The 57,671-nt window shown below is 40.6% G+C and carries 53 protein-coding genes (1 of these 53 running past the window's edge); 8 read left to right on the top strand and 45 right to left on the bottom strand.

Translation table 11 applies throughout. From position 1 onward, the window contains the following. Positions 1 to 134 precede the first annotated feature (134 nt). From FTU58_RS07565 to FTU58_RS07595, 7 genes are all read right to left on the bottom strand, one after another. Positions 135 to 854, bottom strand: a complete 720-nt coding sequence (locus FTU58_RS07565; protein WP_004973092.1) for a D-Ala-D-Ala carboxypeptidase family metallohydrolase — start codon at positions 852 to 854, stop codon at positions 135 to 137. A gap of 142 nt (positions 855 to 996) precedes the next feature. After that, positions 997 to 1,320 carry a ferredoxin FdxA gene (gene fdxA / locus FTU58_RS07570; RefSeq protein ID WP_004973093.1) on the bottom strand — a complete coding sequence of 108 codons (324 nt, stop codon included), beginning with the start codon at positions 1,318 to 1,320 and terminating at the stop codon, positions 997 to 999. Positions 1,321 to 1,533: 213 nt separating this feature from the next. Next, positions 1,534 to 4,173: a DNA mismatch repair protein MutS gene (mutS, locus tag FTU58_RS07575; RefSeq protein WP_096900922.1), complete on the bottom strand. Its 2,640-nt coding sequence runs from the start codon at positions 4,171 to 4,173 to the stop codon at positions 1,534 to 1,536. 549 nt (positions 4,174 to 4,722) lie between these two features. Next, positions 4,723 to 5,982, bottom strand: a complete 1,260-nt coding sequence (locus tag FTU58_RS07580; RefSeq protein ID WP_180062295.1) for an OmpP1/FadL family transporter — start codon at positions 5,980 to 5,982, stop codon at positions 4,723 to 4,725. 236 nt (positions 5,983 to 6,218) lie between these two features. Next, positions 6,219 to 6,476 (bottom strand): DNA-binding transcriptional regulator, encoded by a 258-nt coding sequence (locus FTU58_RS07585; protein WP_004973099.1) that lies wholly within the window; start codon positions 6,474 to 6,476, stop codon positions 6,219 to 6,221. A gap of 145 nt (positions 6,477 to 6,621) precedes the next feature. Next, the gene (locus FTU58_RS07590) at positions 6,622 to 7,056 is read right to left on the bottom strand and encodes a DUF2946 family protein (RefSeq protein WP_154321263.1); all 435 of its coding nucleotides are present in this window, start codon (positions 7,054 to 7,056) and stop codon (positions 6,622 to 6,624) included. 148 nt (positions 7,057 to 7,204) lie between these two features. Beyond that, positions 7,205 to 7,612 carry a rhodanese-like domain-containing protein gene (locus FTU58_RS07595; RefSeq protein WP_096900921.1) on the bottom strand — a complete coding sequence of 136 codons (408 nt, stop codon included), beginning with the start codon at positions 7,610 to 7,612 and terminating at the stop codon, positions 7,205 to 7,207. A gap of 242 nt (positions 7,613 to 7,854) precedes the next feature. On the opposite strand from FTU58_RS07595, the gene FTU58_RS07600 reads away from it, so the two are divergent. From FTU58_RS07600 to FTU58_RS07605, 3 genes are all read left to right on the top strand, one after another. Then, positions 7,855 to 8,034 (top strand): hypothetical protein, encoded by a 180-nt coding sequence (locus FTU58_RS07600; protein WP_004973110.1) that lies wholly within the window; start codon positions 7,855 to 7,857, stop codon positions 8,032 to 8,034. Between the two features lie 254 nt (positions 8,035 to 8,288). Next, positions 8,289 to 8,564 (top strand): iron-containing alcohol dehydrogenase, encoded by a 276-nt coding sequence (locus FTU58_RS14070; RefSeq protein ID WP_253103581.1) that lies wholly within the window; start codon positions 8,289 to 8,291, stop codon positions 8,562 to 8,564. Continuing rightward, positions 8,525 to 9,331 carry a maleylacetate reductase gene (locus FTU58_RS07605; RefSeq protein ID WP_257222348.1) on the top strand — a complete coding sequence of 269 codons (807 nt, stop codon included), beginning with the start codon at positions 8,525 to 8,527 and terminating at the stop codon, positions 9,329 to 9,331. The genes FTU58_RS14070 and FTU58_RS07605 overlap by 40 nt, the downstream gene beginning before the upstream one ends. Before the next feature lie 74 nt (positions 9,332 to 9,405). Here FTU58_RS07605 and FTU58_RS07610 read toward each other — a convergent pair whose 3' ends face one another. The 16 genes from FTU58_RS07610 to FTU58_RS07685 form a co-directional block, all read right to left on the bottom strand. Further along, positions 9,406 to 11,400 carry a triacylglycerol lipase gene (locus FTU58_RS07610; RefSeq protein ID WP_180062296.1) on the bottom strand — a complete coding sequence of 665 codons (1,995 nt, stop codon included), beginning with the start codon at positions 11,398 to 11,400 and terminating at the stop codon, positions 9,406 to 9,408. Between the two features lie 128 nt (positions 11,401 to 11,528). After that, on the bottom strand, positions 11,529 to 12,431 hold the full coding sequence (locus FTU58_RS07615; RefSeq protein ID WP_004973117.1) for an ABUW_2363 family tetratricopeptide repeat lipoprotein: 903 nt from the start codon (positions 12,429 to 12,431) through the stop codon (positions 11,529 to 11,531). Between the two features lie 174 nt (positions 12,432 to 12,605). Further along, complete coding sequence (cysE, locus tag FTU58_RS07620) at positions 12,606 to 13,403, bottom strand: serine O-acetyltransferase (protein ID WP_004973118.1); 798 nt, start codon at positions 13,401 to 13,403, stop codon at positions 12,606 to 12,608. Beyond that, the gene (locus FTU58_RS07625) at positions 13,396 to 14,244 is read right to left on the bottom strand and encodes an RNA methyltransferase (protein ID WP_004973119.1); all 849 of its coding nucleotides are present in this window, start codon (positions 14,242 to 14,244) and stop codon (positions 13,396 to 13,398) included. The genes cysE and FTU58_RS07625 overlap by 8 nt, the downstream gene beginning before the upstream one ends. A gap of 28 nt (positions 14,245 to 14,272) precedes the next feature. Next, positions 14,273 to 17,836, bottom strand: a complete 3,564-nt coding sequence (gene dnaE / locus FTU58_RS07630) for a DNA polymerase III subunit alpha (protein WP_004973121.1) — start codon at positions 17,834 to 17,836, stop codon at positions 14,273 to 14,275. A gap of 244 nt (positions 17,837 to 18,080) precedes the next feature. Beyond that, positions 18,081 to 18,776: a methionine ABC transporter permease gene (locus FTU58_RS07635; RefSeq protein WP_004973122.1), complete on the bottom strand. Its 696-nt coding sequence runs from the start codon at positions 18,774 to 18,776 to the stop codon at positions 18,081 to 18,083. Further along, complete coding sequence (locus FTU58_RS07640; protein ID WP_179988649.1) at positions 18,773 to 19,798, bottom strand: methionine ABC transporter ATP-binding protein; 1,026 nt, start codon at positions 19,796 to 19,798, stop codon at positions 18,773 to 18,775. The genes FTU58_RS07635 and FTU58_RS07640 overlap by 4 nt, the downstream gene beginning before the upstream one ends. Positions 19,799 to 19,872: 74 nt before the next feature. Further along, on the bottom strand, positions 19,873 to 20,745 hold the full coding sequence (locus FTU58_RS07645; RefSeq protein ID WP_180062297.1) for a MetQ/NlpA family ABC transporter substrate-binding protein: 873 nt from the start codon (positions 20,743 to 20,745) through the stop codon (positions 19,873 to 19,875). 784 nt (positions 20,746 to 21,529) lie between these two features. Beyond that, the gene (gene purD, locus FTU58_RS07650; protein WP_004973125.1) at positions 21,530 to 22,813 is read right to left on the bottom strand and encodes a phosphoribosylamine--glycine ligase; all 1,284 of its coding nucleotides are present in this window, start codon (positions 22,811 to 22,813) and stop codon (positions 21,530 to 21,532) included. Positions 22,814 to 22,984: 171 nt separating this feature from the next. Beyond that, positions 22,985 to 24,559 (bottom strand): bifunctional phosphoribosylaminoimidazolecarboxamide formyltransferase/IMP cyclohydrolase, encoded by a 1,575-nt coding sequence (gene purH, locus FTU58_RS07655; protein ID WP_004973127.1) that lies wholly within the window; start codon positions 24,557 to 24,559, stop codon positions 22,985 to 22,987. Between the two features lie 92 nt (positions 24,560 to 24,651). Next, on the bottom strand, positions 24,652 to 24,921 hold the full coding sequence (gene fis, locus FTU58_RS07660; RefSeq protein ID WP_001086304.1) for a DNA-binding transcriptional regulator Fis: 270 nt from the start codon (positions 24,919 to 24,921) through the stop codon (positions 24,652 to 24,654). Positions 24,922 to 25,310: 389 nt separating this feature from the next. Then, the gene (locus FTU58_RS07665; protein ID WP_004973129.1) at positions 25,311 to 26,165 is read right to left on the bottom strand and encodes a DUF3426 domain-containing protein; all 855 of its coding nucleotides are present in this window, start codon (positions 26,163 to 26,165) and stop codon (positions 25,311 to 25,313) included. Between the two features lie 16 nt (positions 26,166 to 26,181). Continuing rightward, positions 26,182 to 27,084, bottom strand: a complete 903-nt coding sequence (gene prmA / locus FTU58_RS07670; protein WP_004973131.1) for a 50S ribosomal protein L11 methyltransferase — start codon at positions 27,082 to 27,084, stop codon at positions 26,182 to 26,184. Between the two features lie 254 nt (positions 27,085 to 27,338). Continuing rightward, positions 27,339 to 28,220 (bottom strand): bile acid:sodium symporter family protein, encoded by an 882-nt coding sequence (locus FTU58_RS07675; protein WP_004973133.1) that lies wholly within the window; start codon positions 28,218 to 28,220, stop codon positions 27,339 to 27,341. An 88-nt stretch (positions 28,221 to 28,308) separates the two neighbouring features. After that, positions 28,309 to 29,220, bottom strand: a complete 912-nt coding sequence (locus FTU58_RS07680; RefSeq protein WP_178865778.1) for a bile acid:sodium symporter family protein — start codon at positions 29,218 to 29,220, stop codon at positions 28,309 to 28,311. Between the two features lie 187 nt (positions 29,221 to 29,407). Continuing rightward, positions 29,408 to 29,764: a hypothetical protein gene (locus tag FTU58_RS07685; RefSeq protein WP_004973135.1), complete on the bottom strand. Its 357-nt coding sequence runs from the start codon at positions 29,762 to 29,764 to the stop codon at positions 29,408 to 29,410. A 242-nt stretch (positions 29,765 to 30,006) separates the two neighbouring features. Between FTU58_RS07685 and mnmG the strand changes: the two genes are divergently transcribed. Further along, positions 30,007 to 31,887: a tRNA uridine-5-carboxymethylaminomethyl(34) synthesis enzyme MnmG gene (gene mnmG, locus FTU58_RS07690; protein WP_096900911.1), complete on the top strand. Its 1,881-nt coding sequence runs from the start codon at positions 30,007 to 30,009 to the stop codon at positions 31,885 to 31,887. A 347-nt stretch (positions 31,888 to 32,234) separates the two neighbouring features. Here mnmG and FTU58_RS14010 read toward each other — a convergent pair whose 3' ends face one another. Further along, positions 32,235 to 33,233, bottom strand: coding sequence for a YafY family protein (locus FTU58_RS14010; protein ID WP_004973137.1), 999 nt, complete (start codon positions 33,231 to 33,233; stop codon positions 32,235 to 32,237). Between the two features lie 398 nt (positions 33,234 to 33,631). Here FTU58_RS14010 and FTU58_RS07700 point away from each other — a divergent pair, with 398 nt between their 5' ends. Then, entirely contained in the window at positions 33,632 to 34,231 is a 600-nt protein-coding gene (locus FTU58_RS07700) for a hypothetical protein (RefSeq protein WP_004973138.1), read from the top strand. 167 nt (positions 34,232 to 34,398) lie between these two features. On the opposite strand, the gene FTU58_RS07705 is transcribed toward FTU58_RS07700, so the two are convergent. From FTU58_RS07705 to alr, 6 genes are all read right to left on the bottom strand, one after another. Beyond that, positions 34,399 to 35,577 carry an acetyl-CoA C-acetyltransferase gene (locus tag FTU58_RS07705; protein WP_180062298.1) on the bottom strand — a complete coding sequence of 393 codons (1,179 nt, stop codon included), beginning with the start codon at positions 35,575 to 35,577 and terminating at the stop codon, positions 34,399 to 34,401. 82 nt (positions 35,578 to 35,659) lie between these two features. Next, positions 35,660 to 36,544 carry an alpha/beta fold hydrolase gene (locus tag FTU58_RS14075; protein WP_257222349.1) on the bottom strand — a complete coding sequence of 295 codons (885 nt, stop codon included), beginning with the start codon at positions 36,542 to 36,544 and terminating at the stop codon, positions 35,660 to 35,662. A gap of 15 nt (positions 36,545 to 36,559) precedes the next feature. Beyond that, positions 36,560 to 37,432 (bottom strand): hypothetical protein, encoded by an 873-nt coding sequence (locus FTU58_RS14080; RefSeq protein WP_228291689.1) that lies wholly within the window; start codon positions 37,430 to 37,432, stop codon positions 36,560 to 36,562. A 125-nt stretch (positions 37,433 to 37,557) separates the two neighbouring features. Continuing rightward, entirely contained in the window at positions 37,558 to 37,902 is a 345-nt protein-coding gene (locus FTU58_RS07715; RefSeq protein WP_004973142.1) for a phasin family protein, read from the bottom strand. A 51-nt stretch (positions 37,903 to 37,953) separates the two neighbouring features. After that, the gene (locus FTU58_RS07720) at positions 37,954 to 38,700 is read right to left on the bottom strand and encodes a beta-ketoacyl-ACP reductase (RefSeq protein ID WP_180062299.1); all 747 of its coding nucleotides are present in this window, start codon (positions 38,698 to 38,700) and stop codon (positions 37,954 to 37,956) included. Between the two features lie 530 nt (positions 38,701 to 39,230). Then, entirely contained in the window at positions 39,231 to 40,307 is a 1,077-nt protein-coding gene (alr, locus tag FTU58_RS07725) for an alanine racemase (protein ID WP_180062300.1), read from the bottom strand. A 466-nt stretch (positions 40,308 to 40,773) separates the two neighbouring features. Here alr and FTU58_RS07730 point away from each other — a divergent pair, with 466 nt between their 5' ends. Continuing rightward, the gene (locus FTU58_RS07730) at positions 40,774 to 41,340 is read left to right on the top strand and encodes a hypothetical protein (protein ID WP_179996264.1); all 567 of its coding nucleotides are present in this window, start codon (positions 40,774 to 40,776) and stop codon (positions 41,338 to 41,340) included. A gap of 20 nt (positions 41,341 to 41,360) precedes the next feature. On the opposite strand, the gene dnaB is transcribed toward FTU58_RS07730, so the two are convergent. The 11 genes from dnaB to ppsA all read right to left on the bottom strand — a co-directional run bounded on the left by dnaB (position 41,361) and on the right by ppsA (position 52,932). Beyond that, entirely contained in the window at positions 41,361 to 42,806 is a 1,446-nt protein-coding gene (gene dnaB / locus FTU58_RS07735; protein ID WP_004973149.1) for a replicative DNA helicase, read from the bottom strand. Between the two features lie 232 nt (positions 42,807 to 43,038). Next, a complete protein-coding gene (gene rplI, locus FTU58_RS07740) occupies positions 43,039 to 43,485 on the bottom strand; it encodes a 50S ribosomal protein L9 (protein ID WP_004973150.1) in 447 nt (148 codons plus the stop codon). A 9-nt stretch (positions 43,486 to 43,494) separates the two neighbouring features. Beyond that, on the bottom strand, positions 43,495 to 43,722 hold the full coding sequence (gene rpsR / locus FTU58_RS07745; protein WP_004719336.1) for a 30S ribosomal protein S18: 228 nt from the start codon (positions 43,720 to 43,722) through the stop codon (positions 43,495 to 43,497). Between the two features lie 11 nt (positions 43,723 to 43,733). After that, entirely contained in the window at positions 43,734 to 44,123 is a 390-nt protein-coding gene (gene rpsF, locus FTU58_RS07750; protein WP_004973153.1) for a 30S ribosomal protein S6, read from the bottom strand. A gap of 354 nt (positions 44,124 to 44,477) precedes the next feature. Then, positions 44,478 to 45,356 (bottom strand): heme o synthase, encoded by an 879-nt coding sequence (gene cyoE, locus FTU58_RS07755; protein WP_004973155.1) that lies wholly within the window; start codon positions 45,354 to 45,356, stop codon positions 44,478 to 44,480. Positions 45,357 to 45,366: 10 nt separating this feature from the next. Continuing rightward, on the bottom strand, positions 45,367 to 45,693 hold the full coding sequence (locus FTU58_RS07760) for a cytochrome o ubiquinol oxidase subunit IV (protein ID WP_004973158.1): 327 nt from the start codon (positions 45,691 to 45,693) through the stop codon (positions 45,367 to 45,369). Next, positions 45,693 to 46,310, bottom strand: coding sequence for a cytochrome o ubiquinol oxidase subunit III (gene cyoC, locus FTU58_RS07765; RefSeq protein ID WP_154320688.1), 618 nt, complete (start codon positions 46,308 to 46,310; stop codon positions 45,693 to 45,695). The genes FTU58_RS07760 and cyoC overlap by 1 nt, the downstream gene beginning before the upstream one ends. 3 nt (positions 46,311 to 46,313) lie before the next feature. Further along, positions 46,314 to 48,302 (bottom strand): cytochrome o ubiquinol oxidase subunit I, encoded by a 1,989-nt coding sequence (gene cyoB, locus FTU58_RS07770; RefSeq protein ID WP_096900904.1) that lies wholly within the window; start codon positions 48,300 to 48,302, stop codon positions 46,314 to 46,316. A gap of 3 nt (positions 48,303 to 48,305) precedes the next feature. Continuing rightward, positions 48,306 to 49,379: a ubiquinol oxidase subunit II gene (gene cyoA / locus FTU58_RS07775; protein WP_004973169.1), complete on the bottom strand. Its 1,074-nt coding sequence runs from the start codon at positions 49,377 to 49,379 to the stop codon at positions 48,306 to 48,308. A 302-nt stretch (positions 49,380 to 49,681) separates the two neighbouring features. Continuing rightward, positions 49,682 to 50,479: an RDD family protein gene (locus tag FTU58_RS07780; RefSeq protein WP_180051852.1), complete on the bottom strand. Its 798-nt coding sequence runs from the start codon at positions 50,477 to 50,479 to the stop codon at positions 49,682 to 49,684. A 74-nt stretch (positions 50,480 to 50,553) separates the two neighbouring features. Further along, the gene (gene ppsA, locus FTU58_RS07785; protein WP_004973175.1) at positions 50,554 to 52,932 is read right to left on the bottom strand and encodes a phosphoenolpyruvate synthase; all 2,379 of its coding nucleotides are present in this window, start codon (positions 52,930 to 52,932) and stop codon (positions 50,554 to 50,556) included. Between the two features lie 155 nt (positions 52,933 to 53,087). On the opposite strand from ppsA, the gene FTU58_RS07790 reads away from it, so the two are divergent. Continuing rightward, positions 53,088 to 53,924, top strand: a complete 837-nt coding sequence (locus tag FTU58_RS07790; RefSeq protein WP_004973178.1) for a pyruvate, water dikinase regulatory protein — start codon at positions 53,088 to 53,090, stop codon at positions 53,922 to 53,924. A 114-nt stretch (positions 53,925 to 54,038) separates the two neighbouring features. On the opposite strand, the gene FTU58_RS07795 is transcribed toward FTU58_RS07790, so the two are convergent. The 4 genes from FTU58_RS07795 to FTU58_RS07810 all read right to left on the bottom strand — a co-directional run bounded on the left by FTU58_RS07795 (position 54,039) and on the right by FTU58_RS07810 (position 57,232). After that, a complete protein-coding gene (locus tag FTU58_RS07795; RefSeq protein ID WP_004973179.1) occupies positions 54,039 to 54,593 on the bottom strand; it encodes a hypothetical protein in 555 nt (184 codons plus the stop codon). A 244-nt stretch (positions 54,594 to 54,837) separates the two neighbouring features. Continuing rightward, complete coding sequence (locus tag FTU58_RS07800; RefSeq protein WP_179991102.1) at positions 54,838 to 55,842, bottom strand: LLM class flavin-dependent oxidoreductase; 1,005 nt, start codon at positions 55,840 to 55,842, stop codon at positions 54,838 to 54,840. Between the two features lie 221 nt (positions 55,843 to 56,063). Further along, complete coding sequence (locus tag FTU58_RS07805; protein ID WP_096900901.1) at positions 56,064 to 56,561, bottom strand: hypothetical protein; 498 nt, start codon at positions 56,559 to 56,561, stop codon at positions 56,064 to 56,066. A 245-nt stretch (positions 56,562 to 56,806) separates the two neighbouring features. Beyond that, positions 56,807 to 57,232: a glycine zipper 2TM domain-containing protein gene (locus FTU58_RS07810; protein WP_004973189.1), complete on the bottom strand. Its 426-nt coding sequence runs from the start codon at positions 57,230 to 57,232 to the stop codon at positions 56,807 to 56,809. A 386-nt stretch (positions 57,233 to 57,618) separates the two neighbouring features. Here FTU58_RS07810 and prfA point away from each other — a divergent pair, with 386 nt between their 5' ends. Continuing rightward, on the top strand, positions 57,619 to 57,671 hold the 5' portion of the coding sequence (gene prfA, locus FTU58_RS07815) for a peptide chain release factor 1 (protein WP_004973192.1). The gene runs 1,036 nt beyond the window's last position; only the first 53 of its 1,089 coding nucleotides appear in the window; it begins with the start codon at positions 57,619 to 57,621; the stop codon falls past the right edge of the window.

The following is a 57,671-nucleotide window of genomic DNA, read 5'->3' on the forward strand; positions in this document are numbered from 1 at the left end:
GGATAATCTTTTTCAGATTCAATCAATAATTGAACCGCTCTTTCTCTGATTTCAGGGGTATATTTTGGTTTTGTCATTGGAACATTCTCTCAAGAAAGTTGGTCTCCGACAAACCCGGTACGGTTCACACTGAATTAGAAATTACACATAGATGAATGGCGGCTTAAATCTGGCCCCCAAGTTCGATAACCTTGTGTATCAATATGAATTTGTCCTGAAGCGTATAAGCCTAAGCCCATGTTTAAACTTTGACCATATTGCTGCCAGAACTGACACAGTCTGTATTTGGTACTTTCAATATAGGCATAGTCTTCGGCATTCGGGAATTGTGGCCCAATTCTAAAATCAATGGCTGAGTTAAATAAGTGACGCGATGAGTTCGCACCACCTGCACATTGATTCAGTGGTAAATCTCGATAGACAGAAGTGACTTCAAAATCAGTTAAGACTTTAGAGGCGACCAAATATTTAAATACACGCAAGGTAGGCACCTGATTTTGCCACAATTCACGACTTGGAATCATAAATTGCGAACGTCCACAGCGTTGCCAGTCACGTGCGGTACGCATTAATTCAAAACTTGGAATAATATTGCCAACACCGTTGTGTTCCAAGAAGCGTTCATATTCACGAACTTGGCGTAAATTGTCACTCACTGCCACCCATGCATTATACGAATAAGGCACAATTTTAGGTGCTACCTGACGCTCATAGGTGATTTTTTCTTGAGGAATGAAAATTCGTTTTCCATCGGGCGTGGTGATCGTTGTTGTTCTGTTTGGGGTTGAACTACAGGCAACCAAGATAACGGGAACAATGCTGAACGAAAACAGCGCCTTGAAAAATTTCTTCATTAGGCAAATCAGATATTTATTTAAAGTGGCAGTATTCTAATCGAAAATGCTGGTTAAAATTTGAAAATATTGCAATCAAATGTGTGTTTTAGGTATAAAAAAAGATCAGCACAGGACTGATCTTTTTCACAACAAGACGAACTTACTTTTCTAAGTATTGTAATTTGTCTGGTTTGCCATTCCATTCTTCACGATCAGCAGGTTGATCGCCAATTTGTGTAATGTTTGGCCAAGTCTGTGAAAGTTCAGCATTTAGCTCGATAAACACTTCCTGACCTTCTGGTAATTCATCTTCAGAGAAAATAGCGTTGGCAGGACACTCTGGTTCACATAATGCACAGTCGATACATTCGTCTGGATTAATGACAAGGAAGTTCGGACCCTCGTAGAAGCAGTCTACAGGACAAACTTCAACGCAGTCTTGATATTTACATTTAATACAGTTTTCAGTGACAACAAATGTCATGGCGACAGCTACCTAAAAATATGGTTCTAATTCAGAATAGTCTATTTTAGGCAAAAATCACTACAACTAACAATCGCTTTTACTGATATTTGATATAGACAGTGCTGCTAAATTTGATAAAAGGGGGATAAAACCATCAAAAAAACTTATAAATGACAAAGACTCTCAATTGAGAGTCTTTGTTTAGCTCAAATATTTTAGAAATAACAGCGGCTAAGCGTTCAATTGTTCCTTTAAAGCATACAATTGTTCCAGCGCTTGTCGTGGCGTTAAATTATCGACATCTATACTGCGTAATAAATCTAAAGCAGGTGATGGTTTTTCTACCTCTATTACACGTTCAATCACTTCTGGTTCAGCTGAGCTTGTTGCTGGTGCAAATAGGTCATCTTGAACGGCTAAATTGACATTTTTGTGCTGCTGTTTTTCTAAAATTCTTAAACGGTTTTGCGCTTCTTTAATCACATTGGCTGGAATGCCTGCCAATTTTGCCACTTGCAAACCGTGACTTTGGCTTGCAGGACCTTGTTGAACTTTGTGCAAGAGAATCAGGTTGCCATTCATTTCTTTGGCGGTTACGTGGTAGTTATCCACCCCAGATTCTTTGCTTAATTCGGTCAATTCAAAATAATGCGTTGCAAATAGGCATAAACATTTGATGCGTTTGCTTAAATCCAACACACATGCCCATGCCAAAGATAAGCCATCGTAGGTACTGGTTCCGCGACCAACTTCATCCATCAGCACCAAAGACTGTGAGGTTGCATGGTGTAAAATTTGTGAAGTCTCAGTCATTTCGACCATAAAGGTCGATTTACCTGTCGATAAATCATCGGCAGAACCAATACGGGTAAACACGCGATCAATAGGACCTAATACGGCTGTTTGGGCAGGCACATAACTACCACAATAGCCAAGTAGGGCAATGAGTGCGGTTTGACGCATATACGTTGATTTACCGCCCATATTCGGGCCAGTAATAATTGCCAAACGATGATTGTAGTCGAGTAAAGTATCATTCGGTGTAAAGGCGGTTTTACTCAAGGCCTCAACAACAGGATGACGTCCTGCAGTAATTTTAATTCCAATTTCAGGGCTATATTCAGGGCGTGCCCAATTGCGTAAACGTGCTTGATGGGCAAAGTTTGCCAATAGATCAATTTGTGCAATCGCGCTGCTCATCATTTGTAATTGAGCAATGTCTTGGCGTAATTCATCCAATAGCATTTCAAATAGCATCTTTTCACGGGCTAAAGCACGGGACTCGCTAGACAGGACTTTATCTTCAAAACTTTTTAGCTCTGGGGTGATGTAGCGTTCTGCATTTTTTAAAGTTTGACGACGGATATAGTGTTCAGGTGCTTGCTCGGCTTGGGCGCGAGTGAGTTCAATGTAGTAACCACTGACACGGTTGTAGCCAATTTTTAACGTTGGGATACCGCTTTCTTGGCGCTCTTTGACTTCTAAATCAATCAGGAATTGCCCCGCATGATCACGGATTTTGCGTAGTTCATCGAGTTCACTGTCAAAACCCTCTGCAATGACATTGCCATCACGCAATAGTACAGGTGGGTTTTCTACAATTGCCTGCATCAGCCGTTGATGCAGTCCATGAAAATCGCCCAGTTCTTCATTCAGGTTTTGAATGAGTGCGGATTGTTGTGCAGAAACAATGGGCTGTAAGGCATGACGCAAATAGGGAATTTGCGCACAGGCCTGACGTAGTTGTACCAAATCACGTGGGCGTGCGCTACCGAGTGCGACACGACTCAGCACACGTTCAATATCACTAATTTCTTTCAGTACCAAACGCACAGGCGACTCATGGTAACCTTGTATTAAGGCTTGAATTGCATCCAGTCTTGCATCTAACAATGCCGTGTCACGCAAAGGTTGCATCAAGGTACGACTCAGTAAACGGCTACCCATGGCAGTTTGGCAATCGTTAATCAGTTGGAATAAAGAAGTGCCGTGTTCAAATAATGGTTCAACCAATTCCAAATTACGTCGGGTCACAGGATCAAGCGCAATAAAATCGCTGCTTTGTTCTAATTGAATACTGCGAATATGTGGTAAAGCCGTTTTTTGGGTTTCTTTGGCGTAGTGTATTAACGCTGCCGCTGCTGCTTTGGCTAAGGGCAAATGATCAATACCAAAACCTGAAAGTGACGATACAGCAAATTGATCACAAAGCGTTTTTTGTGCATTGTTCAGGTTGAAATCGACATTTGGGCGTTTGGTCACAGGGCAGTCAAGCTGCTTTTTAACCTGTTCAATAATATTCGGATCGACAATATCTTCATCGACCACAATTTCGCTTGGCATTAAACGAGAAAGTTCAATCGCGAGTTGTTCAGGCAAATAATCCATTTGCTGAACTTTAAAAATCCCTGCACTTAAATCCAGCAATGCGATACCAATTTGGTTTTGCTGTAAGCATAAAGAGACCAAGTTGGAAGATTGATGACTGTTGAGCAAGGCATCATCGGTGAGCGTGCCTGGGGTGATAATCCGTACTACTCCACGCTCTACAGGACCTTTGCCTGTCACCTCGCCAATTTGCTCACAAATTACCACGGTTTCGCCTTTTTTGACCAAGCGAGCGAGATAACCTTCAGCAGCATGATATGGCACGCCCGCCATTGGAATAGGTTTGCCACTAGTTTTACCACGGTGGGTGAGGGTAATGCCTAAAAGTTTGGCAGCTTTGTGTGCATCATCAAAAAATAATTCGTAGAAATCGCCCATGCGATAGAACATTAAAGAATGTGGATGTTCCATCTTCACCCGTAAGTATTGCTGCATCATTGGAGTGTGTGAAGATAGATCAGCCATGATTTCTGTCATGTTCATGCAGTTGAAGTCCTTTAATTTGAAGCGTAATTTAAGTGTAAGTATGTGACTAGCTTATTTTACGCCATCTTAGTCAAATTAGTGAACCTGCATGTCATTGTTGCTCGCTCTCTAACGAGTCGAACATCGAGCGGTTTAAGCTTTTAAATGGATAATATTCAATTGATCGGGTGTGTTAGTGAGCACACAGCCATAAAAAATATCGCCCATAAAATCTAAACCCACAGTTTCAAAAATGATATCGCATAGCTCAAAGAGCTTAGCAGTTGAAAATGTATGATTTGCGAAGTTAAAAGTGAAAATTATTGTGTCATTTGGCTGAATTTTACTGAGTTTTTCGTGTAATTCATCGTTATAAAAAGCATCGAAATTTGATTGTTTTCTATGGATTCATTTAGAAAGTAGTGCATGTTGTAACATTATGCTTTGCATGGTCTTATTTCTAGCTAAAGCCGTACTTTGGAAAAACTTCATCACAATCAAAGTAAAAAAAGCCATCATCTTTTCAGATCATGGCAAGCTATTATTCAAACTCAAGCTATGTAGAATTTAAAAATTCAAACTATATGACACGCCCAAAATATTTTGGCTCATGCTTAAATTGGCTTCGCCACCACCAAAATCAGCGGGGATAGAGTTGTTACCTTGCACTGTTTCTTTGAGTGCGTGTGTATAAGCCACACTTACATTTTGTTGATCATCGAGTCGCCAAGTTGCACCAACACTTAAATGCTCTTGTACCACACCTGGTGCCAAAATATTTAGGAAGGTTTGATCATTTTTAACAGGCTGATCGTTATAGCTATAACCCGCACGTAAAGTCAGTTTTTCTGAGGCTTGATAAGTCGCTGAAATTTTATAGACATTGATGTCATCCCATCCAAAACCAGGACCTTGTGTTGTGCCAAATTTATTGTTTGCGAATAATTGATCCAGTTTATTGCCAACAGAATCTACATCTGAATAATTAATGCGTAAGTAATCTGTCGCGACTGATAAAGCAGGGGTAAGTTGATAATTTAAACCTACACCATAGCTTTCAGGTACGTCAAAATCACCTTGTTTGGCAAATAAACCTTCATATTTCTTAAAGCGGCTGGCATTAATTTTAGATGAATAGCTTGCACCAAGGGTCAGTTTCTCATTTGGTTTTGCAGACCAGCCAATACGTGCACCTACACCGTATGAATCGTCATTGCCACGGTCGCTAATTGCTGCATCGTTGGACGAAGCACCACCAAATACATCACCAGCAAAACCTTGTGCGCTAAAACGTTGATATAAAATATTTGCAGCCAAAGCTATAGATTGATTTTCTGCATATTTCCAAGATAAAGCAGGTGAAATAAAGGCTTGGGTTAATGAAATACCTGCGCTTCCTGTATTATCATAAACTGCATAAGGATTATTTTTATAATTGGTATTCATGCCACCATTGCCATAAACCGCAATACCCGCAGTGACTTGTTCATTCACTGGGTGAACATAACCTACATCTGGAATTACAAAGTATTTACGGCTATTGCCATCATACTGACCATTTGCTCCATAACCATTTCCTGTAATTTCAGACTCACGATCTGGAGAGAAAATAGTTAAACCTGCATCAACACGCTTATCTAACCAGCTCAAACCCGCTGGGTTGCTTGCAATAGTCAGACTGTCCTGAAAATTGGCAATGGCTGTGCCTGCATTTCCTTGAGATTTCGCACTATATGCATGCATGAAATATCCTGTTGTTGCAAAAGCAGATGTTGAAAACAAAGGTGCGATAACAGCAATTGAGATAAAAGAAGATAGATATTTCATGAGAATATAGATCGAGTAAAAACAATATATGCGGCAGTATATTGAAAAGTTATATTCTTGTATTTGAATATAAATTCATATCTTTATTATATTTTTGAATATAGAGCTATGAAAACAGCAAGGGTATTCATTCTATATGTATATCAAAATGATGCTTCAAATCTTTTGACCAAAGAAGCTCCCTTGGGAGCTTCTTTATTGATTTACATTGCTTTAATTCATAATTATCAAGTGCTTTATGCCAAATTTTCTAACACAAATTGTGGCGATTTAATAAATAATCGAATTAATGCTTGAGCAGAACTCGAGGGTTGACGAACACCACGTTCCCAACTTTCTAAAGTTCGGGCAGAGATACACAATTTTGCCGCAAGTTCAGTTTGTGAAATATTCATTTTTTGCCGAACTTTAATGATCTGTTGTGCTAAATCCAAACAAGCCGTTTGCTCTACAGTATGATTCACATGATTATGACTGTGTTGAAGCAGATGCATAGTTATCTCCTCCTTAGGGTCGAATAAACAAGTCAATGAGTTATTAAAATAAGTATTGTCCTACAGCTGCATAAATTTGATACTGCAAAATTTACACTTTAGAGTGAAGCAAAGATGGCAACACTGTAAGAAATGATAAGAAAATTCAAGAGTCAAAGTGGGGCGGGGCACGACCTTGTGGCAGAACAAAAAGCGGCTCAGTTTGAAATAGTGTTGGTGTAAACGATGTTTTAAAAGACAAAACCCGAATTTGCGTTCGGACTAAAATTGGTCTGATTTTGTTTTCAAATAATGGTAGTGCAAAACTATAAACTAGACAGTATTCACATTCATGATCTGTATGCGCCGCATCTTCAGATGATGCATGTTCGTGTGAACTTTCAAGTCCGAATGCAACATGAGTCGCAGTTTCATGGTGTGTAGATGAATACGAAGAATGGGGTGCGGTGCGTTCTAAAAATAATGCTTGGGCAATAGTTTCACAGACAGAGGAAAAATGTTGTTTCTCTGGTAATAAAGGCTGTAGGAACACAGCGACTTGTAACAAGATTGCAAATAATCCTAGCAATCTGCCCCACATCATAAACACTGTATCAATCTTTTATTCAATTTATTCATGTAATACTATAACAAAAATGACAATGATAAATATTGAAGTATTACACGAAGTTTTAATTAATATTTAACCTAATATTGAGCGTTATTTAAGCATTCAACAGACCCTAGTATCATCTTGTAAAAGAAACTGTCGGAAAACCTGCTTCCAGCCAAGCTTGCATACCACCTTGCATTGAATAGACTTTCTCGAAACCCATTCTTTGTAAGGCTTGAGTGGCAAGTGCAGAACGCGCACCAGTACCACAAAGTAAGTAAATATCTCGTTCAGCCAGATTGGTAAGAGCACGTTCAACATCGCAATAGTGGTTTACTACAGGGTGTTGTGCAATTTTCATTTCTAACATGCCGCGTGGAAAATTCACTGCACGGTCTATTGCACAAGCCTGATGTTCTTCAGGTTCTCGTACATCAATCAAAATAATATCGGGATGTTGCAAATATTTTTCATGCAATTCTTGCACGCTAATTTCTGTAATTTCACTTTTGGCTTCAGTGATTAGTTGATCTGGTGTTTTCATTCATCCACACTCATTTATTTTGAGTTTATATAATATAATATTATATATTTAATAAGATTTTATTATTGTTAGGAAATGTGTCTGATCGAATATCGTTGTGATTTTCTATAAAAACATTTTAAATCAGGTGTTTAAATCCTAATAAAATTTAAGTCATCAATTGATCAAAAAGTCATATCTTATTCAACTATAAGGTATATACTAGATCTAACACTTTTGTTCGATTGTTCAGGGGACGTCAAATGCCTGCAAGATTTTTTGGAATTTTTCTGGGTTTAATTGCAGCGGTATTAATCATTGGTGGATTATTCATCAATATGATCAGTGGTGAAGCTACCGTAGTGGAATACTGGATTTTATTGTTGCTTCCATGTTTTGGTATTCCAATTTTGTCTGCAGTGTGCCTAAAAGAAATAGACTAAGCACAAAAGTATAAGTTTTCTTTACATTAAAATTGATAGATGATTCATCGCATTTAATTTTAATGATCCAAAAGCCCATGCGATCATGGGTTTTTGTGTTTACAGCAAAACAGTTGGTTTTGAGTTTTATTTGAATATTTGCAAAGCAGCGTTGCAGAATTGGGCTGTTCAGCAGCCTAGTCATAGTTAAATGCTATTAAAATCTAAAGACAATATTTAAGTTTAATAACATGTAAGCATTCCATTATCAGGTATTGCCAATCAATGTTCATTTTGGCGTAGGTCATCTGCAAAAAATTCAAGAGATTTTACGATCTTATACCTATAGGCGTATTTTAACTATTGCCACTGCAGGGCAAAAAGCCGCAGGCGAGCGTTTATTGGCACTAATCCAAGACATGGCTGTAGCGGTCTATCCTCATGCGGTGATGCATGTGCCAAAAGAAGTTGCCGATCAAGCCATTCAAGATGTGCAGCGTTTAAAGGTCGATTGCTGTTTGGCACTCGGCGGTGCTCTGCGATTGGTTTAGCCAAAGCAATTGCTTTAGAAACCCATTTACCGATTATTGCAATTCCGACCACTTATGCAGGTAGTGAAATGACTGCGGTGTATGGCATCACCGAAAACCAGCTGAAAACCACAGGCAAAGCAGCTCAAGTTTTGCCTAAAGTAGTGATTTATGATCCTGAATTGACACTCAACTTACCCACTGAAATTTCGGTATGTTCGGGTATGAATGCGATGGCACATGCAGTTGCGGCATTATATGCACAGGATAAAAATCCCATTGTAAGTTTAATGGCGCTAGAGGCGATTACTCAACTGGCACAGGCTTTACCTGAAATTGTGCAAGCGCCTCATAATATGCAGGCACGTGAACATGCTTTATATGGCACATGGTTGGCAGGTGTGTGTTTGGGTTCGGTGGGTATGGCAATTCATCATAAAATTTGCCATAGCTTGGGCGGACGCTATCAGTTACCACATGCGCAAACCCACGCCATTGTGTTGGCGTATTCAGTGCATTACAACCGACATGCAGATATTGCTGCAATGAATCAACTGGCAGCGGCTTTAAATGTGTCAGATCGGGAACAGTTAGGCTTGGCGATTTATCAGCTTAACCAAAAATTGAATATTCCAATGGCACTTAAAGATTTAGGATTACCCGAAACAGCACCTGCCCAAGTGGCACGTATTATCTGTGATAGTCCATATTATAATCCACGTGAATATGACTATGCCGAATTAGAGGCTTTATTGACCAAAGCCTATTGGGGACAAGCACCGCTATAATGCTGCTAAAAAATAGCATGATAGATAAAAAACCGAAGCCACTTAGACTTCGGTTTTTTATTTGCCGTGACGGATTACGGTTTATACAAGCCTAAATCTTGCAAATGTAATCTAAGAATACGTCGCAGTTCCAATACAGCTTCTGGCGTTTCCTGAATGGAATGTCCGCCTTTAATAATTTTTTCTGAAACAGCGCCATCTAAGTGGGCACTGTTGTAATGCACCACATCGTCATTCATTAACAGATGCTCAGTGCTGTCGGTATTATTGCCAATAATACTGTGATATTTAAATCCTTTGACAGGCAAAATATCTTCAGTTAATTCCGTAAATTTGGAATTTTTACTTAAATCACTCGGTCCATTTTGAATGACGCCATGCCCAATTTCTTTGGTTAGATTTTTTAAATCGACTTCATGTTGCTGCAAGGTATCCGCAAACGCGCTAAAAAAAGCAGTCGGTAAGCGAATGACTTTACGTGCTGCAAGGGTGAACCAGCGGTCTGCAAACTCTGTACCTTTATGCGGTGCAGCCAAGAATATTGCACGGTTAAAATTGGTGATGGGTTTAAGGCGCAAACGTGCTTGCAACAAAGGATCAGATTTAAAGCGTTCCAGACGTCGGTTTTTAAGCATTTGCATGGCAGGTTGAGTTAAATCAGTATCGCTGACCAACAAACGTGCCAAAATACCACCCATGCTGTGTCCAATTACTACAGCATCTTTTTTGGCTGCAGCAGAAGGACTGACCTGTTTAAAGCCTTGTTGAAGCAAGGCATAAATTTGGAAACGGCTTTCTAAAATTGGCATATTGGTCGAGTAAAACACTTGCCAGACTTGAAAGTTTTCCCGCAATACAGGATCGCCCATAATATCGTTGGTTAAGCGAATCCACGCTTCGGGGCTACTGGCCAAACCATGAATGAGGACAATGACTTTTTTATTCGGATTATACGGCTCAAGTAAGTACAAATGCGGCATACTGAGTCGTTCTTCACGATCAATTAAGGATAAATAAGCCGATTTACCTAAATTATTTTGCGCTAACCACAAGCCATAAGGTGCAGAAAAGTTAGCTGCAAGCGGGTAGTTCTTTTGTGCAATTTGGGCAGATTCATATTTATACGGATCATAAGCCTTGAGCTTAAAATGCGGCCGATTCAAAATATCTTCAATGGAATTGGCGCTATGTGGTTCTGCAGTGATTGTCGCGGCTAAATAGCGAGCTTGGTGAATATTTGGATTTTTTCCTGCAGGATAATCATATTTTAGCGGATCAATAATATATTTGCTTTTGCTCAGATCATCGTTTGGATTTTCAGGCAATACCACCAGAAATTCAGACCCAAAACCATCACGGCGCGTGACCGAGCGCAAACCCGAAAAGTTCAGGTTATAGGTTGACATCAACTGCTGAATTTTTTGTTGTTTCAGCTGCGGGTAGTACTCAAAATCAATGTCATAAATGCTGTTGCCAACACGAATTTGTTGTTGCAATTCATCGTGTTTATAGCGCAGCGCATAGCTGCTGACCAATTTGGCAATCGCCTGATTATAAAAATCCCGAATTTGGACTTGTCTGTTATCAAAAAGACGGTCTTGCGGCGCACGTTTGGTTTTAAACATGTAGGCGTAACTATAACGAATACTTTGATCGAGCATGTGCAATTGCTGATCTAAACATTGTTCATAATTGGCCTGATGAATTTTTTGTTGTTCTTCCGATCTTTTACTGTTCAGAATACTGATTTTACAGGACGATGAATTTTCCAGTTCAATCGCTTTCGCTAAATATAATTCACTGGCGGTTGAGAGCAGTTGTTCATCCTGAATTTGTGGGATTTGCTTGAGTGCACTCACACATTCTTCAGGTTTTTCGGCACAAATATTGGCTTCACGTCCTGTCATCGACAAGACATTTAAACTGGCTTCACTCAGTTTTTTGCGCGATAAAATACTATCACGTTCATTGGCAATACTAACTTTTAACGCCTGATTTTTAACACTGACTACCTGACAACCAGACAGCAGTGTTGTACTGAGCAATGCAGCAATCACAATTTTATTCATGGAAAGTCTGGCTTAATTTTTAAGATTTTTTTCCATCATACGTTTTTTTAAAGCTTTTTCAATTGCGTAGAAAGCAAAATAGACCGTCGAAACGGTCTATTTTTAGGTATTTTTGTATCGATTTTTTATTAAGTGCGTGGTGCGATCACTTGCCACACATTCCAGCGACCTTGCTTTTCAATTTCAGCAATCAAACGGTCAGCCACTTCGGCTTCTTGCGGGTATTTGATTTTATAGTTTTTCAAAGTTTGTACTGCATTTTTCTTTTGTTCCATGGCAATATAATTGTTTGCCGCAGACAAATAAGCTTCCTGCACACCTGCTTTCATGGCTTTGTCTAAATAAGGAATGGCTTCACGATGACCGCCACCTTCAGACAGACCGAAACCAAACCAGAAATTCGCTTCGGCATCTTCCTGATTAATTTTTAAGATACGCTGCGCATAGTTAAGTGAGCGTGTGGTGTAAACAGAGCCTAAGTCTAGATTACGTGCCATAACACTGGCTTTAAATGCACGCATCAAAATATCAAAAGAGGCATTTTCATTGGCTGCCAAAGTGTCTAATTGTTGAGTCACTTCTTTGAGCTTTGCCTCGAAACCACGACGTTCCTGACGTTCGCTAAAACGTGGTGGATAGTGACGTGCTTTGCCTTCGACCAATTGTAAGAAGTCATCAATTTCGGTGATGTCAATTTCGTTTTCACCTGCCAAAACTGCAAACTTCAAGCTACGGGCATTGTTATTGACCGTAGGTACAATCAATTTGTTTTGATCTAAGGTAATGCTTTTGCTTGGATCATTTGGGTTAGTAACCACCATTTTAGTCACAGGCTGTGCTGCTGCTTTTTGTAGGTTAATTTCAAATGGTGGTGGGGCATCATAATTAAATGGATTTAAGGCATAGAATGGTGCACTTAATTCAGGTTCGGTAAATACGATAGGTGGTTTTACTTCTTGTTTTGGTGGTGCAACACAGGCGCTAACGAGCGTTGCGGCTAGAATACTGAGTGCCAAAGGCTTAAGGGTCATGGTGTTCTTCCGTTCAATTTATTTTAAAAGTGAGAGGTGATTGTGTCGGATTAAAATATTGCATGTCGGTCAGTCTAAGAAATCTGTTCCGAACATGCAATACAATTGAGGGGGCTTAGTTACACAGTGATACGAAGTTTTTTTAAGTATGTAGGATTGATCAAATAAACAGCCCTATTTACTTTGTGCTTCACACTCACGTCTAACATCTTCAATTATTTTTAATTCTTCTGCACTATAAGGTTGTTCATTTTGCTGTGGGTTTTTAAAGCTTGGGTCAAGTAAAGAGAGGCGCTGACATAATAAATTCATACGTTTTTCATTTTGTTCCAAGCGATCTAGTAATACTCGCATGCCGTCCAATACTGGGTCAGATTGGTCCTGCGTTGCTGCATAAGGTTGGAAACCAATACTGGCAGCATAATCACGACGACGTGCTTCCTGATCATCGGCAGGTTTATTTTTCATAATAAAGCGCGCAGGGTTACCCACAGCAGTTGCGCCTTCAGGTACTTCTTTGGTCACAACCGCATTAGAGCCAACTTTGGCATTTTTATGTACGGTGAATGGGCCTAGAATTTTCGCGCCTGCACCGACTACTACGCCATCTTCCAAAGTTGGATGACGTTTGCCTTTATTCCACGTTGTGCCGCCTAAAGTCACGCCATGATATAAGGTGACATCATCACCAATTTCAGCAGTTTCACCAATCACCACGCCCATGCCATGGTCAATAAAAAAGCGACGACCAATTTTTGCACCGGGATGAATTTCAATTCCTGTAGCAAAACGGCTAAATGACGAGAGTAGACGTGCCGACCCCTTGCAGTCTTTGTTCCATAATTCATGCGCCACACGATGCATAATTAAAGCGTGAATTCCTGGATAAGTGGTTAAGACTTCAAGTGTATTTCGAGCAGCAGGATCGCGCGCGAAGACAGCTTGAATGTCTTCTTTGAGCTGTTTAAGCATTAGTTTGATCCTCGTCCTGTGTTGATGTAGATTTTTTCCATGAACCGTTATTCATTGCTTGTACGCGGCTAAAAATACCGCGAAGTAAATGGTATTCCATACGATCTAATTGTATACGTCCGAAAAGCCGACGCAAGCGCAAAGGCAATAATCGTGGATTTTTTGGATCCATAAATTCAATTTCTGCCAGCATTTTTTCTAAATGTGGATAGAACTGTTGCATTTGTTCATGGTTGACCAAAGGTTCATCCCATTGCATCGCTTCAGAATCTGTCACTTGCATCGTCGCTGCAGGATCGGCAATTTTTCCGACAATATCGATGGCAGCCATACGCATTTCATAGCAAATCACTTGAATGGCTTGAGCAACATTGAGCACACCATATTCTTCATTGACAGGAATCGTCACGTGATAATTCGCCAAAGCCAGCTCTTCATTGGTTAAACCACGATCTTCACGTCCAAAAATAATGGCAACATTTTGCCCATGCTGTGCCACAGCATTTAACGACTTTTCTGCCGCAGGGCGTGCATCTAAGAGTGGCCAAGGAATAGTACGACTACGTGCACTGGTGCCAAAGACCAAATGGCAGTCGGCAATTGCATCTTCGAGCTGTTCAACCACTTCAATCTGTTCAATTAAATCGGTTGCACCTGCCGCCAAAGCATCAATATCTGGATGCGGATAGGTTTTTGGATCAACCAAAACCAATTTACATAGCCCCATGGTTTTCATGGCGCGTAAGGCGCTACCGATGTTGGCAGGCAGGGTGGTATTCACCATGACAATACGCACGTGGGAGAGGTGTGCGGCAACAGCTGCATTGTCGGTTTGACTCATAACAAATCCAGATGGGTTAAATTTTTAATTAAGAATATTGATCAACTTCGGTATGGTATAAATCCATAGCATCATCCATGCTCATATCAGCAGGTGGTGGAGCAATCGATGCAGGTTTCGCCACATCGACAGCTTTCGCGGCTTTGGATTTCACTTGATATTCGATATGCAGGCTTTCTTTACCAAAATAGTCACGCAATTTGACCAAGGCTTCATCTAAGGGTGCGATTTTCCACTGAATGCCCAAATGTAATTCTGCAGTGGCATAAGCATAGTCAAGGTGCAATAAAACAGGAATATGCGTGCATAAATCCACATTACAATAAGGCAGCAACATATTTTGTAAGTCTTGACTCAAGGTCTTGCTTAAATGTTCTGCATGCAAGTGAATTTGAATACTATTGGCGCGTTTTTGACGAATTTCATTCAAGCTAAACGCTTTGGTTAAGCGTCCCATTGGGCGGTCAAAACCTTCACGTTCGTAAATTTCGCCTTCAATCACCACCACTTTTTCAGTTTGTACAATATCTTTAAAGCGTTGGAAGCGCTCATGGTTGGCAGATACTTCAATACGTGCCGTACCATCATCTAAAGTGACCACCATCCGATTTGGGAAGTTGGCGACATCCACCACCAAGCCTGCAAAGACGGTGGTCACGCCACGACGGGTTGGCGTCAGTTCATTAATTTTACTTGGAATAAAGGCTTTTAATTCATTGCGATAGACATCAATCGGGTGACCAGTGAGGTAAAGTCCAAGTGTGTCTTTTTCACCTTTAAGTCGGACTTCATCTGACCATGGTTTTACAGGTTTGGCAGGCTTACGTTGTACTTCTTCAACTTCACCAAATAAATCCATGATGCCTGTTTCACGGTTGGAACGTGCTTGTTCCGCCGCTTGTACCGCTTCTGGCAATTGTGCCATTAAACTTGAGCGTTCGATGCCTAAACAGTCTAATGCACCCGCACGAATTAAGGCTTCAAGGGTTCGTTTGTTGATTTTTTTCAAATCAATACGATGACAGAAGTCAAATAAATCGCGGTATGGGCCTTCTTTTTGGCGAGAATCAATCACCGATTGCATGGCTTGTTCGCCCACGCCTTTAATTGCGCCAAGTCCGTAGACAATGGTGCGTTCATCGCTGGCGTGGAAATGATACAAAGACATATTTACCGAAGGTGGTAAAACTTCCAGACCATTGTGGCGACAGTCATCAATCAGGAACACCACGTTATCGGTGTTTTGCATTTCCGACGACATTACCGCAGCCAAGAATTCGGCAGGGTAATGTGCTTTCAGCCATGCCGTCTGATAGGCAACGAGGGCATAAGCAGCCGCGTGGGATTTGTTAAAACCGTAGCCTGCGAACTTTTCCATATAGTCGAAAATATGGTTGGCTGTGGCGGCATCAATGTCTTTTTTCGCAGCACCTTCAATAAAGATTTGGCGCTGTTTCACCATTTCTTCAGGTTTTTTCTTACCCATAGCACGACGTAGTAAGTCCGCACCACCGAGGGTATAGCCTGCACAATACTGTGCCGCCTGCATTACCTGTTCCTGATAAACCATAATGCCGTAGGTTGGTTCAAGCACACCTTCTAGCAAAGGATGCAGATACTCAAACTCGCCACCGTGCATACGGTGAATAAAGTCTGGAATGAGATCCATCGGGCCAGGACGATACAAGGACACGAAGGCAATAATTTCCTCAAATTTGCTTGGGCGTGCTTCTTTCAGCATCTTTTTCATGCCCACGGATTCAAACTGGAATACCGCTGTGGTGTTGGCATTGGCAAAGACTAAATAGGCGTCTTTATCGTCCAATGGAATATGGGCAATATCTAGCGGTGTATCGGCTTGGATGCGTTTATTGATATTTTGTACTGCATCTTCAATAACCGTCAGGTTACGTAAACCCAAGAAGTCAAATTTGACCAAACCTGCCGATTCAACATCGTCTTTATCGTATTGTGCAACACGGGCGGTTCCATCAGCATCGCACATAACCGCAGAAAAGTCGGTGATTTTGGTTGGTGCAATGACCACACCACCTGCGTGTTTGCCTGTGTTGCGGGTAATGCCTTCAAGTTTTAAAGCCATTTCCCAAATTTCTGAAGCATCGTCATAGTCTGGGTTAGATGGATTGGTCACCACATCTTTCAGCTGTGGTTCGGCTTCAATTGATTCTTCCAAACTAAGCCCTAAAGGTTTAGTTGGAATCAGTTTAGAAATACGGTCTGCCAAACCATAAGACTTGCCCAAAACCCGTGCGACATCTCGAATCGCACCTTTGGCGGCCATAGTACCGAAAGTGGCAATTTGTGATACCGCATCACGTCCATAGGTGCGTGCCACATAATCAATGACTTTATCGCGTCCTGCAATACAGAAATCGACGTCAAAGTCGGGCATGGATACACGTTCTGGGTTTAAGAAACGTTCAAAGAGTAGTTCATAACGCAATGGGTCTAAGTCGGTAATTTTTAAGCTATAAGCGACCAATGAGCCTGCGCCTGAACCACGACCCGGCCCAACAGGTACGCCATTATTTTTAGACCATTGAATAAAGTCCATGACGATGAGGAAGTAACCCGGGAAGCCCATCGAGTTAATAATATTAATTTCGTATTCAATTCGTTCATCATAAGGTTTGCGAATTTCTGCCCAGTCTTCATCGCGCTGTGTGACAGGATAGAGCACATTTAGACGTTCTTCTAAACCTTGTTTGGATAGGTGCGCGAAGTAGGTATCAATGGTGTGTCCGTCTGGAATTGGATAATCTGGAAGGAAATATTTACCCAATTGCAGCGTGACGTTACAGCGTTTGGCAATGTGATAGCTGTTTTCAATAGCACTTGGAATGTCGGAAAATAATTCCGTCATTTCTGCAGTAGTTTTAAAATATTGCTCAGGACTATACGTTTTAGGACGACGGTTATCCCCTAAAACATAACCATCGGCAATACAAACTCGCGCTTCGTGCGCTTCATAATCTTCACGGCGGACAAAGTGCACATCATTATGTGCCACCACGCCAATATTATATTTTTTAGCTAATTTAACCGCTTCGGCAATAAAAGCATCTTCATCGGGACGATCTGTACGGGTCAGTGCCAAATAAACCCGATTACCAAATTTTTCGATCCATTCTTCTAGCAACGGTTCGGCTTTTTGTGGATTGGACGTGATCAGCATTTTGCCGACATCACTTTGAATGCCGAGTAACAGAATTAGGTCATCGGCTTGTTCTAAAATCCATGCTTTATTGACGCAAGGGATATTGAGTTGCTGACCTTCAATATAGCCACGCGACACCAATTCGGTCAGATTGCGCCAGCCGTGATTGTTCATCGACAATAAAGTCACACGATGATCGGCATCATTTAAACGCAGCACTGAACCTAAAATCGGTTTGATGCCTTGCCCCAAACATTTGCCATAAAACTTTACGGCAGCGTGCAGGTTAGAGAGATCGGTCAATGCCAAAGCAGGCATTTCTTCATTGACTGCAGCTTTAATCAAGTCAGGTACGCGTACAATCGACTCGGTAATCGAAAATTCTGTATGTATACCTAAATGAACAAAGCGCATGAATCAGTCCCTTAAAAAATCACGGGTTAGTTTAGCATGCTCTGCTCAAGACAAAACATGCTGCAAAGTTTTTCCTACGGTTTTCGATGATCTTGACCGTATATCAAAATTTCAGTTTTTTGGATGTTGATATGGCGTGAATCACGTATGCATGGAGAAGGAGTGTGGTTTTAACCCCTTACACACTCAAACGAGTAGCAAGGAGTTAAATGGTGAATCTATTTCTGATGTGTAGATGAAAGATTTATCTGAGTTTAGATAACCAATCGCCTAAACTTTGCACCAATTGCACTAAAATTAATAAGACCACCACGGTTAGCATCACGACACTACTATCAAAGCGTTGATAACCATAAGAAATAGCAAGGTCACCAATGCCGCCTGCACCGACTGCGCCTGCCATAGCAGTTGCGCCAATTAAGCTAATGGTGGCTGTGGTTAGGTTCAAAATGAGTGAGCTACGTGCTTCAGGTAAAATAAATTTGAAGATAATCTGTAAGGGTGTAGCACCCATTGCCTGTGCAGATTCGACAATCCCTTCATTGACTTCAAGCAGTGAAGTTTCTACCAAACGACCAATATACGGGCCGACATAAATGGTCAGTGGAACAATGGCTGCCCAAGTTCCGATGGATGTACCCACTAACAATTTAGTCAGCGGAATCACCGCAATCAATAAAATAATAAAGGGTAGGGAGCGTAGTGCGTTTACAATCGGGTTAAGCCCGTGATAAATCACACGGTTTGGCAAAATACCTGTCGGACGAGTCACTACAAGGGTAATGCCCTGAATAAAGCCCCAGATACAACCAAACAACATGGCAAAGAACACCATGTGAAAGGTCTCTTGTAAGGCTGTAACAAACTGGTCAATAGATAAAGAGCTTTTCCAGAAAGGCGCAGTTACTGAGGTCAGCCACTGTACAATTAAATCTCTCATGCTTGTATTCCTGACTGTTCAACTTCAACGCCATTGGCTTTCAGAAACTCAAGCGCCTGTTGAATGACGTTTGTATCACCGAGTAATTGAATGAACATTTGCCCAATCACAGCACCATCAATTTCGGTCATATTGGCAAATAAAATATTCAGGCTAATATCAAACTGTTTAATGATAGCTTGAATCACGGTTTCCTGAGCCGATTTACCTAAAAATTTCAGACAATAAATGCTGTGCTGATTTTGATTTTCCAGATTATTCAAAATATTGATAGGCAATTGTTGCTGCAACACAGTTTGAATGAAGCTTTTAGTGGTCGGGTGTTGCGGCTGACTAAAAATTTCCAAGGTTGAACCTGTTTCAATCACTTTGCCTTGTTCCATCACTGCAACATAATCACAAACCGATTCAATCACATCCATTTCATGCGTCACCATTACAATGGTAATGCCTTGTTCACGGTTAATTTTTTTCAGTAATTCCAGTACAGATTTGGTAGTCTGCGGATCAAGTGCCGAAGTCGCTTCATCGCAGAGTAAAATTTTAGGATGATTGGCTAGCGCACGCGCAATACCGACACGTTGCTTTTGTCCGCCTGAAAGTTCATCAGGATAGGCATCTTTTTTATGTTTTAAATCAATAAACTCAAGTAATTCATTTAAACGTTTTTCACGTTTGGCTTTGTTCCAGCCTAACAGTTTCATCGGCATTTCAATATTGGCAGCCACAGTTTTGGTCTGCAATAAATTGAAGTGCTGAAAAATCATTCCAATATGGGCACGTTCTTGACGCAATTCACGGGCATTGAGTGCAGTAAAATCTTTTTGATGAATGATGACTTGCCCAGCATTTGGACGCTCCAACAAATTGATCAAGCGGATTAACGTACTTTTACCTGCACCACTATAGCCAATAATGCCAAAAATACTGCCTGTTGGAATTTGTAGATTAATTTGATCCAACGCACGCAGTGTTTGACCTTTGAGCTGATAGTGCTTTGAAATGTTTTTAAATTCAATCATATCGTCAAGAAATGTCCATAAATGAAAAAACAGGCAAAGTTCGCTTTGCCTGTTTTGTTTAACGCATTATATTACTATTTTGCTGCTTCAGTGAAATAGCTGACAGGTTTATTTACCGCAACTTTTGTTCCGCCAAAGTGCTGATCAATATATTGCTTCACCGCTTCGGTATGATACAACGCACCTACTTTTTGCAAGATTGGGTCATTTTGACGATCTGCAGCAGTCGCGAGAATATTGACATTCATTTTTGTGCTTTGGTCAATTGGTTCGTAATAAATTGAATCTTTCAGTACGTTCAAACCACCTTCCATTGCAAGGGTGTTGCCCAAGACAATTGCATCGACTTCATCTTTTACACGTACAGCCGTTGCCATTTGAATTGGTTTGATTTGAATTTGCTTAGCATTTTCTACGATGTCTGCAGGCGTGCCTTGAACATTGTCAAAACCATCTTTCAGTTTAACCAAACCAGCCGATTGAAGTAATAACAGTGCACGTGATTCATTGGCACCATCATTTGGAATAGCAATGGTTGCACCTGTTTTGAACTCATCCAACTTTTTCACTTTGCTTGAGTAAATACCCATTGGCTCTAAGTAAGTTGTCGCTACTGGTGCAATTTGATCTTTATTGTTGGCATTAAATGCCACCATATAGGCATAAGATTGGAATGCGTTAAGATCAATTTCTTTATTTGCTACCGCCGTGTTCATTGACACGTAATCGGTGAAGTTTTTCACTTCAAGTTGAATACCTGCTGCTTTGGTTTCAGGTAAGTTGGCAATAAAACGCCAAATATCTGCATCTGAACCAGTCGATGCCATAGTGACAGTGTGTAGAGCAGAAGAATCTTTTTGTGCCGCGTCAGTCGCAGGCGCTTCTTGTTTGCCACAGCCAGCCAAGCCAACTGAAAGACCAAGTACAAGACCAAGGAGCTTTTTCATGAATATATCCCGAGCAAGTTTAAGCAGTGCCTAAAGTTGCCAATGATTGAGAAGAATCAAATCAGCACGATGGATGGAATCGCATGATGATGATTTTGTATGTTTCTCAAATATGTTGTAGGTATTGTTTGAGTACTGAAAAAGTCAGCCCACAGCTCAATCAATAATTTTGAGATGGATGGGCAATTCACTTTTTCAAAAGATGCACCATCATAACAATAAAAAATAATTCTATATAGTGCTGTGTATGTTATGCATATCACTGTTTTACAACAGAAAGCGAATAAGTCAAAATAAGTTCTTATAAATAAATATATTCTGTAAAGATTAAGGATTTGAACAAGTGTTTAAATATTTAGGTGCTTTAAAATTTATTCTGCAATCGATAGTAAAAAACGAGATATGAAATTGTCGGTATGAAATCGGCTTAGTTACAAGAATCAGAACATGGCTGTAAATACATAAAAGAAGTTATGAATGATTTTTCCAACGATAATATATCGCCCATATATAAGGCAAACAGAGTAACAATGAACCTATCCCTATAAAAACATAAGCCAAATATATTAATCCTGCAAAAATAAAAAGTATTTGCAATGTAAACTCAACGAATATTGAAATTAAAAATTCTTTGAAGCTTTTTATTTTTTGCATGTTTATTGATCTAAAGTATTTTATAAACGTAGATCATCACAATGTACATGGGTTACAACCTGATAAACAAAAAGCTCGTACAGTGACGAGCTTTTTTATGGACTTAAATTTTTAGGCTAAACTAAAAATTTTAAGCATTTTCACGAGCAATGGCACGATAGCCAATATCTTTACGATATTGCACACCATCAAAGGTAACTTTTTCGCACAGTTCAAGGGCTTTAGCTTGCGCTTCGCCAATGGTATTACCGAGCGCAGTTACACACAGTACACGACCACCATTGGTCACAATCTCACCATCGGCATTGCTTGCTGTACCTGCGTGGAATACTTTCGCATCTGCCATTTGTGTTTCTAAACCAGAAATCACATCACCTTTGCCTGAAGTTTCAGGGTAACCCGCAGTCGCCAATACAATCCCGACAGTTTTGCGTTCATCCCAGTCTGCTTCGGCAGGTAAGTTGCCAGCAATACCTGCTTCAACCAAATCTACCAAAGATGACTTTAAGCGCATCATAATTGGTTGTGTTTCTGGGTCACCAAAACGGCAGTTAAACTCGATCACTTTTGGTTGACCTTTGTCGTCAATCATTAAGCCTGCGTATAAGAAACCTGTATAAACATGACCGTCTTTTTTCATACCTTCAACAGTAGGACGCATCACTTCATTCATGGTTTTTTCAAATACGTCTGCAGTCACGACAGGGGCAGGAGAGTATGCACCCATACCACCAGTATTTGGACCTTGGTCGCCTTCAAAAATACGCTTGTGGTCTTGTGAAGTTGCCATAGGAAGGATGTTGTCGCCATCAATCATACAAATGAAAGAAGCTTCTTCACCTGCAAGGAATTCTTCAATGACTACACGTGAACCTGCATCACCAAATTTGTTGCCTGCTAGCATGTCATCAATTGCATCAAATGCTTCTTGATTGGTCATCGCCACGATCACGCCTTTACCTGCAGCAAGACCGTCCGCCTTGATCACGATTGGAGCACCATTTTTTTCAACAAATGCTTTTGCCGCATCAACTTCGGTGAATACGTCATAGAATGCAGTTGGAATGTTGTGACGTTTTAAAAAGTGCTTGGCAAAGGCTTTAGAACCTTCAAGCTGTGCAGCAAACTGGGTTGGGCCCCAAATTTTTAAACCCGCTTCACGGCAGGCATCTACTACACCATTGACCAGTGGTGCTTCAGGGCCAACAATGATTAAATCAACAGCATTATTTTTGGCAAAGTCGATGATTGCAGGGTTATTTTGAATATCTAACGCTACATTCTCGCATTTGTTTTCTGTTGCCGTACCTGCATTACCCGGTGCAACGAAGACTTTAGCGACTTTGTCATCTTGTGCGATTTTCCATGCCAACGCATGTTCACGACCGCCGCTACCTAAAACTAAAATATTCATCTAAAAATCCCTCAAAGAATAAAATCCCCCTAGCGAAGCTATGCTTTTCACCCTTGAAAAGGAAGGAGATTGTGCATAAAAACACAGTTCCCTTACGTGAAAAGTCCCCCTTTTATAAAAAAGGGGGATTTCGGAGGATTATTAAATACGACTTCTAATTAATGAGTTTAATTAGTGACGGAAATGACGCATGCCAGTGAAGACCATTGCAATACCAGCTTCATCTGCTGCTGCAATCGTTTCTTCATCACGCATAGAACCACCCGGTTGAATAATGCATTTGATACCAGCTTTAGCTGCGTTATCAATACCATCACGGAATGGGAAGAATGCGTCAGATGCCATTACTGCACCTTCAACCACTAAACCTGCATGTTCTGCTTTAATGGCAGCAATACGAGCAGAGTTTACACGGCTCATTTGACCTGCACCAACACCAATGGTCTGACGGTTTTTTGCATAAACAATTGCGTTCGATTTTACGTATTTCGCAACTTTCCAAGCAAAGATCATGTCGTCAATTTCTTGTTCAGTTGGTGCACGTTTGGTCACAACTTTTAAGTCATCTTTAGTGATCATGCCCAAGTCTTGATCTTGAACCAATAAACCGCCGTTGACACGTTTGTAATCCATTTGTGGAGCGCGTGCATCAATCGCAGGAAGTTCGCCACATACCAGTACACGTACGTTTTTCTTCGCGCCAGTCACTTCAAGTACGCCATCAGCAATGCTTGGTGCAATGATCACTTCAACGAATTGACGGTCTACAATCGCTTGTGCAGTCGCAACGTCTAACTCACGGTTAAACGCAATGATGCCACCAAATGCAGATTCAGGGTCAGTTGCATAAGCAAGGTCATAAGCTGCTTGAATACCGTCTAAAGAGACAGCAACACCACATGGGTTCGCGTGTTTTACGATCACACAAGCAGGTTTTGCAAATGATTTCACACATTCAAGTGCGGCATCAGTATCTGCAATGTTGTTATAAGATAATTCTTTACCTTGAAGCTGTTTCGCTGTAGAAACAGAAGCTTCAGTTGCAGCAGGGTCTACATAGAACGCTGCAGATTGATGCGGGTTTTCGCCGTAACGTAAATCTTGCGCTTTGTTCAATTGTGTATTGAATGTACGTGCAAATTGGTCAGCAGTACCTTCTTCTTTACCTACACGTGCACCTAAGTAAGAGGCGATCATGCCGTCATATTGTGCAGTGTGTTCAAATGCTTTCACTGCCAAATCAAAACGAGTTTCGTAAGACAATGCACCGTTGCTTTTCATTTCTGCAATAACAGTCGCATAGTCAGAAGCATTTACTACAATACCTACAGAAGCATGGTTTTTCGCTGCAGCGCGAACCATAGTAGGGCCACCAATGTCGATGTTCTCAATCGCATCTGCAAGTGAACAATTTGGTTTTGCAACAGTCGCAGCAAATGGATAAAGGTTAACAACAACCAAGTCGATGGCATCAATATTGTGTTCTGCCATGACTGCTTCGTCTAGACCACGACGAGCCAAGATACCGCCATGAATTTTTGGGTGTAACGTTTTTACACGACCATCCATCATTTCAGGGAAACCAGTATGCTCTGATACTTCTACGACAGCAATATTGTTGTCTTTAAGCAACTTATAAGTACCGCCAGTAGATAAAATTTCTACCCCAAGAGCAGCAAGGTCTTGTGCAAATTCAACAATACCTGTTTTGTCAGAAACAGAGATTAAAGCGCGTTTAATAGTCATGATCTTCGTCACAGTTTTCAATTACAGATTAAAACAAACTAGCAAAATGCAGGTAAAAAAAATGCCTGCGGAGGTCGCAAGCATTTTATCACTTATTCACTCATTAAACCGTGAGCTTTTAACTTTTTACGTAAAGTACCACGGTTTAGTCCAAGAATTTCAGCAGCGCGTGTTTGGTTACCGCGAGTGTATTCAAGAACAACAGATAAAAGAGGTTTCTCCATTTCTGCTAACACCATGTCATACACTTGTGAAGGTTGTTCACCTTGTAGTTGTGCAAAATAATGGCGAACTGCGCGATCTACGTGAATACGTAAAGCAACATCAGATTGTGCAGTAAAAATAGGAGATTTGCTATTCATGCGAATTAATCCGAAAATCAGATATCACTGGGATAAAGTGATATATCAATGTGGTCTATAAATTAAATGAACTCCGTTTTAGATCCTAAAACGGGAAGTTCTAAAACTGGAACATTTAGCTTGCCACAACTCTAGGCATTGGTCGAAATTTAAGCGTAACAATACATTAATAATTGTTACAGACCAAAATCAAAACAAAAAATCTACTCTGTACGCGATATATAAAAATAAAGCGCATTAGACAGATCTATATTTGTTGTGAATCTTGCGAGGAGTTTGCAGCACAAAGCTTTCGTGGCGCGTATGATACCATTGTATGAGAAAAAGTGAGCAAGAAAACTGCAATTTTTTTAATTTTTTTCGCTATTTTTTCACTATTTTTTTGTGAATTAAGGCTTGATAATTTCTAAAGTATAGGCATCGAAGTCGTTTCGTGATATTGGAACTAAAATGTCAAACTTAAATGGACTGTTTTTAGGAATACGTTGAATGCTCGAAAGACTTTCGACCAAATACTCCTGTGGGGAATAGATGTAAGTCGATAATGTTTGTTGTTTTTCTTTTAAAGTGACTTTGATATTAGGCAAAGCCAAGCTTTTATCATAGTAATTGATCAGCTCACCCGTAAATTGTGTATTCATACGATCTACACGTTTAACCTTCACGCGATTTGCTGAAATTAAGCTATAGCGTTCTTCTAAACTGCTACAGTTAAAAAATTGACAGACTTGGGTAAACACAGAATTCAGTGCAGGGCTGCTGTTTAAAAACTTTGGGTTAAACCACAAAATTTGGAAGATCAACAAGCCAATCAATAAAAGATTAATAATTCCCCAAAGTAAGTAGTAACCATTGCCATGCTTTTTTTCACTTTCAAGATCAGGCGCAGACAACTTCATGGCAGGAATGTTGCCAATCGGTTCAGTACTGAAATAATTGAGGTTATTCAGATAGGTTTTCAGATCAATATTGGAATGTTCAACTTTACGCTGAAAAATATCTAAAATATGTTGCGGTTGCGCAAGTTCAGCAGTTGCCTGCATAAAACTGCGGTTTTGAATGTGATGTAATTGTGATGTGACTGAGTTTTTATTTTGAGGAAAGGCAAATACCAAATGCGAAAGAGCATTAAAGGTATTGTCGCATTTAGGACAACAAACCATCCCTTGCGCAACGGTCAGCTGCGCAACGGATACTTTATAAACAGTTTGGCATTCAGGGCACTTGGTTTGCTTGTCACTCATAACTCAAAAATTACAGTTAGTGGGGATGGCGTTTCCCAGAAATTCGACACCAGTTTTCTTCACGTTTTTCGACTTGTACTATATCAAAAAATTCAGAATAAACACTAGAAACTTCAGCAACTTGCTCTTCAATTACACCTGCAAGTGCGAACTCGCCCTCAGATTTAATTAAAGTTGCAAACTCTGGCGCAAGCATCATCAATGGGCCTGCCAAAATATTGGCAACTAAAATGTCTGCTTTTTCATTACCGATGGTTTCATTGAACTCTTCTGGAAGTCCCACATATAAGTTTTTAAGTACACCGTTGAGTTCTGCATTTTGTTTGGTCGCTAAAACTGCTTGCGGGTCAATATCAGTCGCATAGACTTTTTTTGCACCGAGCAACAAAGCCGCTACTCCTAAAATACCTGAACCACAACCGTAGTCGATCACGACTTTATCTTTTACATTGGTTTTACCTAACCATTGCAGGCACAGGAACGTACTGGCATGGTTACCTGTACCAAAAGCCAAACCTGGGTCAAGTTTAATATTGACTGCATCTGCCTCAGGTGGTTCTAACCATTCAGGTACAATCCAGAATTTCTCTGCAATCTGGATTGGCTCGTAGTAATCCATCCATGAGCGTTCCCAAACCTGATCTTCCAAAAATTCACTGCGTAAAGGGGCATCTGGCATTTGCGCACGAATAAAGGTTTCTAAGGCTGCAACATCAATTTCTTCACCTTCGTCTTGTGCATAAATACCTGTCACAATGACTTTGTTCCAAAGTGGTGTTTCACCTGGCAGTGGCTCAAGTAAGTCCTGATTTTCCGCATCATCTAAGGTTACGCTGACTGCACCCAATGAACTGAGCAGGGTTTCAGTAAAATCGACTTGCGCTTGATCAACAGTAATATGTATTTGTAACCACTTCACGGAGATAACCTAAAATTTAATGCGAAAGCGCTATTGTAACTGAACTGGTGCAGACGCTGTTATTTTTTATTCGGATTGCGAAAGGGAAAACTCTATACGATTGGAAGTTTCAAATTCGCTTTATGCTTATAGTCGAATAATGTGACAAAAATATAACTCTAAAAAATATAAGTTAAGAATTTGTTTGAACCATCATCGCTCAATCATCCCCAAAACAGTCAAATTGCTGGATTGGGGATGATTGAGAGACTTGTTTAGGATGCAGATTGCTCCGATGCAGGAGTCGGCACAAATTTATTTAGTAATGTGCCTAAAATTGCGGCAAAAATATACATGAAAATAGAATAAACCGCAGCAGGCATGGCAATGGTTGAGCTTGACATAACGGTTAGGGCGATAGTCATTGCAAGGGTACTGTTGTGAATGCCAATTTCAAAGGCGCAGGCTCGGGCTTGTTGGCTATTTACGCCAAAGAAACGCGGGACAAAATAACCAATCAATAAACTGCAGGCACAGAACAGGGCAGTGGCAAGTCCTACATCTGCCAAATAAAGCATGATGTTGTTTCGCTCTTTGGCAATTGCGCCAATAATAATCACAATTAGAAAAACCACAGCAAAAATACGCACAGGTTTGTTTAAGCGGTCTGCCGTTTGAGGGCTAAAATGGCGTACTAACATCCCTAAAGTGACAGGGATAATAATAATTAAAAACACCTGCAATACTTTGGCAAATTGTAAGCCAACTTGTTGCCCATCCTGCATAAAATGCTGAATGGCAAAGTTGACAATCAGGGGCAAGGTAAATGCTGCAATCACGGAATTGACGGCAGTAAGGGTGATGTTTAGGGCAATATCGCCCTTATATAAGTAGCTAAACAAGTTGGCTGTTGGCCCGCCAGGAGATGCTGCCAGTAGCATGAGTCCGACTGCAAGCAATGGTGGTAAATTCAGCAGTTTACAAATAAAAAATGCAATTGCTGTCAGGACGACCAATTGACAAAATAAAGCAATAAACACTGCTTTGGGGTGTTTGCTCACCCGTTTAAAGTCGTTAGGAGTGAGTTCTAAGCCAAGTCCAGCCATGACCACGGCCAAAGCCAGCGGCAAAAATATTGTGATTAATCCTGAATCCATAAACACTCCTTTGTTTTTACATCTATAATGATCTATTTAATATCTAACTATTTGTTTAATCTGTGGTTAATTGAATATTGCTCACATCTTAAATTGTATTTTTATTGTGGTTTAAACTCTGCTCCTGTTTGTTTTGAAGGGCAAGTTTGGCAGATTGTCTAGCTAACATACTCCCTAAAATAAAGCTGAACATATACATAAAAATGGTGTAAATCGCAGAAGGAATGGCAATTTCAGTGCTTTGCAAAACCGATAGCGCAACGGTTAAAGAAACAGCAGTGTTATGAATGCCAATTTCAAAACAACAAGAGCGTGCTTGTTGATCAGGCACACCCGCCAAATACGGCACAAGATAACCAATAAGTAAACTTAAAAAGCAAAAAAGCGCTGTGGCGATACCAATCGCACTGAAATAGTCAAAGACATTGGCGCGTTCGCGGAAAAGCGCATAAAAGAATAAAGCGAAAATGAAATAAATGGACATCAAACGCATAGGTTTGCCCAACTGTAATGCAATTTGTGGCATCGCATTACGCACCGCCATTCCTACACATACAGGCACAATAATCAGTAAAAAAACCTGTGCCATTTTTTCAATAGGCATGCCAATTTGTTGTTGATCGGTCATAAAATATAGAAAAGACAAATTAACAATAAAAGGCAGGGTAAAGGTTGCCATCACAGAGTTCATTGCGGTTAGGGTAATATTTAGGGCAACGTCACCTTTATAGACATAGCTAAATAAGTTCGCAGTAGGCCCCCCTGGTGAGGCAGCAAGCAGCATTAAGCCAATTGCCAAGAGCGGTGGCAATTCTAAAAATAAACAAATTGAAAATGCTAAAACAGGCAAAATGACCAATTGTGAAAAAAGCGTTAAAAAAATGACTTTAGGAAATTGATTGACCCGAATAAAGTCTTTAGGCGTGAGTTGTAAGCCTAAGCCCATCATCATCACAGCCAAGGTCAGTGGTAGAAAAAAGGTAAAAAAGCCTGAATCCATAGCACATCCTTTATTTTTTTCTTATGGGTATAATTTTCCCTCTCTTTGCAGTGTAATTGTTTTTTGAGCTTGTGCAATAAACAAAGCAGTCACTTCTTATAAATGACTGCTTTGGTGTTATTTTCATGCTTTCAGTTTGAATGAATACAAGCCGATCTGTTCATGAAAATATAGATTAAGTGATTGATCACATGGCAGCAGGGCGTGGTGGCGTAAAGCCTAAAGCACATTTGCCTTTTAACTCAGTACCATTGACTGTAATGACGGTACTTTGCGCATCTGCCATACAAGAACGGTATAATTCAGGCTCATTGCCTTGTAATTGCACTGCTTTAGATGAACTAAAGAATTGTGGTTCACAGGTACCATTCCAGATAATCCCACGATAAGCAAAGCTTACAGGTGCGCCCTGAGTTTTACCTTTACAGACTTGCTGGAATTTTTGCGCGTTATAGACGGTTTCTACTTTATCATTTGCCTGCACTGCAAATGGACTGAAAAATAAGCCACAAAGCATAGAGGACAGCAAAATTTTCTTATTCATGATGTTTCCCTTTGTTTCTCATATCTGTGCTATTAGGATAAAAAATAGACAAATTAAAACAACGGTGATCTGGTTAATTTTTAGGTCTAAATGTTTTTATGTACAGTAAAAATGCAAATTTGGATTACAAAATATTAATTTTGTAGCGCGGTTAAGCCAATAAAATCGACTGAATCTGTCAACTTATGCCACAAGTTTTGCTATAATATTCCGTCTTTATTTTTTATCTCTCATTGACCATTATGCACTATCCTAAAGTTTACGATGTCATTGTTATTGGTGGCGGTCACGCAGGCACCGAAGCGGCGCTTGCAGCAGCACGTATGGGTCGTCAAACCTTACTCTTAACTCATAACATTGAGACTTTAGGGCAGATGAGCTGTAACCCTGCAATTGGCGGGATTGGTAAGTCGCATTTGGTACGTGAGATTGATGCCTTAGGCGGCGCAATGGCATTGGCTGCCGATAAAAGCGGGATTCAATTCCGTATTTTAAACTCGCGTAAAGGTGCTGCTGTTCGTGCAACACGTGCGCAGGCAGACCGAGTTCGCTTTAAAGCTGCGATTCGCGCCACTTTAGAAAACCAAGCCAATTTAGATATTTTCCAACAAGCAGCCGATGACCTGATTGTAGAAGGCGATACTGTAAAAGGTGTAGTCACTCAAATGGGGATTCGTTTTGATGCGAAAACCGTGGTATTGACCACAGGTACATTCTTGGGTGGTGTGATTCACATCGGTTTAGAAAAATCGAGCGGTGGTCGTGCAGGCGATCCTCCATCAATTGCTTTGGCGGCACGTTTACGTGAATTAAATTTGCCTGTTGGGCGTTTAAAAACAGGTACGCCACCACGTATTGATGCACGCTCAGTCGATTTTTCGGTCATGATTCCGCAGCCAGGTGATTTCCCATCACCAACCATGTCATTCATGGGTGATGTGTCGATGCACCCTGAACAAGTGAACTGCTATATCACCCATACCAATGAACGTACTCACGAAATTATTCGTGGTGGTTTAGATCGTTCACCGATGTATACAGGTGTGATTGAAGGTGTTGGCCCACGTTACTGCCCATCGATTGAAGATAAAATTCACCGTTTTTCTGATAAAGACTCGCATCAGGTATTTTTGGAGCCTGAAGGTTTAGATACACATGAATTGTATCCAAACGGGATTTCAACCTCTTTACCGTTTGATGTGCAGTTCGAGTTAGTTCGTTCAATTCGTGGTATGGAAAATGCGCATATTTTGCGTCCAGGTTATGCGATTGAATATGATTACTTCAATCCACAAGCCTTGAAATTCACTTTGGAAACCAAAGCCATTAATAACTTGTATTTTGCAGGTCAAATTAATGGTACGACTGGCTATGAAGAAGCGGGTGCGCAAGGTGTGTTAGCTGGTTTGAATGCGGCACGTCGCGCTTGGGATCAGGAACAATGGACACCAAAACGTGACGAAGCTTATATTGGTGTATTGGTTGATGATTTGATCACGCTAGGTACCAAAGAACCGTACCGCATGTTTACCTCACGTGCGGAATACCGTTTGATGTTGCGTGAAGATAATGCCGATCAGCGTTTGACGCCAATTGGTCGTGAGCTTGGTTTGGTGGATGACACTCGTTGGGCAGCTTACTGTGAAAAAATGGAAGCAGTAGAACGTGAAACAGGGCGTTTACAACATTTGTGGGCTGCACCAAACAATCCAATGGGTAAAAAATTTGTTGAAATGACAGGTGCAGATTTATCCAAAGAATGTTCTGCGATTGATCTGTTAAAACGTCCAAATATCAGTTTTGCGCAAATCGCAGAATTAACGGGTTCAGACGTTTCTGCACAAGTGGGCGATCAAATTGAAATTGCAGTGAAATATGCAGGTTATATCAACCGTCAGCATGAAGATGTCGCACAATTAAAACGCTTGGAAGAAACCAAAATCCCTGCCGATTTTGATTATGATGCAGTGTCAGGTTTATCGCGTGAAATCACGCTAAAATTGAAGCATGTTTTGCCTGAAACTTTGGCACAAGCCAGTCGTATTCCAGGTGTGACACCTGCCGCAGTTCAATTGGTGATGATCACCATTCGTAAAAATGCACAGTCACGTAAATCTGCTTAAGGTTTGATGGATTGATGAAGAAGCCCACAATTTAAATTGCGGGCTTTTTTATGCGCCAAAGTAAATCAGATGCTAAGCAAAGAAGAAGTTGCGTATAAGAATAAATCTGATTTCGACTGCATATCTTATGATTTCACAGCTAGATCAGGAGCATTTAAAGTGACACTTATCAACATAGATAGGAGCAAAATATGACTTTAAAAAGCATTCGTTATAGTACAGCTGAACTGGCATGCCCACGCTGAACGATGCCGAGTCAATTTTAATTTTAACTTCAATCAGCAATCACAATAATTTGATTTAAAAGAGAACGATAATGCTATCGCCCCAATATATTTGGGGCTTTTTTATTCCTGAGTTTGATGCACCGCATTGGCAACTTCTACAGGTTCAATCTGAATTAGCTTTTTACCAAAACTACGCAACCACCAAACCAATTGTGAGGTAAACGGCACAGTGGCAGTCACCAACACATTACCATTTTCCAGTGTTTCCATAGTTTGATCTTTGCTTAATTGGCTTTCATCGAAGTATATGGCATCAGCTTTTTGCATGGTAAGTTTGAGCTGAATATTTTCAGTAGCTTTACTGAAATCGACTCTAAAACCTAATTCGCCAGATTCAATATAGGCATCAATATCAAAATTAACAGGATGCAAGGCGCGTGAATCTAAAACTTTGGCTGCTTTAAAACGATGCAGGGCAAAGGTTTGAATGTCGGTTTTGTCAAATCGAGTACAGATTAAATAAATCACCGCACCTTTTTGCACCAAAGCCAAAGGATTCAGCACATAAGTTTTTTCTTCGCCTGAATTGCTGCGTGATTGATAAATACATTCTAGTTGTTTGTCTTGGAGCAAGCCTTCATATATCGCCTGTTGTGCATTGCGGTCTACGACTGGTGGAATTAAAGGTTGTGTTGCAGGCACAATTCGCACACGATTAATCCATTGGCGGACATTGTTTTGGGTCGATAGACTGCGTCGTGCCAAATCAAACCATGGGTTCATTTCTTCAATCAAACTTGGCGGCAGCAGATGTTTTAAATGTTCCTCGACCATCATAAACGTTACCGCTTGAGAGCTGGTCATGTGCGGTAAACTTTGAATCGGTGCATCTGAACGCCAGCGCCAACCTTGTGGTACGGTACCATTACTTTCAATTGGAAAGCGCTGAGAAATTTGATTTAAGTCACGTTGAATCGTACGCAAACTAATGTCGATACCTTCACGTTGCAGGACATCGTGTAATTCACGTGTGCCCATCCATTTACCTGTAGAAAGGCGCGATAAAATTTGCCATTGGCGATATAAACTATTCGATGTTTCTTTTTCTTGTATAGACATATTCAATATTTACTAGGTCAATTCATACGGATGAAAACTTGTTCTTCCACACAATAAGAAAACTCGGAATGATTAGCAAGTTTTTTACTGAAAAAGGGCAAAATATAACCGCAGATTTTGCAGTAAATATCACAAAATTTGGACGGGCAAAGTTAATCAAATAATAGAAGTGAATCAGAAACTATGACCTCAAGCCATACTTGGATCAATTAGAAAAGCAAGATTGAATAGTTGTGTTTAAGTGAAAACCTGTCATTGTTTTGTATGGTAGATACAGGTTTATGTAAATAAAAGCGGTCTGAGTGGATGAGTGCTGTAGGTTAATTGGGCAAGGCGATTGAGGTGCTTTATCGCGATGAATTATCAACAGACCTTAGAGTTAGGAGGATGAAACAACCGTGAATTTATCTAGCAGCGATGCGCGAGAAATTTTTTGGTTAGCCCGATATTTAACCCGTATTCAATATGTATGTCAGCAATTTCCATTTAAACAAAATGATGCTGCTTTGACTTATGCACATGCCTTTTGTTTGCCTGCATTTGATGCAGCTTCTTTAAATGAATTGATTTTAAACGAAGAACAGCCTGCTTCATTTGCGATGCAGTTTGAGCAAACACGGACAAAAATTCAAAACTTGGCACAGGTGTTTTCTAAAGCTACTTATGTTGAATTACAGCAATGTATTCAAAATGCGTGCGATAACGCGAGTTATATTTGTGATGTGGTACAAGACTGCGAAGCACTATTAGATGCAGAACCACAGCAGATATATTTATTTTTCCAATTGGGGCAAAAAATTGAACAATTAGACCGACAAATTCGGTTAAAACAATCGACTGAAAAGACTTTGTCGCAATTGGAAATGATTGTGCAATGCCTAAAAGATTTAGGTTGGACGTCGTTTGTAGACGCATGGCAACAGCTGAAACAGCAACCCGATACCATGCATTTTTATCACTTTAGTGATCATATTCAGCACTTACTTTCGGTGGATTAAGCAGAACTTGTCATGTCAAATTAATCGACAACAATATTATTTTAAGCTCTGTGTAGTTAAAAAAATAGTGGAAGCCGAAGCTCCCATTATGTCTTAACTTATTACTGGCTTTGAACAGCTATCAAATTCAATAGCTTTGACTCGTGCAGTACTTTCGGCTCGGTTACTTAGTCGCGTTCAACCGCAAGTGCAACACCCATACCACCGCCTACGCAAAGCGTTGCGATGCCTTTTTTCGCATCACGGCGTTGCATTTCGTGTAGTAACGTCACAAGGATACGGCAACCAGAAGCACCAATCGGGTGACCGAGGGCAATTGCACCGCCATTCACGTTTACTTTATCTAAGTCTAAGCCTAGTTCTTTGGCAACGCCTAAAGCCTGAGCGGCAAAGGCTTCGTTGGCTTCAATTAAATCGACCTGATCTAAGCTCCAGCCTGCTTTATTCAGGGTTTTCTTTACCGCTTCAACAGGGCCAAGACCCATAATTTCAGGCTCAATACCCGACATTGCATAGGCTTTAATACGTGCTAAAGGTTGTAGGCCTAATGCTGCAGCTTTGTCTGCGCTCATCATTAACACTGCTGCTGCACCATCGTTGATACCAGAAGCATTACCTGCGGTTACGCTGCCATCTTTTTTGAACGCAGGGCGCAATTTATTCAAGCTTTCAAGGGTGGTATTGGCTTTGATGTATTCATCTTCAGCAAATACAATTGGGTCGCCTTTACGCTGTGGAATGCTTACAGCTGCAATTTCATCTTTAAATTTACCAGCCGCTTGTGCTGCAGCCGCGCGTTGTTGTGAAGTCAGTGCCAATTGGTCTTGTTCTTCACGGTTTAAACCAAGCTTTTCTACAATATTTTCTGCAGTAATACCCATGTGATATTGGTTATAAGCATCGGTTAAACCATCAGCCACCATACTGTCGATCAACTGGGCATTCCCCATTTTTTGACCGTTACGCAACTGCATATAGTGTGCGCTTTGTGACATTGATTCTTGACCACCAGCAACTACAATTTCTGCTTCATCACACTGAATCGTTTGTGCAGCCAAATGTACGGCACGTAATCCCGAACCACACACCACGTTTAGCGTTGATGCAGGCACTTGTACAGGAATACCTGCAGCAATTGCGGCTTGACGTGCAGGGTTTTGTCCTACACCTGTAGTGAGTACGTTACCCATAATCACCTGATCGACTTGTTCAGGCTGTACTTTAGCACTGTCTAAGACTGCACGAATTGCTGTTTGCCCCAATTGTGGTGCAGATAAAGAAGCGAGACTACCTAAAAAGCTACCAATTGCAGTACGTTTTGCAGCAACAATGACAACATCTTTCATTTTATATCCTTAAATTTTATGTTTACGTTTCTGTGGATGCACATGATATATAGCATGTGCATTGCTGTTGTTATATGACTGATTAAAATAAATTTACCAAAACATAGCGACCTGGTGCTGCTTCTATCATTGGATATTGCGCATTACCTAAGGCGCGGGCAGGGACTTGTTCGCCTGCATACGGTGTGACCCAAGCCTGCCAGCGTAGCCACCAAGATTCAGGATGATACTCTGTACCATCAAGCCATTGCTTGGTATTTTCAAACTTGGCAGTATTGGTATAGCAACCGTATTTATTACGACTTGGCGGATTCACAATGCCTGCCACGTGTCCAGATTCACCAAGTACCAGTGTAGATTCACCGCCTAAGTAATCTGCACCACGGAAGCTTGTATCCCAAAGTGCGATATGATCTTCCTGCGTAGCAATAAAGAAGCTTGGAGTTTTGACACGAGAAAGGTTGAGTCCAACACCGTTCACTTTTACTGCATTTGGTGAAATCAATTCATTATTCAAATACAAATTACGCAATAAGAAATTATGAATTTTGGCAGGAATATTGGTGCCGTCGCTGTTCCAATACAAAATATCGAAATCTGAAGGCTCTTTGCCTTTTAAATAGTTCTCGATGTAGTAGTTCCAGTACAGGGTATTTTCACGTAACAAACTGAACGTAACTGCCAATTGGCGACCATCAAAATAACCGAATTGATTATTTAAGGTTTCTAAACCATTAATCACAGGTTCATTAATAAATACGCCTAAGCTGCCTGGGTTTTCAAAGTCGATAATGGTTGCCATATACGTGGCAGATTTCACATGACTTTTCTGGCGTTTTGCCACGTAATAAGCCTGCGTTGCAGCAAGTAAAGTACCACCAATACAATAGCCGATACAGTTGGCTTCTTTTTCTCCTGTAATTTCTTCAATAACACGCAAAGCTTCAACCGCACCTGCGGTGATCAGATCAGCGAAAGTGAGTTATTTTTGTTCAGCATTTGGGTTACGCCAAGACATTAAAAAGACCGTATGACCTTGCTGACGTAACCAGTTCACCAATGAGTTTTGTTCGCGTAAATCCAGCACATAATATTTATTAATAAATGGCGGCACGATTAGAATCGGGGTTTGATATACATTTTCTGTCGTTGCTTCATATTGCAACAACTGGAAAATTTCATTTTCAAAGACCACTGCGCCTGGTGTATAGGCTAAATCTTTACCCAAGCTAAAAGAGTCACTATTGACTATGCGAATAGATAAATATTTTCCGCTATTGACCACATCATCATGGAAAATTTGCATACCACGGACAAGGTTTTCGCCTTGTTCGGTAATGGTTTGCTGAATCACTTCAGGGTTAGTCCAAAGAAAATTGCTTGGTGATAAAGCATTAATCATTTGACGGGTAAAAAAGTGAATGCGGTAACGCACTTTGTCTGGAATGCCTTCTACGACATCCACCATATTTTGTACCAGTTGGCTAAACAGCAAATAAGACTGCGATAACAGGTCAAAATTGGGTTGTTCTTGCCATAATGGGCTGTTAAAACGACGATCACCACTTTCAGGTTGAATGAATGGTTCGATGTCTTTTGCCACACTGCGCATCATCACATTTTGGTAGATTTGCATTTGACCTTGCCACCAGCTCCATTGCATTTCCATCAAGCGTGCTGGATTTTTAGACAAAGCTTCAAAGAACATAGACATATCTTCTTTGTTGAGCTGTGTTAAGGCGTCATTAATAGGGCTTTGCCCATAATAAAATTCTTGTAGTTTTTTCCAGATATCATCGTGGCTAGAGAAAAATTGTAATATATTTTCTTTGAATTGAAATGAGTTCTGTTTCATTTCATCGCTCAATAGCACATGGCTTTTAGCAATCAAATTGAGTGCAAGGCTGAAACTAAAACGGGGAAATTTTCACACTTCCCCGTAACATTCGTCCTGATAACGCATGGTTTTCAGAGCAGTGTTTATTTATTATTTGGCATTGAATCGCTGACTAACTTTTCAAATTCTGCTTTGACTTCTGAAGTCAGTGTTGCTAATTTTTTGCCATCTTCAATCATTTGCTGACTGAGTTTGTTCATAGTTTCTAATTGCTTGGTGGTGCAGTTCACCATGCTTTGCATGTCTTTCACTTCGCTATTGGCAAACATTTGTGCTAAACCAATGTTGGCATAGTTGCGTGCTGCTTCTAATTGTAGGTTGGTTAAGTTAGCAAAATTTTTTGCAACTATACTGTTGAATTTGGTGTACGGTTCAAACACGTTTTTGTATTGAGCATTCATGTTTGAAAATAAGTCGCCGTATAGCATGGGTGTCACTCCAGTAAATAAACTTGTAGATTAAAATGAGGTGTTACACGCTTAGTGCATGTATAAGCCGCCGTTGATTGATAAGGTTTCGCCTGTTACGTATGCAGCATGATCACTCACTAAATACATAACTGCTGCCGCAATTTCGGTAGGGGCGGCAAGACGTTGCAGAGGAATTTGTGCTTCAATGCTTTTAATTACTTCTTCGCGCATGGCTGTGACCATCGGGGTTGCGGTATAACCTGGTGCAACGACGTTCACGCAGATATTTGAACGTGCGCCTTCTTGCGCCAAAGCTTTGCTAAAGCCGATGATGCCTGCCTTAGTTGCAGAGTAGTTGGCTTGACCAAATTGACCTTTTAAACCGTTCACCGAACTAATGTTCACAATGCGACCAGACTTTTGTTCTAACATTTTGTTAAATACAGGCTGAGTCACGGTAAAAAGTGTTTTTAAGTTGGTTTCAATCACTTCAGCCCACTGCGTATAGCTCATTTTTTTGAAAGTTGCATCGCGGGTAATACCAGCATTGTTGACCAACACATCTACACGACCTTCAGCATCAATTGCTTCTTGAATGGCTGCTGTAGCCGCTTCATGCTCATTTAAGTTGGTTAAAACAAAGCGCACATCACTTTCTGTAAAGCCTTCGTCTTTAAGCCATTGCTTTTCGCGATCTTCTTCTCTTGGTACAACCGTTGCAATAATTTTATAGCCTGCTGTAACCAGTTGACGGCAAATCTCACTGCCAATACCACCTAATGCACCCGTCACTAAAGCTACTTTTTGTTCAGACATATTCTTTTCCTAAGCAGAATAAGGTTATAAAAATTAAGGAGTTTTTCCTCTTTATTCTTGTTTAGAAATTAAGCGTTTTATATTTCAAAGAGGCTGCAGTTTGATGATGCTTTGAAGTCAAAAGTAAACAAATATTGGTAATAGATTATTTTCTTATCATGTGGATGCTTTTATAAATGGCTTAAATAGTCGTGAAGTCATTGATTCATCGTAGCGCGCAGCACAAACTTCTGAGAACTGGTGAAATGTGATTAATCCATGAATTTGAAGCGATGTGGCAGTTTAAAGACAGTGCGCGAGCATATTGTTTTTTCTTGAGATTTTGAGTGTGATTTTCAGCTAAATATTTGGATGACTGTAAAGCGCTAAATGCAAATGTGGGTGACCACAAATTTTTATCAATATGAATGGAAATACAGTGAATTTAAGAAAATAAAAAGCGAAAAGAAAAATATAAGAAAGAAAAAGAGAATGGCTTAGACGATTGCATGCAGCAAAACTGCTACATGCAACAGATCGAAAAAAGAAAGTTAAATGCTGGTTGCCTTGCGCTGTGGGCGAGGGCTTAAACGACACAACAACTCATAGCCAATCGTACCATTGGCTGTGGCAACATCATCCACCAAACGGTGTTTGCCCCATAGTTCAACTTGTGTGCCTAATTCAACGTCTAAACCTGTGACATCAATGGCAATCATATCCATAGACACACGACCAAGTACAGGCGTTAATTTTGTACCAATCGCAACAAAATTTGGCTGCACAAATGTACGTGGATAACCATCGCCATAGCCAATTGAAACAATCGCAATTTGCATGGCTTGTTCTGCAGTAAAGGTTGAACCGTAGCCGACGTGTTCGCCTGCATCAATTTCATTTAGTGCGATCACTTCTGCGCTTAAAGTCATCACAGGCTTTAAGTCGAGTGTATGCACATTATGTGCGGCAAAAGGCGTTGCACCGTAAAGCATAATGCCTGGGCGTACATAATCAAAATGCAATTCGGGATAACGATAGATTGCAGCAGAGTTACAGCAAGAAGCAAGAATAGGGCTGCAATTGTCTTTGACATGCAAAAATTGCGCGACTTGTTGATCATTTAAAGCATGATCACCATCGGCATTGGCAAAATGCATGGTCAACACACAGGTAAAACCTTCGGCTTTGAGCATGTGAATCACATCAATAATTTCAGGAATTTTAAAACCTAAACGATTCATGCCGCTGTTGAGTTTGACCCAGACTTTTAAGCCTTGTGCGATATAATCAGCTTTATGTTGTAGTAGCCAATCGAGCTGTGCTTGATGATGCACTACACATTCCAATTTGTGTGCCAACACACTTTGCATTTCATCGGCAGAAAAAACACCTTCAATCAGGGTGATGGGCTGCGTATATCCCAATTCACGAATTTCTAAGGCTTCTTCAACGCAAGCGACACCAAAGGCATCGCTGTATTTTAAAGCTGCTAAGCAGTCTTTTACACCATGTCCGTAAGCATTGGCCTTGACCATGCTAACAATTTTTGCTGTTGGGGCAAGTTGTTTGACACGGTTTAAATTATATTGCAGTGCCTGACTGTCAATATAAACTGTTGCTTGGCGCACCCTAAATACTCCTTGGGAATGACAATTGGTAATTTGTGTTAGATACACTGTGGAGTGATAAATAAATACTAAAAATAGTTCTATTTAAAAATATTCACTATTGTAGACCTATCAACCTCAAATAGACATGAACATTTAAGTTTTTGATCATAAATTAATTTAAGATCGAAAAATCTATTAGGTTATTGATTGCAAATAATTTGTAAAAGTTTCAGACTTTATTTTTCATATAAAACTATACGTTCTAAAAGCTATTATGGTGTTAGATGCTCTCACTCAGGAAATTCTAAACTGTACGAGTTATGGCAAGATTCAGATGATTGTGGAGAGTGGGTTCGTAATTTAAATGAACTCAAAGAGAGATTAAACAATGCATTTTAAACTTGGATATGTTGAATAAATAATGAAAATATTTTGTTATCTGGGATGGAGTACTTTATTTTTTTGTCAGTCAGTTATGGCTTGTATGCCACATTCACCCAATGACGTATTTATTGCCCGTTACCAAGGTTCACTGGCAGTACAGGGGAGTTCAGACTTCATCTTTCAACTTAGTTCAGGTCAATTTATTTTTCGCTCAATACTAGATGAAGTTAAATATAAAAAGCCCACCCAATGGTACAGTGGATTTTCAGGTAAAAGTACAGCTAAAAACCAATTAATTATTGGTTTAGCTTATGCACCAGATGGTGCTAAACCCCAGCAATATCGAGTAATTTCATTTGCAGCATTAAACTGTAAGAATGACCAGTTTGTTTTATCTAAACCGATTGCCCCATTTTTAGCTTGGAATAAGCAGACCTCAAATTGTTCTACAGGCGATAGAGCAGAGGTTGGGATTTTAGATGGTTTTATAGACTATGATCAGACACATTATTTGGCGCAACTGCAACAAAAGTATCCGACATGCGAGCAACTAAATAAAGCATTTCCATCATTTGAAATGGAAGAAAATAGCCAAGATTGGAATTTACTCTCAAGCTGGAAACTATGGTGGGCAAAGTTAATAAGTCAGATTAAATCATGGTTTTAATAAAAAGAGCAATGCAAGCATTACTCTTCATCATCATACTGAGCATAATACTCAGGAGATAAATTACTAAAACGCGTATATTGCCCTTCAAAAGCAAGACGTACCGTACCAATTGGGCCGTTACGCTGTTTACCAATAATAATTTCGGCAGTACCTGCTTCTTTAGATTCTTTATTGTAAACTTCGTCGCGGTAAATAAACATGATTAAATCCGCATCCTGCTCAATTGCACCAGATTCACGCAAGTCAGACATCACAGGGCGTTTATTAGGTCGGTTCTCTAATGAGCGGTTGAGCTGTGACAAAGCAATCACAGGGCAGTTCATCTCTTTGGCCAAGGCTTTTAAGCTACGTGAAATTTCTGAGATTTCGCCGACACGGTTATCGCCCATGCCTGGAACTTTCATTAACTGCAAGTAATCGACCATGATGCAGCCAATTTTACCGCCATGTTGTTTGGCAATGCGTCGTGCACGTGCACGTACTTCCGTAGGTGGTAGGGCAGATGAGTCATCAATATACAAATGCTTTTCTTGCAGTTGTAAAATCGTGCCTGTGACTTTTGACCATTCATCGCCACTGAGTTTACCTGAACGTAAGTTCCCTTGATGCACTTTGCCGTATGCAGAAATCAAACGCATTGCGATTGAGTCTGCAGGCATTTCCATAGAGTAGACAAGGGCAGGCAAATCATTGTTAAACAAAACACTTTCGACCAAGTTCATGGCAAAGGTGGTTTTACCCATAGATGGACGCGCAGCGACAATAATCAAGTCACCCGCTTGCATGCCCGAAGTTTTATTATCTAACTCCACAAAGCCTGTGGTTAAGCCTGTGATGTTACCTTCCATTTTAGAAAGTTCATCAAGTTTGTCGAATACATCGGCAACCACGCTCGAAATGGCTTTTGGGCCTTGTGCTTTGGCATTGTTATTATGTTGTTCGGCAATTTGGAAAATATTGGTTTCGGCCAAGTCTAAAATTTCACTTACGCTACGACCTTTGGTGTCATAGGCATTTTGTAAAATTTCAGAACTGACTTTAATCATGTTTCTGAGGGTCGAGAATTCTTTAATTTTCGTGGCATAGGTTTCTAGGTTATAAAAACTAGAAGGCGAGTCTGCCATGAGCTGCATTAAGTATTCTTCCCCGCCTGCAGCTTCAAGTAAATTTTGTTTAATCAGCCAGTCATTCACCAATACGGCATCATAAGGTGAGTTTTCTTTAGACAAAGAATCAATGGCGCGGAAAATATATTTGTGGCGTGTCGCGTAAAAATCAGATTCTTGTAGCACATCACCCACTTGTTCAAAAGATTCGGCCACAGTCATTAACGCAGCCAAAACAGCTTGTTCGATGGCTAAGTTATGCGGTGGGGTACGAAACTCTTTAAGCGGGCTGTTCTCATTTGGTTTTAGATCAGACTTTGCAGTATGTTGCTTTGCGCTAGCAGTCGCCTGTGACATATAAATCCCTGATTTTTAAAACAGTAAATGCTGAATAATGCACGGGGATAGAATTTGAAACTCATATTCTTTCCACTTCCCGATGATACGCCCTCTAGAAAAAAAAGCGAGTAGATTTTGGCGAAGGATAAGTCAAAGCGTGCAGGACGATTTAGGAAAATTGTACTAATCGTATATTCTAAAGACAAAAAAAGAGCATGCGATTAGGCATGCTCTTTTCTTTTGCAGCAAATTACTCAGATACGATAGTAACGAGAACTTCAGCAACAACATCATGGTGCAATTGGATTGCGATGTTGAATTCACCAGTGTGACGAAGCGCACCGTTTGGTAAACGAACTTCTGCACGGTCAACTTCAAGACCAGCATTCGTTAACGCGTCAGCGATGTCACGAGTACCGATAGAACCGAAAAGTTTACCTTCATCACCAGCTTTAGCAGTGATTACGATGTTAACTTCGTTCAATTGGTCAGCACGTGCTTGAGCAGCAGCTAAAATTTCAGCTTCTTGCTTCTCAAGTTCAGCACGACGAGCTTCAAATGCAGCAGTGTTTGCTTCAGTTGCAGCAACTGCTTTACCTTGAGGGATCAAGTAGTTACGGCCGTAACCAGCTTTAACTGAAACTTTATCGCCTAATTTACCAAGGTTCTTAATGCGTTGTAATAAGATAATATCCACAGCTCAACCTCACTTATGATTGTCAGTGTAAGGGATCAACGCTAAGTAGCGAGCTTGTTTAATAGCAAGCGCTAATTGACGTTGGTAACGAGCTTTAGTACCTGTAATACGGCTAGGAACAATCTTGCCATTTTCAGTGATGTACTGTTTTAGTGTATCGATATCTTTGTAGTCGATGTACGTAACGTTCTCAGCTGTAAAGCGGCAGAACTTGCGACGACGGTAAAAACGTGCCATTGATGTTCTCCTTAAGCTTCAGCAGAGTCTTGGTTAGCGTGTTGTGCTTCTTCACGTTGAGCTTTACGCGCACGTTTTTCTTCAGCACTCTTAGCCAATAATGACTCTTCAGTGATAGCGTTTTCACGACGGATGATCAAGCTACGAAGGATCGCGTCGTTATAACGGAACAATTCTTCTAACTCGTCAAGCGTAGTTTGACCACATTCAACGTTCATAAGAATGTAGTGCGCTTTGTGAATTTTGTTAATTGGGTAAGCCAATTGACGACGGCCCCAATCTTCTAAACGGTGAATTTGACCTTCAGCTTCTTTGATGTGAGTTAGGTAACGTTCTACCATACCCACAACTTGATCGCTTTGGTCTGGGTGTACCAAAAGTACGATTTCGTAGTGACGCATTGTCAGCTCCTTACGGTTTATGCAGCCCCTGACTAAATTGAGCCAGAAGCAAGGAGTCACAACCGAAGTTGTGTCGCAAAATTGCGAAGCGTGAATTTTAGAGCTTTTACCAAGTAAATACAAGGCTTGGTCTAAGAAAAGATCGGCTTGGGTAAAAAGGGAATGTAATATTTTGCATCTATGATTGGAATTTAAATTTTATACTTTGTATTTGTATGTCACTAACTTTTAGAGTGTTTAATTCGAAAATTATTAAGGACGAATAAATCAAAGACAGATAAATTGTTATTATTTAAATATTGAAGTGTGGAGAGGGTAGGCACTCCATTAAAAGATAGAGCTAAACTCTATCTTTTAAAAAAGTATGATTTGCGTGCTTGGTGCGGTTGCTGTAAAGCTAAAACATAAACTCACAACAGTAATTAAAATAACCGAAAATAGGAAAAAGCGTTTTGCCCATAATTGATCATTTTCTGCTTTGAAGCCAATGACGCCAATATAGAACCAATAAATACAAAGTGCATTCAAAATAACCAGATATAGCCAGTTTGCATAACCAAATACAAACAGTCCATTCATGGCAACGGTAAATAACACCACATAAATTAGTGATTCAATTTTCGTTCGTAAAATTGAACGAGCAACTGGCAAAATTGGAATCCCCGCATTTTTGTAATCATCAAAACGGTAAATTGCAATCGCCCAAGAGTGGGGCATTTGCCAAAGTGCATAACCTAAAAAGATAAGTAGTGCAGCTAAGTCAAATTGATTTGCAACAGCGGTATAACCAATGACAGGTGGGCTTGCGCCTGAAATACTGCCAATAATGGTTTGATGAATTGTTGTGCGTTTGGTCCATAGACTGTAAAAGCCGACATAAACCACGAAACCAATCAGTGCAAAAAGAAAAGCGTATGCGTTAACTCCAAACCATAAAATGCTAAAACCAATTATGCCCAATACCACTGAATAAATCAGCGCAATAGGAACAGAAACAGTTTTTTTCACTAAAGCACGGTTTTGTGTGCGTTGCATTTTTTGGTCGATGTCTTGGTCAATAATATTGTTGACCACACATCCTGAGGCGACAACAAGCGTTGTACCAAGCAGAGTAAGCAGTAGGAGAAGGAAATCTACAGAACCTTGGGCAGCTACAAAGTAGCCACCCAAAGTGGTAATAAAATTACCAAAGAGAATTCCTGGCTTTGTCAGGAATAAATACTTTTTCAGCATGACAACCAGTTTAGATCATCATGTTGTAGTGTAGGTAGTTCATGATCCATACAGAACCAACCAAAAGGATGGCAATGGTCAGAATGGTATACACGAATGCAATCACGTTCCAACGTTGCTCTGAAGAAGAATTCATATGCAAGAAATAAATTAATTGAATAAGAATCTGAGCAACTGCTGTAATCGAAATAACAGTAATCAAAATACCACGGCCAAAACCACCTGCCATAACCATACCAAAAGGAATAATGGTAAGGATAACAGAAAGGATAAAGCCAATCGTATATTGCTTAGTGTTACCGTGTGATGCACCAGCAGAGTTGTGATCGTGACTCATTAGAGAACTCCCATCAAGTAAACTACGCTGAATACACAGATCCAAACGATGTCAAGGAAGTGCCAGAACAAGCTTAGGCAAGCTAAACGACGCATGTTCGGAATAGTCAAACCATATTTCTTGATTTGAACCATTAACACGATCATCCAAACTAAACCTGAAGTTACGTGAATACCGTGCGTACCAACCAAAGTAAAGAACGCAGATAAGAACGCACTCGCACTTGGACCATGTTCAGCGTGAACTAAATGGTTGAACTCATAAAGTTCCATACCAATAAAGATCGCACCGAAAACCCAAGTCACGCCTAACCAAGTTAGAACTTTAGCAACATCTTTCTTGTAAGCAGCTAAAACGGCAAAACCGAAAGTTACAGAAGAAATCAACAGGGCAAAAGTTTCTGTTAAAACGAAGCCTAATGACTCGCCAAACAAATCTTTAGCTGTTGGAGTGCCTACTGGAACGTGGCTACTTAATACAGCGAACGCGATGAAAAGTGTACCAAAAATTACAAGGTCACTCATCAAGTAGGTCCAGAAACCAAAGACGGTGATGTCTGTATCATCGTGGTGATGATCATCATGTCCGTGGTTGTCGTGATGAAGTACTTCAGCCATGTCTTAGTCCTTCTTCAAGTGTTTTTCAAGGATCGCATAGCGTTCGTTTTCAATACGCTCAACTTCAGCAGCAGGAACATAGTAGTCCACTTTCTTCGTGAAAGAACTCACGATGAAGCTGATGATTGCCGCAATGAACGTAACGATTGCTAGCCACCAAATATGCCAGATTAATGCGAAGCCCATAGTTGTAATAAACATTGCAATTATGAAGCCAGCTGCACGGTTAGTTGGCATATGGACATCTTCATACTTAGTTGGACGAGCGTATGCAACACCATTTTCTTTGTCAGTCCAGAAAGTATCAATACCATTGATCTTTGGAAGGTGAGCAAAGTTATAGAACGGTGCTGGAGAAGAAGTAGCCCACTCAAGCGTACGGCCATCCCATGGATCTCCAGTAAGGTCTAAGCGTTGGTTGCGTTGTAGGAAGCCAACCACAATCTGCATAACGAAGCAGAATAGACCAATAGCAATTAACACAGAACCGAAGAACGCAATTGCCAAGTATGGATCCCATTCTGGGTTGTCATATGTATTCAAACGACGAGTCATACCCATGAAACCAAGGATATAAAGTGGCATGAATGCAAAGTAGAAACCGAAGAACCAGAACCAGAATGCTGCTTTACCCCAAGTTTCATTGAGTCTCCAACCAAACATTTTTGGCCAGTAGTAAATGATACCTGCGAACATCGCGAATACTACACCACCAATAATTACGTTATGGAAGTGAGCAATTAGGAATAAAGAGTTGTGTACAAGGAAGTCCGCTGGTGGAACTGCCATTAATACACCTGTTAAACCACCGATACCAAAAGTCACAAGGAAGCCAAGTGTCCAAAGCATTGGGGTAGTGTAGGTAATACGACCCTTGTACATGGTGAATAACCAAGAGAAGATTTTCACACCAGTAGGAATCGCAATAATCATGGTCATGATACCGAAGAACGCGTTAACGTTGGCACCTGCACCCATGGTAAAGAAGTGGTGAACCCATACAACAAGTGATAACACACCAATTGCAACAGTTGCGTACACCATTGATTTGTAACCGAACAATGTTTTGCGAGCAAAAGTCGCAGTTACTTCTGAGTAAATACCAAATGCTGGTAATACTAAGATATAAACTTCTGGGTGACCCCATGTCCAAATCAAGTTTACATACAACATTGGGCTACCACCCATGTCGTTCGTAAAGAAGTGGAAACCGAAGTAACGGTCAAGCGTTAACATTGCAATTGTCGCAGTTAAAACTGGGAATGTTGCAATGATAAGTACCGCAGTAACTAATGTTGTCCAAGTGAAAACAGGCATGTCCATAAGTTTCATGCCAGGCGCACGCATTTTGATGATGGTAACGAAGAAGTTAACACCAGTAAGAAGCGTACCTAGACCAGAAACCTGAAGTGCCCAAATATAGTAGTCAACACCAACACCTGGAGAGTATTCGATACCAGATAGAGGAGGATAAGCCATCCAACCTGTAGCAGCGAATTCACCTAATGCAAGTGAAACCATCATTAAACCTGCAGCACCAGCGAATAACCAGAAGCTTAAAGAGTTTAATAACGGGAAGGCTACGTCACGAGCACCAATCTGTAATGGTACAGAGATGTTCATTAAGCCAACAACAAGACCCATTGCCACGAAGAAGATCATGATCACACCGTGTGCGGTGAAAATCTGGTCATAGTGTTCTGGGTGTAAATAGCCTTCACCACCACCTTTCGCAAGGAACTGTTGAAGACGCATCATGATCGCATCTGCGAAGCCACGAAGTAACATGACTACAGATACAAAGATATACATGATACCAATTTTTTTATGGTCTACAGATGTGAACCATTCGTTCCACAAGTAGCCCCATTTTTTGAAGTAGGTAATACCAGCAATCGCTGCAAGACCACCTAAGATCATCGCTGCAACAGTTACCAATACGATTGGATCGTAAGGAATTGCATCTGGACCTAACTTACCTAATAAGCTCATGTCTTATTCCCCTTGAGAAGCAGTCGCATGTTCAACTGCTACATGAGTTTCAGAAGCAGGCGCTTCACCAGCCACTACAGGAGCTGAATGGTCAGCACCATGGTAGTTACTCATATAGTTATTGATCACTGATTCAAACAAGCCTTGCTCAACAGAAGAGTAATAAGTCACAGGATGTGGCTGAGTCTTATATGGACCTTCTTTTAAAGCCGTTGCAGCAAGTTTTTTCTCTAATTCAGTTTTGGCGTTACGAACCATTGCATCAATTTGTTTCTGTGAACGGTTACCGTCACGTAAAGAAGCAAATTCAGCTTGATCTAAAACTGTTTTTTGAACAGCTTGAGGATTGATAGTCGTACCTTGACCTGCTTTAACAGCTGTTACCCATTGCTCAAAATCAGCTTGAGTTACAGAGTGAGCTTTAAAGCGCATTTGCGAGAAACCATAACCTGAGTAGTTAGATGAGAAACCACGGAATTCGCCCGTGTTGTCTGCTAAAACGTTCAAGTGAGTTTGCATACCCGCCATTGCATAAATCTGACCAGATAATGCAGGGATAAAGAACGAGTTCATTGTGAAGTTAGAGGTTAAACGTAAGCTTACAGGCGTTTGCTCTGGGAAGCGTAATTCGTTAACAGTAGCAATGTTCTGTTCTGGGTAGATGAAGATCCATTTAAATTGTTCAGCAATAACTTGAACAGTTAAAGGAGCTTTTTCGGATTCTAGCGGACGGTAAGGGTCGTACTTGTGGGAACCCCACCAAGTTAACCAAGCTAAAATACAAATAATAATAACAGGTATACCCCATACTACAATTTCAATTGCAGTAGAGTGTGACCATGTTGGTTGATAGTCTGCGTCTTTATTCGATGCGCGATATTTCCAACCGAACCACAATGCCATAATTGCAGATGGAATAACCACCAATAGCATTAGGTAAATCGCAGTCATCATCAGGTTACTTTGACCTGCTGCAACTGGACCTTTTGAGTTCAGAAGTACTAAATCACCGCCACACCCAGTTAAGAGTGCAGCCATCGTAGATAAAGACAATACAGCTAAAATCGTTTGTCTCATTTTACAACCTCGGTGAAGAGTCCCATTCCCTAATTTAATATGGGATAGCGATTAAAGTGTCGCATGATTAAAAAGACATCAAAAAAGATGAAAAAGTCTTCTTAATCATCGGACACCGCTACGTTGTAGGGCATTATGCCTGATATCGACAAACTAAGCTACACATAAAGCGGCTTTAAGTGGAGGGAATGAAAACCAATTTTTATACTCGGAATTATTTGTGTTAATTTTAATTTATTTATATTTATCAATATTATAAGAAAAAAGGGATGATCAATCATCCCTGAATAAATAAAATCAAATTATTGCTTTACGACTTTGGTTTTGGCGAGTTTATCGTGCAAAGCCTGTCGTTTTGCACCAAATGCAAAGCCATAATCTAAAATTGTGATGAAGGGCATAAACATCATATTCAAAATAATGAAAATGATAGAGCGAATAGTAAACACACGCATTAGGCTGACTTTTTCATCGGTTTCAGCATCGACAATCTTAATTTTAGTCAGACGTTTGCCAATACTTTGTCCAGTTTTAGCCAGCAGGAAGGCTTGTATGCCCAGCATAATCAATAAATAAATTGCCACCGCTTGCCAAGCTTGCATTGGAATGAGCTGAAAGAGTTCAGTTTGCAATTGCATGGCTTGATCAGACGTTGTCGCTACCTGCATTTTTTGTTGTAAACCAGACAATTGTTCAAACTGGTCCGCATTTAAGAAAAAAGAGGGAAGTGCTGCTGCAGGCAACCATAACAACATGTCTATAATTTTGGCTAAAGCACGTTGGTTAATGCTCGCCAATTCATTTTTTGTTGCCTGTGTTCTTGAATTTGATGATGCTGAGCTTGGTCGTGATGTGTTTGTAGCCGTGTAATCTGTATTTTGAAAAGGTGAATGTTCAGGGGCAGGTGGTGTGCTGACGTAGCCTTGTGGTTCATATACAAGTTTACCTTGGGTGAGTTCACCTAAAGCTTTCCATTCGCTCATGCCTTGGTGCCAAGCCAAATCTGTCAGCAACACTTGTTGGCTGGCGAGCATTTGGTTGAGCTGCTCTAAGGTGTATGGCCCAGCTTGTTGATTATTTCGTGCCAAGTAAATTTGCATAAATATAAAATCTCAAAAAATGAATTTGAAAAAAAACCCACGCAGGTGCATGGGTTTTCTTTTAACACGTTTTACTACGCTTGTTGAGCTTTTTCTTCAGAAAGGAAGAACCAAGTGTCTAAAACTGAGTCTGGGTTTAAAGATACAGATTCAATACCTTGTTCCATTAACCAACGTGCAAGGTCAGGGTGATCTGAAGGGCCTTGACCACAGATACCGACATATTTACCTGCTTTACGGCATGCGTGAATTGCCATAGAAAGTAATGCTTTCACTGCAGGGTCACGTTCATCGAACAGGTGAGAAACAATGCCTGAGTCACGGTCTAAACCAAGTGTTAACTGAGTTAAGTCATTTGAGCCGATAGAGAAACCATCGAAGTGCTCAAGGAATTGTTCAGCCAACAATGCGTTGGTTGGTAATTCACACATCATGATCACTTTCAGACCATTTTCACCACGTTTTAAACCATTCAGCGCAAGCAATTCGATCACACGTTTTGCTTCAGCAACGGTACGTACAAATGGAATCATAATTTGTACGTTGGTTAAGCCCATTTCGTCACGTACTTTTTTCAAGGCACGACATTCAAGCTCGAAGCAGTCACGGAAATTGTCAGACACATAACGACTTGCACCACGGAAGCCCAACATTGGGTTTTCTTCTTCTGGCTCATATAACTTACCACCAATTAAGTTTGCGTATTCGTTTGATTTGAAGTCAGACATACGCACAATCACTGGTTTGTCAGCGAATGCAGCAGCAAGGGTAGAAATACCTTCAACCAATTTTTCTACATAGAATTCGATTGGCGATGAATAGCCCGCAGTACGCGCCATAACTGCTGCACGTGTTTCACGTGGTAAGCTGTCAATATTAAGCAATGCTTTAGGATGCACACCAATCATACGGTTGATGATGAATTCTAAACGTGCAAGACCAATCCCTTCGTTTGGAATTTGAGCAAAGTCAAATGCGCGGTCTGGGTTACCAACGTTCATCATGATTTTGAACGGAAGTTTAGGCATAGATTCGATTGAGTTCTTTTGAACTTCAAAATCTAAAGCACCTTCATAAATGAAACCTGTGTCGCCTTCGGCGCAAGAAACTGTAACTTCCTGACCATCAGTCAAAACTTCAGTTGCATTACCACAACCTACAATTGCAGGTACGCCTAATTCACGGGCAATAATTGCAGCGTGACAAGTACGACCACCGCGGTTAGTGACAATTGCAGCAGCACGTTTCATCACTGGTTCCCAGTCTGGATCAGTCATGTCTGAAACAAGAACGTCACCTTCCTGAACTTTGTCCATTTCTTTAATAGACGTTACAACGCGGACTCTACCAGAACCGATACGCTGACCAATTGAACGACCTTCACAAATGACCGTACCTTTTTGTTTCAATAGGTAGCGTTCCATAGTACCGACGTTTTCACGGCTTTTTACAGTTTCAGGACGTGCTTGAACGATGTAGATTTGACCGTCATCACCATCTTTTGCCCATTCAATATCCATAGGCGCTTGATAATGTTCTTCAATAATTAACGCTTGTTTCGCTAATTCTTGTAGTTCGTGATCATTTAAAGAGAACTGTTGGCGATCTTGTTTTTCAACATCGACCACAACTACAGATTTACCAGCCGCGCCTTCTTCACCATAAATCATTTTTTGGTGTTTAGAGCCAAGGTTACGACGTAAAACTGAGTGTTTGCCTGCTTTTAATAAAGGCTTAGAAATATAGAATTCATCTGGGTTAACTGCACCCTGAACCACCATTTCACCCAAACCATAAGAAGCAGTAATGAATACAGCATCACGGAAACCAGATTCTGTATCTAGGGTAAACATTACACCAGCAGCGCCAGTTTCTGAACGTACCATACGTTGTACGCCTGCAGACAAAGCAACGACATCGTGGTCAAAGTTTTGGTGTACACGGTAAGAAATCGCGCGGTCGTTGTACAAAGATGCAAAAACTTCTTTAATGGCAATTAATACGTTGTCAATGCCACGGATGTTTAGGAATGTTTCTTGCTGACCTGCGAAAGATGCGTCTGGTAGATCTTCTGCAGTTGCAGATGAACGAACGGCAACCGCGATGTTTGGGTTGCCGTTAGAGAGTGCTTCAAAAGCAACTCGGATTTCTTGTTCTAGTGATGCAGTAAGCGGAGTGTCGACAATCCATTGACGAATTTTTGCACCAGTTTCAGCAAGCGCATTCACGTCATCTACATTGAGTGTTTTTAGCTCTGCTTGAATTTTAGCGTTTAGGCCACTTTGCTCGAGAAATTCACGATAAGCAGCAGCTGTTGTTGCAAAGCCACCTGGTACCGATACACCAGCATTAGATAAGTGGCTGATCATTTCGCCCAAAGATGAGTTTTTCCCACCCACGAGCTCAACATCGTGTTTCCCTAATTTTTCCAGACCAATTACGCGCGCTTCCAAAGTTGTTACTCCACTTTTGCAGTATTAATCACTATCTTGTCATGAAATTATAATAAATCTACTTAGCAATTTGGTTTTACTAAGCGACAGTCATGTAAGATCGGTTTACTATAAAGATTATATAGCACTAAGACAAATGTTTAAGGAGAATTTTAATGTCAGATGGTAAACAAATTAAGCGGAGTGTTTTTTTTATTTCCGATGGAACTGCAATTACGGCTGAAACCCTTGGACATTCACTCTTAGCGCAATTTCCAAATGTGGACTTTGATATTCATATTCATCCTTATATTACGTCTGAAGAAGCGGCTATGAATGTGGTGGCAGAGATTAATGCCCGAGCACAAATTGATGGTCAATTACCTTTGGTGTTTGATACCTTGGTTGACCAATATGTGCGTGACATTATCAACACTGCCAAAGCAATTAATTTAGATGTATTTGAAGGCTTAATTAGTAAGCTTTCTGAAGAGTTAGGAACACCACCAACCACTTTGGTCGGGCAGACGCATGCCGTAACAGATTCTGAATCTTACAAGGCACGTATTGATGCGGTGCATTTTGCCTTAGATAACGATGATGGCGCACGTACACGCCATTACGACAAGGCCGATCTGATTCTGATTGGGGTGTCGCGTTCGGGTAAAACGCCAACTTCCATCTACCTTTCTTTACAGTTCGGGATTCGTGTGGCGAACTATCCATTGACTGAAGAAGACCTCGATGACAACCGTTTGCCAGCCGTATTAAAGCCGCATAAACATAAGTTATTTGGCTTGATGATTGATGCTGAACGCCTTGTGGCAATTCGTACTGAACGTAAAGCCAATAGCCGTTATGCAAGTTTTAATCAATGCCAAATGGAATTGCGTGCGATTGAAGGTATTTATATTTCAGAAGGGATTAAATATTTAAATGTTTCAGAAATGTCGATTGAAGAAATTTCAACACGTGTTTTACAAATGACAGGTTTAAAACGTCGTATTGGTTAATGAAACTATATGTATTAAAAGAGCCAAAATTTTATTTTGGCTCTTTTTTATTGGATTTAAATAGAATAAAAATCAAGCTACTATTTATTTAAATGATAATGCTTTTAGTGTGACTTAAAATGTAGTGATAATGGTATCAATTGGATGTTCTTGTCCATCAATACTATGCACGCTATGTGCACAGACTTTGACAATTGGCCAAGTAATCAAATGGCAATTTTCGCGTTGTAAAGCTGAATAATAATGATCAGATTTAAAATAGCGTTGATGTGTATCTGCAATGTTTGGTGTGAGTTGACGTTTAAGCCACGTGTCTTTGACTTGAGCATCTAAAAAGCGTAAAGCCAAAATATTTTTGACGCGGTTATTAAACAAACGTCGATTTTTAAACACCAAAGGATGGCTAATTAGGCGATGGATGCCACGTTCTGTACTTGGCAGGACAAAATGCGGTGCAATTTGAAAGACTTGAACAGATGTCGCTTGCTGACAAATTCTATCGAGTTGTGCCACGCTGTCCTGATTTGCACCAATAACTGCAACGCGTAAACCTGTGAAGTCATGCTGTTTGATTTCAGTTGCAGGAATGCATTCGCCTTGGAATTCTTGAAAATCTGCCAAGCAGTTTTGAAAAGCGTGTCTATGTACGTCGTGTTTAGGACTGACCATGCTGAATCTCTTGATATATTCATTTTATAAATTAGAACATTTACTCTATTTTGTTGGGACAGTACTGTTTGGTAAAGTCTTTTGTGCAGGCGAGCCAGTCATTCCTAAAGATTGAAAATTAATTCAACTGAGATTACTGAGATTTAAGCGAAAGAGAACAAGAAAACGGATTTAAGTTATTTATTTTAAATGTTTTTAATTGATGAAACCTTGTAGCTCAATAGAACTACAAGGTCGGAGCTAATTAAGTATCTAACTTCATTTGCATGAGCAAATCAAAGTTGTATAAGCGTTTTTCTGTGTCATAGATGTCACAGGTAAAAATAAACTCATCGACATCATACTTTGCCAATAAGTTTTCCAATCCTGCTTTGACAGTCGCCTTAGAGCCAATTTGCGCCATGGCATAAAAACTATCGACTGACATTTTTTCTGCAGGCGACCACAAGCCATCCATGCTTTTAACTGGAGCTTTGAGTTTTAGGCTTTGTCCACGCATTAAACCTAAAACACGCTGATAAGCACTGGTCGCCAAAAATTCAGCTTCTTGGTCGGTATCTGCAACCACTGTTGGCACCCCCATAGACACATAAGGCCGCTCTAAATATTCTGAAGGCTCAAAATTGTCACGATATAACTGAATGGCTTGAGCAAGCATACGCGGGGCGAAGTGTGAGGCAAATGAGTAGGGTAGTCCTAATTTTGCAGCAAGTTGTGCGCTAAATAAACTTGAACCAAGCAACCATACAGGAACGTGTGTCCCTTGTCCTGGCGTAGCAACAATACGTTGTTGTGGTTCAGCATCTTTAAAGTAATGCAAAATTTCTAAAACATCTTGCGGAAATTGATCTTCAGTTTCCTGTCGCCCACGACGCAGCGCACGCATGGTCACTTGATCTGTGCCTGGTGCGCGACCTAAACCGAGTTCAATACGGTTAGGATATAAAGTCGCTAAAGTTCCAAACTGTTCAGCGACCACTAACGGTGCGTGGTTGGGGAGCATAATACCGCCAGAACCGAGTTTAATTTTTTGCGTATTTGCTAATAAATAACCCAAAAGAACTGCGGTTGCTGAGCTGGCAATGCCATCCATATTATGATGTTCCGCCAACCACAAACGGTCATAGCCGAGTTGTTCTGCGTGTCGTGCTAATTCAAGTGCATGATGCAGTGAAAACTGTACTGATTGATCATCACGTACAGGTGCGAGTTCAAGAATGGCAAATTTTGTGTCTTGCAGGGAACGCATCATTTATTCCAGCTTGATTAAAGAGAGTTTTATCATACGATGCTGCACTGATTTTGTATATCGAAAATTTTCGATATATGGGCGAGTCATGAGATATTGCCATTTAACAACGCGCGACATTCATCCAAAAAGCACGCTTTATAAAAAAACATTTATCCAAGCAAGTAGTCAGCAAACAAAAAGCACCCGAAGGTGCTGATTGTTAGAAGTATCGTGAGAAATTAACGACGTTTACCATTTTTATAGTGACCTAAATGTAAGCCATTGTCTTTGCGGTAACGGTCATTATAACGGTAGTCATTGTAGCGATAGCCACGGCTATCATAGCGGCGGTCATAACGATCATCACGACGGTCTTCACTAACTTTTTGACCTAATACTGCACCACCTGCAGAGCCGAGTCCTGCACCGACATAGCCACCATTGTTGCCTGCCATATTGCGACCAACGCTATATCCACCTGCACCGCCCAAGGCAGCACCAATCATGGCACCGTTACGGTCACGTTTATTGGCAGAAGCTGCAGCACCGCCCGCACCACCAATGGCTGAACCAATCATCGCGCCTGTTTGTCCACCCATTTGTTGACCAATTGCTGCTCCGACAGCACCACCCAAGGCAGAACTTACGGCAACACGTGTATCGTTTGCATACGCAGTACTCATAAGCAAGGCAGAACTTGCGATAACGCTACCCAATAAAATACGATTAAGTTTCATGCGGATGCTCCAAATATTGATTAATATGTTTTGTAATGAAGATATAGAAACAGATGGCAAAGATCGTGAAGGGCAATGAGGTAAATCTGCAAAGTTTGGTAAAGACTTTGTAATTGCACTGCTAAATTTCTTCATATTGATTATGGTCGTTTTTTTGAACTGATATATGAAGAAAAATTAATCCTATAAAAAAGCATCAAACCTGTGTTGATGCTTTTTTGCTGCTCTATGCCTATCGTTCAAGATTAACGACGGTTGCGTTTTTTCTTCCATTTACGTTCTTGATAGCGGTCATATTCTTTATCTTTCGAGATTTTATTGCCGAGTGCTGCACCACCTGCTGCACCTAAAGCTGAACCAATATAACCACCATTGGTACCGCCCATATTTTTACCTACGGTATAACCCGCACCACCACCCAAAGCACCACCAATTGCAGATTCAGTACGATGACGCTTATCACTCGCCACGGCTGCACCACCAGCACCGCCTAAGGCAGCGCCTAGTGTTGCACCCGTAGTACCACCCATATTTTTACCAATAGCTGTACCTGCAACACTGCCTAAAGCACTGGCTGCGGCAACGCGCGTAGTATTGTCTGCATAAACGTTGGCACTGAGCATTGAAGCTGTGGCTAAAGCTGCTGTCATTAACATTGCATTAAGTTTCATGTTGAACTCCATGTCCATTTATAGGACTTATTTATGATCAATTTTGATGGGCTCAATTTAACAAAGCGCCGCTTTTAAAATGTGGAGAGTGCAGACGAGATTGGTGTTCTTTGGTGTGGGCTTTGTATGAGTTTGATTAAAATTGCTAAAAAAATGTCCAAATGCGGATGCTAATTGCGGTACTTGGTGAGTTGTACATTCACCGCAATGCACAGCATCATCAAGCAGAAATACTGCTAGAACATCTGCAGATAGGCATTTCAAACATCGTACAGACTTAATAATGATGTTATTTGGGTGGTAGAATCGGTAAACTATGCGCAATTTTTTATTTCGCTGTGCTGCGTGTTGCATGTAACAGCCTTTGCATTGAGATTTTTTAAACAATGAAAGAATCGTTACGTTTACGATTAGATCAGCTTTCTGACCGCCATGAAGA

The sequence above is a fragment of the Acinetobacter sp. YH12120 genome (assembly GCF_013418795.1).
GTDB classification, from domain to species: domain Bacteria; phylum Pseudomonadota; class Gammaproteobacteria; order Pseudomonadales; family Moraxellaceae; genus Acinetobacter; species Acinetobacter towneri.

What these genes read in the sequence shown, in the direction of transcription:
- FTU58_RS07565 (WP_004973092.1), bottom strand. Translation starts at nt 854, where the DNA reads ATGAAGAAATTTTTCAAGGCGCTGTTTTCGTTCAGCATTGTTCCCGTT.
- fdxA (WP_004973093.1), bottom strand. Translation starts at nt 1,320, where the DNA reads ATGACATTTGTTGTCACTGAAAACTGTATTAAATGTAAATATCAAGAC.
- mutS (WP_096900922.1), bottom strand. Translation starts at nt 4,173, where the DNA reads ATGAACATGACAGAAATCATGGCTGATCTATCTTCACACACTCCAATG.
- FTU58_RS07580 (WP_180062295.1), bottom strand. Translation starts at nt 5,982, where the DNA reads ATGAAATATCTATCTTCTTTTATCTCAATTGCTGTTATCGCACCTTTG.
- FTU58_RS07585 (WP_004973099.1), bottom strand. Translation starts at nt 6,476, where the DNA reads ATGCATCTGCTTCAACACAGTCATAATCATGTGAATCATACTGTAGAG.
- FTU58_RS07590 (WP_154321263.1), bottom strand. Translation starts at nt 7,056, where the DNA reads ATGTGGGGCAGATTGCTAGGATTATTTGCAATCTTGTTACAAGTCGCT.
- FTU58_RS07595 (WP_096900921.1), bottom strand. Translation starts at nt 7,612, where the DNA reads ATGAAAACACCAGATCAACTAATCACTGAAGCCAAAAGTGAAATTACA.
- FTU58_RS07600 (WP_004973110.1), top strand. Translation starts at nt 7,855, where the DNA reads ATGCCTGCAAGATTTTTTGGAATTTTTCTGGGTTTAATTGCAGCGGTA.
- FTU58_RS07610 (WP_180062296.1), bottom strand. Translation starts at nt 11,400, where the DNA reads ATGAATAAAATTGTGATTGCTGCATTGCTCAGTACAACACTGCTGTCT.
- FTU58_RS07615 (WP_004973117.1), bottom strand. Translation starts at nt 12,431, where the DNA reads ATGACCCTTAAGCCTTTGGCACTCAGTATTCTAGCCGCAACGCTCGTT.
- cysE (WP_004973118.1), bottom strand. Translation starts at nt 13,403, where the DNA reads ATGCTTAAACAGCTCAAAGAAGACATTCAAGCTGTCTTCGCGCGCGAT.
- FTU58_RS07625 (WP_004973119.1), bottom strand. Translation starts at nt 14,244, where the DNA reads ATGAGTCAAACCGACAATGCAGCTGTTGCCGCACACCTCTCCCACGTG.
- dnaE (WP_004973121.1), bottom strand. Translation starts at nt 17,836, where the DNA reads ATGCGCTTTGTTCATTTAGGTATACATACAGAATTTTCGATTACCGAG.
- FTU58_RS07635 (WP_004973122.1), bottom strand. Translation starts at nt 18,776, where the DNA reads ATGAGAGATTTAATTGTACAGTGGCTGACCTCAGTAACTGCGCCTTTC.
- FTU58_RS07640 (WP_179988649.1), bottom strand. Translation starts at nt 19,798, where the DNA reads ATGATTGAATTTAAAAACATTTCAAAGCACTATCAGCTCAAAGGTCAA.
- FTU58_RS07645 (WP_180062297.1), bottom strand. Translation starts at nt 20,745, where the DNA reads ATGAAAAAGCTCCTTGGTCTTGTACTTGGTCTTTCAGTTGGCTTGGCT.
- purD (WP_004973125.1), bottom strand. Translation starts at nt 22,813, where the DNA reads ATGAATATTTTAGTTTTAGGTAGCGGCGGTCGTGAACATGCGTTGGCA.
- purH (WP_004973127.1), bottom strand. Translation starts at nt 24,559, where the DNA reads ATGACTATTAAACGCGCTTTAATCTCTGTTTCTGACAAAACAGGTATT.
- fis (WP_001086304.1), bottom strand. Translation starts at nt 24,921, where the DNA reads ATGAATAGCAAATCTCCTATTTTTACTGCACAATCTGATGTTGCTTTA.
- FTU58_RS07665 (WP_004973129.1), bottom strand. Translation starts at nt 26,165, where the DNA reads ATGAGTGACAAGCAAACCAAGTGCCCTGAATGCCAAACTGTTTATAAA.
- FTU58_RS07675 (WP_004973133.1), bottom strand. Translation starts at nt 28,220, where the DNA reads ATGGATTCAGGATTAATCACAATATTTTTGCCGCTGGCTTTGGCCGTG.
- FTU58_RS07680 (WP_178865778.1), bottom strand. Translation starts at nt 29,220, where the DNA reads ATGGATTCAGGCTTTTTTACCTTTTTTCTACCACTGACCTTGGCTGTG.
- FTU58_RS07685 (WP_004973135.1), bottom strand. Translation starts at nt 29,764, where the DNA reads ATGAATAAGAAAATTTTGCTGTCCTCTATGCTTTGTGGCTTATTTTTC.
- mnmG (WP_096900911.1), top strand. Translation starts at nt 30,007, where the DNA reads ATGCACTATCCTAAAGTTTACGATGTCATTGTTATTGGTGGCGGTCAC.
- FTU58_RS14010 (WP_004973137.1), bottom strand. Translation starts at nt 33,233, where the DNA reads ATGTCTATACAAGAAAAAGAAACATCGAATAGTTTATATCGCCAATGG.
- FTU58_RS07705 (WP_180062298.1), bottom strand. Translation starts at nt 35,577, where the DNA reads ATGAAAGATGTTGTCATTGTTGCTGCAAAACGTACTGCAATTGGTAGC.
- FTU58_RS14080 (WP_228291689.1), bottom strand. Translation starts at nt 37,432, where the DNA reads ATGAAACAGAACTCATTTCAATTCAAAGAAAATATATTACAATTTTTC.
- FTU58_RS07715 (WP_004973142.1), bottom strand. Translation starts at nt 37,902, where the DNA reads ATGCTATACGGCGACTTATTTTCAAACATGAATGCTCAATACAAAAAC.
- FTU58_RS07720 (WP_180062299.1), bottom strand. Translation starts at nt 38,700, where the DNA reads ATGTCTGAACAAAAAGTAGCTTTAGTGACGGGTGCATTAGGTGGTATT.
- FTU58_RS07730 (WP_179996264.1), top strand. Translation starts at nt 40,774, where the DNA reads ATGCCACATTCACCCAATGACGTATTTATTGCCCGTTACCAAGGTTCA.
- dnaB (WP_004973149.1), bottom strand. Translation starts at nt 42,806, where the DNA reads ATGTCACAGGCGACTGCTAGCGCAAAGCAACATACTGCAAAGTCTGAT.
- rpsR (WP_004719336.1), bottom strand. Translation starts at nt 43,722, where the DNA reads ATGGCACGTTTTTACCGTCGTCGCAAGTTCTGCCGCTTTACAGCTGAG.
- rpsF (WP_004973153.1), bottom strand. Translation starts at nt 44,123, where the DNA reads ATGCGTCACTACGAAATCGTACTTTTGGTACACCCAGACCAAAGCGAT.
- cyoE (WP_004973155.1), bottom strand. Translation starts at nt 45,356, where the DNA reads ATGCTGAAAAAGTATTTATTCCTGACAAAGCCAGGAATTCTCTTTGGT.
- FTU58_RS07760 (WP_004973158.1), bottom strand. Translation starts at nt 45,693, where the DNA reads ATGAGTCACGATCACAACTCTGCTGGTGCATCACACGGTAACACTAAG.
- cyoC (WP_154320688.1), bottom strand. Translation starts at nt 46,310, where the DNA reads ATGGCTGAAGTACTTCATCACGACAACCACGGACATGATGATCATCAC.
- cyoB (WP_096900904.1), bottom strand. Translation starts at nt 48,302, where the DNA reads ATGAGCTTATTAGGTAAGTTAGGTCCAGATGCAATTCCTTACGATCCA.
- cyoA (WP_004973169.1), bottom strand. Translation starts at nt 49,379, where the DNA reads ATGAGACAAACGATTTTAGCTGTATTGTCTTTATCTACGATGGCTGCA.
- FTU58_RS07780 (WP_180051852.1), bottom strand. Translation starts at nt 50,479, where the DNA reads ATGCAAATTTACTTGGCACGAAATAATCAACAAGCTGGGCCATACACC.
- FTU58_RS07790 (WP_004973178.1), top strand. Translation starts at nt 53,088, where the DNA reads ATGTCAGATGGTAAACAAATTAAGCGGAGTGTTTTTTTTATTTCCGAT.
- FTU58_RS07795 (WP_004973179.1), bottom strand. Translation starts at nt 54,593, where the DNA reads ATGGTCAGTCCTAAACACGACGTACATAGACACGCTTTTCAAAACTGC.
- FTU58_RS07800 (WP_179991102.1), bottom strand. Translation starts at nt 55,842, where the DNA reads ATGCGTTCCCTGCAAGACACAAAATTTGCCATTCTTGAACTCGCACCT.
- FTU58_RS07805 (WP_096900901.1), bottom strand. Translation starts at nt 56,561, where the DNA reads ATGAAACTTAATCGTATTTTATTGGGTAGCGTTATCGCAAGTTCTGCC.
- FTU58_RS07810 (WP_004973189.1), bottom strand. Translation starts at nt 57,232, where the DNA reads ATGAAACTTAATGCAATGTTAATGACAGCAGCTTTAGCCACAGCTTCA.